56 protein-coding genes and 1 riboswitch (2 of these 57 only partly in view) are annotated in these 54,747 nt (G+C 65.1%); of the genes, 25 read left to right on the top strand and 31 right to left on the bottom strand.

Features of this window, described 5'->3' with window-relative positions; all coding sequences use genetic code 11:
• From ACQR1W_RS30640 to ACQR1W_RS30650, 3 genes are all read left to right on the top strand, one after another.
• Nucleotides 1-12, top strand: the final stretch of a protein-coding gene (locus ACQR1W_RS30640) for a thymidine phosphorylase family protein (RefSeq protein ID WP_434854254.1). The gene continues 1,530 nt to the left of window position 1, outside the view; the window shows 12 of its 1,542 coding nt (coding positions 1,531-1,542); the start codon falls outside the window, past its left edge; the stop codon is at nt 10-12.
• A gap of 31 nt (nt 13-43) precedes the next feature.
• Entirely contained in the window at nt 44-1,636 is a 1,593-nt protein-coding gene (locus ACQR1W_RS30645; protein ID WP_434854255.1) for an MBL fold metallo-hydrolase, read from the top strand.
• Nucleotides 1,637-1,730: 94 nt separating this feature from the next.
• Nucleotides 1,731-3,398, top strand: a complete 1,668-nt coding sequence (locus ACQR1W_RS30650; RefSeq protein ID WP_434854256.1) for a thiamine pyrophosphate-requiring protein — start codon at nt 1,731-1,733, stop codon at nt 3,396-3,398.
• Between the two features lie 9 nt (nt 3,399-3,407).
• Here ACQR1W_RS30650 and ACQR1W_RS30655 read toward each other — a convergent pair whose 3' ends face one another.
• The gene (locus ACQR1W_RS30655; protein WP_434854257.1) at nt 3,408-4,994 is read right to left on the bottom strand and encodes an MDR family MFS transporter; all 1,587 of its coding nucleotides are present in this window, start codon (nt 4,992-4,994) and stop codon (nt 3,408-3,410) included.
• Nucleotides 4,995-5,218: 224 nt separating this feature from the next.
• Nucleotides 5,219-5,731 (bottom strand): YcgN family cysteine cluster protein, encoded by a 513-nt coding sequence (locus tag ACQR1W_RS30660; protein ID WP_008974354.1) that lies wholly within the window; start codon nt 5,729-5,731, stop codon nt 5,219-5,221.
• Between the two features lie 291 nt (nt 5,732-6,022).
• Here ACQR1W_RS30660 and ACQR1W_RS30665 point away from each other — a divergent pair, with 291 nt between their 5' ends.
• From ACQR1W_RS30665 to ACQR1W_RS30685, 5 genes are all read left to right on the top strand, one after another.
• Nucleotides 6,023-8,308, top strand: a complete 2,286-nt coding sequence (locus tag ACQR1W_RS30665; RefSeq protein WP_434854258.1) for a transglycosylase domain-containing protein — start codon at nt 6,023-6,025, stop codon at nt 8,306-8,308.
• A 13-nt stretch (nt 8,309-8,321) separates the two neighbouring features.
• A complete protein-coding gene (locus ACQR1W_RS30670; protein ID WP_434854259.1) occupies nt 8,322-8,900 on the top strand; it encodes a DUF1214 domain-containing protein in 579 nt (192 codons plus the stop codon).
• Nucleotides 8,897-9,481, top strand: a complete 585-nt coding sequence (locus ACQR1W_RS30675; protein WP_434854307.1) for a DUF1254 domain-containing protein — start codon at nt 8,897-8,899, stop codon at nt 9,479-9,481. The genes ACQR1W_RS30670 and ACQR1W_RS30675 overlap by 4 nt, the downstream gene beginning before the upstream one ends.
• Nucleotides 9,482-9,603: 122 nt before the next feature.
• Complete coding sequence (locus ACQR1W_RS30680) at nt 9,604-10,107, top strand: CYTH domain-containing protein (protein WP_434854260.1); 504 nt, start codon at nt 9,604-9,606, stop codon at nt 10,105-10,107.
• Nucleotides 10,108-10,206: 99 nt separating this feature from the next.
• Entirely contained in the window at nt 10,207-11,715 is a 1,509-nt protein-coding gene (locus ACQR1W_RS30685) for an acetyl-CoA hydrolase/transferase family protein (RefSeq protein WP_434854261.1), read from the top strand.
• 115 nt (nt 11,716-11,830) lie between these two features.
• On the opposite strand, the gene ACQR1W_RS30690 is transcribed toward ACQR1W_RS30685, so the two are convergent.
• Together ACQR1W_RS30690 and ACQR1W_RS30695 are read right to left on the bottom strand one after the other, a co-directional pair.
• Nucleotides 11,831-12,592 (bottom strand): hypothetical protein, encoded by a 762-nt coding sequence (locus ACQR1W_RS30690; protein WP_434854262.1) that lies wholly within the window; start codon nt 12,590-12,592, stop codon nt 11,831-11,833.
• A gap of 16 nt (nt 12,593-12,608) precedes the next feature.
• Nucleotides 12,609-12,806, bottom strand: a complete 198-nt coding sequence (locus tag ACQR1W_RS30695; protein ID WP_008974347.1) for a hypothetical protein — start codon at nt 12,804-12,806, stop codon at nt 12,609-12,611.
• Nucleotides 12,807-13,232: 426 nt separating this feature from the next.
• On the opposite strand from ACQR1W_RS30695, the gene ACQR1W_RS30700 reads away from it, so the two are divergent.
• On the top strand, nt 13,233-14,195 hold the full coding sequence (locus ACQR1W_RS30700; RefSeq protein WP_434854263.1) for a DUF2336 domain-containing protein: 963 nt from the start codon (nt 13,233-13,235) through the stop codon (nt 14,193-14,195).
• A gap of 24 nt (nt 14,196-14,219) precedes the next feature.
• On the opposite strand, the gene ACQR1W_RS30705 is transcribed toward ACQR1W_RS30700, so the two are convergent.
• From ACQR1W_RS30705 to ACQR1W_RS30715, 3 genes are all read right to left on the bottom strand, one after another.
• Entirely contained in the window at nt 14,220-14,900 is a 681-nt protein-coding gene (locus ACQR1W_RS30705; RefSeq protein WP_434854264.1) for a DUF429 domain-containing protein, read from the bottom strand.
• Nucleotides 14,901-15,193: 293 nt separating this feature from the next.
• Entirely contained in the window at nt 15,194-15,637 is a 444-nt protein-coding gene (locus ACQR1W_RS30710; RefSeq protein ID WP_434854265.1) for a MaoC family dehydratase, read from the bottom strand.
• A 33-nt stretch (nt 15,638-15,670) separates the two neighbouring features.
• Nucleotides 15,671-17,326, bottom strand: a complete 1,656-nt coding sequence (locus ACQR1W_RS30715) for a fumarate hydratase (RefSeq protein WP_434854266.1) — start codon at nt 17,324-17,326, stop codon at nt 15,671-15,673.
• Between the two features lie 258 nt (nt 17,327-17,584).
• Between ACQR1W_RS30715 and ACQR1W_RS30720 the strand changes: the two genes are divergently transcribed.
• From ACQR1W_RS30720 to ACQR1W_RS30730, 3 genes are all read left to right on the top strand, one after another.
• Nucleotides 17,585-18,262: an alpha/beta fold hydrolase gene (locus ACQR1W_RS30720; RefSeq protein WP_434854267.1), complete on the top strand. Its 678-nt coding sequence runs from the start codon at nt 17,585-17,587 to the stop codon at nt 18,260-18,262.
• A 111-nt stretch (nt 18,263-18,373) separates the two neighbouring features.
• Nucleotides 18,374-18,847, top strand: coding sequence for a hypothetical protein (locus ACQR1W_RS30725; RefSeq protein ID WP_434854308.1), 474 nt, complete (start codon nt 18,374-18,376; stop codon nt 18,845-18,847).
• Nucleotides 18,848-19,027: 180 nt separating this feature from the next.
• Nucleotides 19,028-19,252 carry a hypothetical protein gene (locus ACQR1W_RS30730; RefSeq protein WP_434854268.1) on the top strand — a complete coding sequence of 75 codons (225 nt, stop codon included), beginning with the start codon at nt 19,028-19,030 and terminating at the stop codon, nt 19,250-19,252.
• A gap of 33 nt (nt 19,253-19,285) precedes the next feature.
• Here ACQR1W_RS30730 and ACQR1W_RS30735 read toward each other — a convergent pair whose 3' ends face one another.
• Nucleotides 19,286-19,726: an SRPBCC family protein gene (locus ACQR1W_RS30735; RefSeq protein ID WP_434854269.1), complete on the bottom strand. Its 441-nt coding sequence runs from the start codon at nt 19,724-19,726 to the stop codon at nt 19,286-19,288.
• A complete protein-coding gene (locus ACQR1W_RS30740) occupies nt 19,723-20,052 on the bottom strand; it encodes an ArsR/SmtB family transcription factor (RefSeq protein ID WP_434854270.1) in 330 nt (109 codons plus the stop codon). Before ACQR1W_RS30740 ends, ACQR1W_RS30735 begins: the two co-directional genes overlap by 4 nt.
• 105 nt (nt 20,053-20,157) lie before the next feature.
• Here ACQR1W_RS30740 and ACQR1W_RS30745 point away from each other — a divergent pair, with 105 nt between their 5' ends.
• Nucleotides 20,158-20,514, top strand: coding sequence for a GFA family protein (locus ACQR1W_RS30745; protein ID WP_434854271.1), 357 nt, complete (start codon nt 20,158-20,160; stop codon nt 20,512-20,514).
• Nucleotides 20,515-20,566: 52 nt separating this feature from the next.
• Here the strand turns inward: ACQR1W_RS30745 and ACQR1W_RS30750 are convergent, their stop codons facing one another.
• The 9 genes from ACQR1W_RS30750 to flgB form a co-directional block, all read right to left on the bottom strand.
• Complete coding sequence (locus tag ACQR1W_RS30750; RefSeq protein WP_434854272.1) at nt 20,567-21,271, bottom strand: glutathione S-transferase; 705 nt, start codon at nt 21,269-21,271, stop codon at nt 20,567-20,569.
• A 119-nt stretch (nt 21,272-21,390) separates the two neighbouring features.
• On the bottom strand, nt 21,391-22,326 hold the full coding sequence (locus ACQR1W_RS30755; RefSeq protein WP_434854309.1) for a Tim44 domain-containing protein: 936 nt from the start codon (nt 22,324-22,326) through the stop codon (nt 21,391-21,393).
• 146 nt (nt 22,327-22,472) lie between these two features.
• Nucleotides 22,473-25,055: a cell cycle histidine kinase CckA gene (cckA, locus tag ACQR1W_RS30760; RefSeq protein ID WP_434854310.1), complete on the bottom strand. Its 2,583-nt coding sequence runs from the start codon at nt 25,053-25,055 to the stop codon at nt 22,473-22,475.
• 156 nt (nt 25,056-25,211) lie between these two features.
• On the bottom strand, nt 25,212-26,288 hold the full coding sequence (gene flhB / locus ACQR1W_RS30765; protein WP_434854273.1) for a flagellar biosynthesis protein FlhB: 1,077 nt from the start codon (nt 26,286-26,288) through the stop codon (nt 25,212-25,214).
• An 11-nt stretch (nt 26,289-26,299) separates the two neighbouring features.
• Complete coding sequence (gene fliR, locus ACQR1W_RS30770; protein ID WP_008974331.1) at nt 26,300-27,067, bottom strand: flagellar biosynthetic protein FliR; 768 nt, start codon at nt 27,065-27,067, stop codon at nt 26,300-26,302.
• A 62-nt stretch (nt 27,068-27,129) separates the two neighbouring features.
• Nucleotides 27,130-27,393 carry a flagellar biosynthesis protein FliQ gene (gene fliQ, locus ACQR1W_RS30775; protein ID WP_008974330.1) on the bottom strand — a complete coding sequence of 88 codons (264 nt, stop codon included), beginning with the start codon at nt 27,391-27,393 and terminating at the stop codon, nt 27,130-27,132.
• Between the two features lie 146 nt (nt 27,394-27,539).
• Nucleotides 27,540-27,896 carry a flagellar hook-basal body complex protein FliE gene (gene fliE, locus ACQR1W_RS30780; protein ID WP_434854274.1) on the bottom strand — a complete coding sequence of 119 codons (357 nt, stop codon included), beginning with the start codon at nt 27,894-27,896 and terminating at the stop codon, nt 27,540-27,542.
• Nucleotides 27,897-27,912: 16 nt separating this feature from the next.
• Entirely contained in the window at nt 27,913-28,338 is a 426-nt protein-coding gene (flgC, locus tag ACQR1W_RS30785; protein ID WP_008974328.1) for a flagellar basal body rod protein FlgC, read from the bottom strand.
• Nucleotides 28,339-28,368: 30 nt separating this feature from the next.
• Nucleotides 28,369-28,776 (bottom strand): flagellar basal body rod protein FlgB, encoded by a 408-nt coding sequence (gene flgB, locus ACQR1W_RS30790; protein ID WP_008974327.1) that lies wholly within the window; start codon nt 28,774-28,776, stop codon nt 28,369-28,371.
• Nucleotides 28,777-29,134: 358 nt separating this feature from the next.
• Here flgB and ACQR1W_RS30795 point away from each other — a divergent pair, with 358 nt between their 5' ends.
• From ACQR1W_RS30795 to ACQR1W_RS30805, 3 genes are all read left to right on the top strand, one after another.
• Nucleotides 29,135-30,340, top strand: a complete 1,206-nt coding sequence (locus ACQR1W_RS30795; protein WP_434854275.1) for a flagellar biosynthetic protein FliO — start codon at nt 29,135-29,137, stop codon at nt 30,338-30,340.
• A complete protein-coding gene (gene fliP / locus ACQR1W_RS30800; protein ID WP_434854276.1) occupies nt 30,337-31,089 on the top strand; it encodes a flagellar type III secretion system pore protein FliP in 753 nt (250 codons plus the stop codon). The genes ACQR1W_RS30795 and fliP overlap by 4 nt, the downstream gene beginning before the upstream one ends.
• A 326-nt stretch (nt 31,090-31,415) precedes the next feature.
• Nucleotides 31,416-32,384, top strand: a complete 969-nt coding sequence (locus ACQR1W_RS30805) for a glycosyltransferase family 9 protein (protein ID WP_434854277.1) — start codon at nt 31,416-31,418, stop codon at nt 32,382-32,384.
• Nucleotides 32,385-32,419: 35 nt separating this feature from the next.
• Here ACQR1W_RS30805 and ACQR1W_RS30810 read toward each other — a convergent pair whose 3' ends face one another.
• The 8 genes from ACQR1W_RS30810 to fliL all read right to left on the bottom strand — a co-directional run bounded on the left by ACQR1W_RS30810 (nt 32,420) and on the right by fliL (nt 43,790).
• On the bottom strand, nt 32,420-32,656 hold the full coding sequence (locus tag ACQR1W_RS30810) for a hypothetical protein (RefSeq protein WP_008974273.1): 237 nt from the start codon (nt 32,654-32,656) through the stop codon (nt 32,420-32,422).
• A 149-nt stretch (nt 32,657-32,805) separates the two neighbouring features.
• Nucleotides 32,806-34,254, bottom strand: coding sequence for a PepSY domain-containing protein (locus tag ACQR1W_RS30815; RefSeq protein WP_434854278.1), 1,449 nt, complete (start codon nt 34,252-34,254; stop codon nt 32,806-32,808).
• A gap of 2 nt (nt 34,255-34,256) precedes the next feature.
• Entirely contained in the window at nt 34,257-36,428 is a 2,172-nt protein-coding gene (locus ACQR1W_RS30820; RefSeq protein ID WP_434854279.1) for a TonB-dependent receptor, read from the bottom strand.
• A 220-nt stretch (nt 36,429-36,648) separates the two neighbouring features.
• Nucleotides 36,649-36,843, bottom strand: a riboswitch (cobalamin riboswitch).
• Nucleotides 36,844-36,916: 73 nt separating this feature from the next.
• Entirely contained in the window at nt 36,917-40,714 is a 3,798-nt protein-coding gene (locus tag ACQR1W_RS30825; protein WP_434854280.1) for a tetratricopeptide repeat protein, read from the bottom strand.
• Between the two features lie 105 nt (nt 40,715-40,819).
• Nucleotides 40,820-41,593, bottom strand: coding sequence for a MotE family protein (locus ACQR1W_RS30830; RefSeq protein ID WP_434854281.1), 774 nt, complete (start codon nt 41,591-41,593; stop codon nt 40,820-40,822).
• On the bottom strand, nt 41,590-42,078 hold the full coding sequence (locus ACQR1W_RS30835) for a DUF6468 domain-containing protein (protein WP_008974268.1): 489 nt from the start codon (nt 42,076-42,078) through the stop codon (nt 41,590-41,592). Before ACQR1W_RS30835 ends, ACQR1W_RS30830 begins: the two co-directional genes overlap by 4 nt.
• Entirely contained in the window at nt 42,075-43,280 is a 1,206-nt protein-coding gene (gene fliM, locus ACQR1W_RS30840; protein ID WP_434854282.1) for a flagellar motor switch protein FliM, read from the bottom strand. The genes ACQR1W_RS30835 and fliM overlap by 4 nt, the downstream gene beginning before the upstream one ends.
• A gap of 18 nt (nt 43,281-43,298) precedes the next feature.
• The gene (gene fliL, locus ACQR1W_RS30845; RefSeq protein ID WP_434854283.1) at nt 43,299-43,790 is read right to left on the bottom strand and encodes a flagellar basal body-associated protein FliL; all 492 of its coding nucleotides are present in this window, start codon (nt 43,788-43,790) and stop codon (nt 43,299-43,301) included.
• Between the two features lie 382 nt (nt 43,791-44,172).
• Between fliL and flgF the strand changes: the two genes are divergently transcribed.
• Genes flgF through flgH form a run of 4 tightly spaced genes read left to right on the top strand, consistent with a single transcriptional unit; the run spans nt 44,173 to nt 47,617 of the window.
• On the top strand, nt 44,173-44,937 hold the full coding sequence (gene flgF / locus ACQR1W_RS30850; protein ID WP_434854284.1) for a flagellar basal-body rod protein FlgF: 765 nt from the start codon (nt 44,173-44,175) through the stop codon (nt 44,935-44,937).
• A gap of 24 nt (nt 44,938-44,961) precedes the next feature.
• Nucleotides 44,962-45,750 (top strand): flagellar basal-body rod protein FlgG, encoded by a 789-nt coding sequence (flgG, locus tag ACQR1W_RS30855; RefSeq protein ID WP_008974264.1) that lies wholly within the window; start codon nt 44,962-44,964, stop codon nt 45,748-45,750.
• 17 nt (nt 45,751-45,767) lie between these two features.
• Nucleotides 45,768-46,835: a flagellar basal body P-ring formation chaperone FlgA gene (flgA, locus tag ACQR1W_RS30860; RefSeq protein ID WP_434854285.1), complete on the top strand. Its 1,068-nt coding sequence runs from the start codon at nt 45,768-45,770 to the stop codon at nt 46,833-46,835.
• 5 nt (nt 46,836-46,840) lie between these two features.
• Nucleotides 46,841-47,617 (top strand): flagellar basal body L-ring protein FlgH, encoded by a 777-nt coding sequence (gene flgH / locus ACQR1W_RS30865; protein ID WP_434854286.1) that lies wholly within the window; start codon nt 46,841-46,843, stop codon nt 47,615-47,617.
• Nucleotides 47,618-47,997: 380 nt separating this feature from the next.
• Here flgH and ACQR1W_RS30870 read toward each other — a convergent pair whose 3' ends face one another.
• Both ACQR1W_RS30870 and ACQR1W_RS30875 read right to left on the bottom strand, forming a co-directional pair.
• Nucleotides 47,998-48,789 carry a 2-keto-4-pentenoate hydratase gene (locus ACQR1W_RS30870; protein ID WP_434854287.1) on the bottom strand — a complete coding sequence of 264 codons (792 nt, stop codon included), beginning with the start codon at nt 48,787-48,789 and terminating at the stop codon, nt 47,998-48,000.
• Between the two features lie 164 nt (nt 48,790-48,953).
• Nucleotides 48,954-49,982, bottom strand: a complete 1,029-nt coding sequence (locus ACQR1W_RS30875) for an SDR family oxidoreductase (RefSeq protein WP_434854288.1) — start codon at nt 49,980-49,982, stop codon at nt 48,954-48,956.
• An 82-nt stretch (nt 49,983-50,064) separates the two neighbouring features.
• Between ACQR1W_RS30875 and ACQR1W_RS30880 the strand changes: the two genes are divergently transcribed.
• Nucleotides 50,065-50,457, top strand: coding sequence for a winged helix-turn-helix transcriptional regulator (locus ACQR1W_RS30880; protein ID WP_434854289.1), 393 nt, complete (start codon nt 50,065-50,067; stop codon nt 50,455-50,457).
• A 68-nt stretch (nt 50,458-50,525) separates the two neighbouring features.
• Here the strand turns inward: ACQR1W_RS30880 and dksA are convergent, their stop codons facing one another.
• Both dksA and ACQR1W_RS30890 read right to left on the bottom strand, forming a co-directional pair.
• A complete protein-coding gene (gene dksA, locus ACQR1W_RS30885) occupies nt 50,526-50,891 on the bottom strand; it encodes an RNA polymerase-binding protein DksA (protein WP_172114412.1) in 366 nt (121 codons plus the stop codon).
• A 232-nt stretch (nt 50,892-51,123) separates the two neighbouring features.
• Nucleotides 51,124-51,735 carry an NAD(P)-dependent oxidoreductase gene (locus ACQR1W_RS30890; protein ID WP_434854290.1) on the bottom strand — a complete coding sequence of 204 codons (612 nt, stop codon included), beginning with the start codon at nt 51,733-51,735 and terminating at the stop codon, nt 51,124-51,126.
• 114 nt (nt 51,736-51,849) lie between these two features.
• On the opposite strand from ACQR1W_RS30890, the gene ACQR1W_RS30895 reads away from it, so the two are divergent.
• Nucleotides 51,850-52,224 (top strand): winged helix-turn-helix transcriptional regulator, encoded by a 375-nt coding sequence (locus ACQR1W_RS30895; RefSeq protein ID WP_434854291.1) that lies wholly within the window; start codon nt 51,850-51,852, stop codon nt 52,222-52,224.
• A gap of 12 nt (nt 52,225-52,236) precedes the next feature.
• Here the strand turns inward: ACQR1W_RS30895 and ACQR1W_RS30900 are convergent, their stop codons facing one another.
• Nucleotides 52,237-52,650, bottom strand: coding sequence for a flagellar assembly protein FliX (locus ACQR1W_RS30900; RefSeq protein WP_008974255.1), 414 nt, complete (start codon nt 52,648-52,650; stop codon nt 52,237-52,239).
• 273 nt (nt 52,651-52,923) lie between these two features.
• On the opposite strand from ACQR1W_RS30900, the gene ACQR1W_RS30905 reads away from it, so the two are divergent.
• The 3 genes in view from ACQR1W_RS30905 to ACQR1W_RS30915 are tightly spaced (at most 58 nt apart) and all read left to right on the top strand, a layout consistent with a single transcriptional unit that may run on beyond the window.
• Entirely contained in the window at nt 52,924-54,048 is a 1,125-nt protein-coding gene (locus ACQR1W_RS30905; protein WP_008974254.1) for a flagellar basal body P-ring protein FlgI, read from the top strand.
• On the top strand, nt 54,048-54,425 hold the full coding sequence (gene flgJ, locus ACQR1W_RS30910; protein WP_434854292.1) for a flagellar assembly peptidoglycan hydrolase FlgJ: 378 nt from the start codon (nt 54,048-54,050) through the stop codon (nt 54,423-54,425). The genes ACQR1W_RS30905 and flgJ overlap by 1 nt, the downstream gene beginning before the upstream one ends.
• A 58-nt stretch (nt 54,426-54,483) precedes the next feature.
• On the top strand, nt 54,484-54,747 hold the 5' portion of the coding sequence (locus ACQR1W_RS30915) for a hypothetical protein (protein WP_434854293.1). It continues 222 nt past the right edge of the window; the window shows 264 of its 486 coding nt (coding positions 1-264); it begins with the start codon at nt 54,484-54,486; its stop codon lies off the right edge, out of view.

Genomic DNA, 54,747 nt, shown 5'->3' on the forward strand with positions numbered 1-54,747 from the left:
GGCATTCGGTGACGGCGAGATCGGCATTTCGGGAGCGCAAACCATGAGCGTCACAGTTCGATTTTGCGGTGCGGCGCATACCGTGACCGGCTCCTGCTATCTGGTGCGAACCGATGCCGGTCATTTGCTGATCGATTGCGGCCTGTTTCAGGGCCAGAAGACGCTCAAGGAATTGAACTACGGCGTCTTCCCGTTCCATCCTTCCGACATCGATGCGGTGCTGCTGACACACGCCCATATCGATCACAGCGGGCTGCTCCCGAAGCTGGTGAAGGAAGGCTTTCGCGGACGAATCCTCGCGACCCGCGGCACCATCGATCTCTGCTCCTATATGCTGCCCGACGCGGGCAGCATCCAGGAACAGGAGGTCCTGGCGCTGAACCGCCGGAATGCCACACGCGGCCGAGCCGACGTCACGCCGATCTACACCCAGGCCGACGCGGTGGCTGCGATGCGCGCCTTCCAGGCAATCGACTACGAGACCTGGACCGATGTCATCCCCGGCGTGCGCGCCCGCTACTGGAACGCCGGCCACCTGCTCGGCTCCGCCTCGATCGAGATCGAGATCGCCGGCGAAGGTCGCGGTGGCGCCTCGCTCCGGCTGCTGGCGTCCGGCGACATCGGTCCGGACGCCAAGCTGCTGCAGCCCGATCCGCAGGCGCCGGCCGGGTTCGACTACGTCATTTCAGAATCCACCTATGGCGACCGCATCCGCGAGCGCACCACGCCTGAGCTCAGGCGCGAGCGGCTGGCCGCAGAGGTGCGCGACGCCGCGGCCGCCGATGGTGCGCTGCTGATTCCGGCTTTCGCGGTCGAGCGCACACAGGAACTGATCGTCGATCTGGTCGCGCTGATGGAGCTCGGCGCGATTCCGCCAGCTCCGATCTTCCTAGACTCGCCGCTGGCGATCCGGGCCACCGAAGTATTCCGTCAGCATGCCGCAAGCCTCGATACCAGCGTCGATGTCAGCCGCCTGCTCGCTTCGCCACATCTGCACTTCACCGAGACGGTCGACGAGAGCAAATCGATTGCAAGACTCACCGGTTTCCACATCATCATCGCCGCCAGCGGCATGTGCGATGCCGGCCGCATCCGTCATCACCTGAAGCGCTGGCTGTGGAACAATCACGCGACCGTGCTTCTGGTCGGCTATCAGGCCCACGGTACGCTCGGCCGCTTCCTGCAGGACGGCGTCAAGGCCGTGCGTATCCAAGGCGAGGAGATCAAGGTCGCCGCACGCATCCGCACGCTGGACGACTATTCCGGTCATGCCGACGGAGGCGAGATCGCACGCTGGATCTCAGCTCGCCGTCCCGTAGCCCGCGGTCTATTCCTGGTCCATGGCGAAGACGCCGCGATTTCCGGGCTCGCTGCGCGCGTCGCCGAGCGGATCCTGCCGTCGGCGAAGCTGTTCGAGCCTTTGCTCGACGATGTCTATGAACTCACAACCGCCGTGCCGACGCCGCTCGACGTCGCCCATCGGCGCCGGCTCGCGCCGGAGGCTGTCACCCGGCTCGACTGGCACAATGAGATGTCCGAGCTCATGCTCGATATCAACGCGCGGATCGAACAAGCCGCCGACGACCGTGCCCGCGGCGTGATCGTCCGGCGGCTGCGCCGCGCGCTGGCGGACTAGCGCTGGCGCGTCCCCTGCATGGGCTGATGTCCCCGGACGGCTATACCGCAGCCCCTTTTCCTGATCCAATTGTCTTCTCAGGCCAGGCACGACATTGGCCGCGACAGAACATCGGGAGGACATCACCATGAAACTGGGCGCCGCCATCGCGGAGATCATGAAGCGCGAAGGCATCGAGATCCTCACCGGCTATCCCGTCAATCATCTGATCGAATTTGCGGCGCAAGCCGACATCCGCCCGGTGATGGTGCGGCAGGAACGGATCGGACTGCACATGGCCGACGCGATCTCGCGCGTCACGTCAGGCCACAAGATCGGTGCGTTCTGCATGCAGCACGGTCCCGGCGCCGAGAACGCGATGGGCGGCGTCGCGCAGTGTTTTGGCGAGTCCGTGCCCGTGCTGGTGCTGCCGATGGGTTATGCGCGGCGGCTGTCGCAGGTCGAGCCGAACTTCAATTCATCGCAGGCGATGCGGCCATTCGCCAAATCGGCCGAGGCGATTATCCTGGCGAGCGAGGTCTGCAACGTCTTCCGTCGCGCCTTCACCAAGCTGAAGAACGGCCGCGGCGGCCCCGTGATCGTCGAGATTCCCTCCGACATGTGGAACGAGGAGGTGCCGGAACCACTGAACTACAGCCCGGTCCTGCGCACGCGCTACGGCGCTGATCCCGTCCATGTCAGGGAGGCGGCCGCACTGCTGATCGGCGCCAAGCGTCCGGTGCTCTATGCCGGCCAGGGTGTGCATTACGCGCGGGCCTGGCCGCAATTGAAGCGGCTGGCCGAACGACTCGCCATCCCCGTCACCACCAGCCTCGGCGGCAAGTCGTCATTTCCGGAGACGCACCCGCTGTCCCTCGGCTCGGGCGGGCTCGCGGTGCCGCGCGCGGTGGCGACATTCCTGAAGGACGCCGACGTGATTTTCGGCATCGGCTGCTCCTTCACCGAAACCAATTTCGGCGTCGCGATGCCGAAAGGAAAAACCATCATTCATGCCACGCTCGATCCCAATCATCTCAACAAGGACGTCGAGGCCAAGATCGGCTTGGTCGGCGATGCCGGCCTCGTGCTCGATGCACTGCTTGCGGAGATCGAGCCGCAGGTCCCATCGGATCGGGATGCATCTGCGATCGCCACCGAGATTGCGGCCATCAACAAGGGGTGGATCGAGAAGTGGTTGCCGAAGCTGACGTCCAACGACGCGCCTCTCAATCCTTATCGCGTGCTATGGGACCTTCAGCACACCGTCGATATCGAAAACACCATCATCACTCATGATGCCGGCAGTCCGCGTGACCAACTCTCCCCGTTCTGGAAGGCGACCCAGCCGCTCTCCTACCTTGGCTGGGGCAAGACCACCCAGCTCGGCTACGGACTTGGGCTCGCGATGGGGGCCAAGCTCGCCGCGCCCGACAAGCTCTGCATCAATGTCTGGGGCGACGCGGCGATCGGCTTCACCGGGATGGATTTCGAGACAGCGGTCCGCGAGCGCATCCCGATCATGTCCATTCTGCTCAACAATTTCTCGATGGCGATCGAGCTGAAGGTGATGCCAGTGTCGACCGAGAAGTACCGCTCGACCGACATTTCCGGCGACTACGCCGCAATGGCGCGCGCCTTCGGCGGCTATGGCGAGCGCGTCACCAAGCCGGACGACATCGTGCCCGCGATCATGCGCGGCGTCGCCAAGACCAAGGAAGGCATTCCCGTCTTGCTGGAGTTCATCACCAGCAAGGAGACGGAGGTGTCACGGCCGGGCACGTGAGTGGTGGGGCTACTCCGCCATCTCGATCGCCGGCGGCGGTACGGCCGGGCCGGCGAGCGGCCGCTCCTCCATCAGGATCATGCAGACGGCGGCACAGGAAAGCATCGCCGCGGCCGCACCGAAGACGTAGCGGAAGGCGTGGACCATATCGGCAGCTGCAATCCCGGTGACCGCGCCGCTCGCGCCCTCCGCCAGAGAGACGTCGGCGCCGAGCGCCATCAGCAGGATTGCACCGAAGGCGGCAACCGTGAACGAGGACATCATGGCGCGAAAGAAGTTCATGGCGCCGGTGATGGTGCCGACCTGGGCGCGAGGCACAGCGTTCTGCAGCGCGACCACGCAGATCGGAAACGGCGTCCCCAGACCGACGCCGAACACCGAAAGCAGCGCCACCAGCGTCCACAGCGAGGGCGTCATCAGCGTCATCGCCGTCGCCGCCAGCGCTGCGGTGATGGTGCCCGCGATCGCAACCCGCTTGTAGTGCTTGACCCGCGCCATGGTGCGGCCGGCAATCGCTGCGCCAAGGGTCGATATCGCCGCCAGCGGAATCAGTCCAAGACCCGCCTGGCTCGCAGAGAGATGGTAGACCACCTCGTAATACAGCGGCAGATAGACGGTGAGCCCGATCATCGCGCCGAGCGCACAGCCGCTGATCAACAGGCCAAAGGGCACGACGCGGCCGCCGATCAGGGATAACGGCAGGAACGGCTCGTCGGAGCGCTGCGCATGCCAGACGAAGCCAAGCGCCAGGGCCACGGCGGCGCCGATCATCGCCAGGATCGCTGGTGACAGCCAGGCGAGCTTATGGCCACCCCAGCTCAGGACCAGCATGAAGACGACGGCGGACGCCATCAGAAGCAGCCCCCCGAGCCAGTCGACGCTGCGCAAGCGGTGATAGGCTGGGATGCGCGCCATCTTCGGCAGCAGCAGCACCAGCGCCCCGACCGCGAGTGGCAGGTTGATCCAGAAGATCATCGACCAGTGCAGATGATCGGCGAAGAAGCCCCCGATCACGGGCCCCAACAGGCCGGCCACCATCCAGACCGCGCTGAAATAGGCCTGATATTGGCCGCGCTCGCGCGGACTGATCACGTCCGAGATCACCGTCTGCACCACCGGCATGATGCCGCCGCCGCCGAGCCCCTGCAGGCCGCGGGCAAGCACCAGGACAGTCATGTTGGGCGCCAGCGCGCAAAGCACCGATCCCGCGATGAACAGGCTGAGCGAGGTGATGATCATGGCGCGGCGGCCATAGATGTCGCTCAAGGTGCCGAACACAGGGGCCACCGCCGTGGAGGCCAAGAGATACGCGGTGATCACCCAGGAGAGGTTCTCGACATCGTGGAACTCACGACCGATGGTCGGCAGCGCCGTCGCCACGATGGTCTGGTCAAGCGCGGCCAGGAACATCGTGAGCAGAAGGCTCATCAGGATGGTGCGGACCTCGGCCGGGGTCAGTGGCACCGGCGGCGCGATTGGCGGCGCGTCGGCGACCGCACGCACCTGCGGCGGCAGCGCGGGCAGCTCGGCGGCGATGTCTTCAGGCACGGAGGTGGCGGCGGCAGGGTAGCGGCTCTGCCGTTGAAACTTGTTCATGGGGAATAGTGTTGTTCGGCCAGCGAGGAGGAACCCCGCAGATTCGCTGAGTAGCCAACCATCTAAGGGATAAATTTCCCTTGCGGCAGACGCTCTTGCGCATGGGCGCATTGCGGCATCGGGCAGCCGGTCGCAGTGATGTGACTTGTTGCGTGTGCGAAACGAGGCCCCGTGAGTCGGCAGGCCCTCCTCAACCCGGAGCAGGCGGGATCTACCTGGACAGTCTATTTGGGCCGGTGCTTCAGCTTGGCGCGCTTGGGCAGCAGCACCGGCCATTGCACGATGTGGTCCTCCAGCTCGTCGACGGGGACTTGCTCCTCGGACCCTTCGACACGGCCCCGCACGGAGACGCCCGCTTCATGCACCGTCTGAGGATCCCCGGAGATCAGCGGGTGCCACCAATAGAGATCGCGCCCTTCGGCGGCCAGCCGGTAGCCGCAGCTCGGCGGCAGCCAGGTGATGGTGCGGACATTCTCAGGTGTCAGGCGAACGCAATCCGGTACCGTTTCAGAACGATTCTCATAATTTTTGCAGGCACATAGACCGGCGTCCAGAAGCCTGCACGCAATATGGGTGAAATAGATCCGGCCGGTATCTTCGTCCTCGAGCTTCTCCAGGCAGCAGCGCCCGCAGCCGTCGCACAGGCTTTCCCATTCGGCCTCGGACATCTGCTCCAAGGTCTTGGTTTTCCAGAAAAATCCCTCCTGACCGGAAGGACGTTTGAGCGGCGCGGTCATCACAGGAATCCGAGGGTCACAGCTGGCTCGGCATCTAGGGGGCCCTGCCACCAGGACGCAAGAGCGGCGTGCCGGTTCCGGGCAGAAGATGTTAGCGCTGCCCATCAAATTATGAGCGGCGCCATTGGTTTATGGCCCCTGCTCGGCTAGATAGGTTATCGAGTCATCCCCGGCGCGAAACAAGCGCCACGGGTTTGCCGCAACAGTCCCGCAAGACCCTTCGATGGCCCGGCCGGGTGGTTGAGTGCGTTCGAAGACAGCTGACCGGCTTTCGCAAAGACCAGGTATCCCGTGCGCCAGATCATTCCAGACGATTGGAAAAAGCGGCTCGACAACTGGCGACTGGATCTCGATGCGCGGTTCGATTCGGCGCTGTTCTCGTCGCTGCGCGGCGCCCGCGAGCTCTATGAGCGCTATTCGGCGTTCATGGACCGGTTCTATGTCGGCGGCTGGAAGCGCTGGGTCTTCATCGAGCCGTTCTCGGAAGCCGCCACGATCGGCCTCGGCGGGCTCGTGCTGTTGCTGGCGCTCGCGATTCCCGCGTTCCGCGAAACCGCGGACGAGGATTGGCTGAAGAAGTCCGACCTCGCGGTCACCTTCCTCGACCGCTACGGCAACCCGATCGGTAGCCGCGGCATCAAGCACAACGACTCGATCCCGCTGGAAGACTTTCCGGACAACCTGATCAAGGCGACGCTCGCGACCGAAGACCGCCGCTTCTACGACCATTTCGGCATCGATATCGCCGGTACCGCGCGCGCGCTCGTCACCAACGCCCAGGCTGGCGGCGTGCGCCAGGGCGGCTCCTCGATCACCCAGCAGCTCGCCAAGAACCTGTTCCTGTCGAACGAGCGCACCATCGAGCGCAAGATCAACGAGGCGTTCCTGGCGATCTGGCTGGAGACCCGGCTCACCAAGAACGAGATCCTCAAGCTCTATCTCGACCGCGCCTATATGGGCGGCGGCACTTTCGGCGTCGACGGCGCGGCGCATTTCTACTTCAACAAGTCGGTGCGCGACATCAACCTGGCGGAAGCCGCGATGCTGGCCGGCCTGTTCAAGGCCCCGACCAAGTTCGCGCCACACATCAACCTGCCGGCCGCCCGCGCCCGCGCCAACGTCGTGCTCGACAACCTGGTCGATGCCGGCTTCATGACCGAGGGCCAGGTGTTCGGCGCCCGCCGCAACCCGGCGTTTGCGGTCGACCGCCGCGACGAGAACTCGCCGAACTATTTCCTCGACTATGCCTTCGACGAGATGCGCAAGCTGGTCGACACCTTCCCGAAATCCTACACCGAGCGCGTCTTCGTCGTGCGCACCTCGATCGACATGAACGTGCAGCATGCCGCCGACGATGCCATCGAGAACCAGCTGCGCCAGTTCGGCCGCGACTATCACGCGACCCAGGCGGCGACCGTGGTCGCCGATCTCGACGGCGGCATCCGCGCCATGGTCGGCGGCCGCGATTACGGCGCCAGCCAGTTCAATCGCGCGGTCGACGCCTATCGGCAGCCCGGCTCGTCCTTCAAGCCCTACGTCTACACGACCGCGCTGCTGAACGGCTTCAAGCCGACCTCGACCATCGTCGACGGCCCGGTCTGCATCGGCAATTGGTGTCCGCAGAACTATGGCCATTCCTATTCCGGCACGGTGACGCTGACCCAGGCGATCACCCGCTCGATCAACGTCGTGCCGGTGAAGCTGTCGATCGAGCTTGGCAAGCCGAACGGCCCCAAGGCCGGCCGCGCCAAGATCGTCGAGGTCGCCCGCCGCTTCGGCATCAAGGCGCCGCTGCCGGACACGCCGTCGCTGCCGATCGGCTCTGACGAGGTCACCGTGGTCGAGCACGCGGTCGCCTACGCCACCTTCCCGAACAAGGGAAAGGCGGTGACGCCGCATTCGGTGCTCGAAGTGCGCACTGGCGCCGGCGACCTGGTCTGGCGCTGGGACCGCGACGGGCCGAAGCCCCGCCAGGCGATACCGGCCTCCGTCGCCGCCGACATGGCGGGGATGATGAGCCACGTGGTCAGCGAAGGCACCGCGCGCCGCGCCGCGCTCGACGGCATTCCGACCGCCGGCAAGACCGGCACCACCAATGCTTACCGCGACGCCTGGTTCGTCGGCTACACCGGCAACTTCACCTGCGCAGTCTGGTACGGCAATGACGACTATTCGCCGACCAACCGCATGACCGGCGGCTCGCTGCCGGCGCAGACCTGGCACGACATCATGACGGTCGCCCATGAGGGCGTCGAGATCAAAGAGCTAGCCGGCGTCGGCATGGGCGAGAAGCTGCCGAAAGAAGGCGCAGCCCAGGCCATGGCTTCGGCGGCGGGTGCGCCGAAGACCCTCGAGGTCAAGCCGGGACCGCCGCCGGTCTTGACCCGGCGCGGGGCCGAGATCCTGGTCCAGGTCGAGAAGATGCTCGACGACGCCGCGCGGGTTGCCGACAAGGCTGCACCGGGCGATGCGTCGAAGCCGGCCAAGCCGGTCTCGTCGAGCGCGCTCGCCTTCCCCGAAAATTATGCCGCGGCGACCGCTTCCGGCGACGCCGCGCCTGCCTCGCGCAAGAATTGACGTCAGCGATCCCGTGCGGCTGCTCCTCATCACCCTGCTTGCGCTTCTGATCGCCACTGGCGTCGGCATCGGCGCGACCTGGATGACGACGACCCGCGGCACCGAGTTCAACACGCTCACGATCGGCAGCTGGACCGCGCGCCCCAAGACCGGCACTTCCGACGTCGACCCTTATGCGCGGGCCACCATCACCCGGAATGGCGAGCTGCCGATCGGCACCGGCGATGGTGTCGCCTTCACCGCCACCACCGACGACAAGAAGAAGGCGCTGGACGGCCGCTGCGACGTCCTCGTCTCCGGGGTCACGCCGCCGGCGCGGTTCTGGACCTTGACCCTCTATGACAGGAAGGGTCATCTGGTCGCCAATGCGCTGCAACGCTACGGCTTCACCAGCCAGGAGATCGTGCGCGGCTCCGACGGCTCCTTCGAGATCCGCATCGCCTCGCGCTCGCGCTCCGGCAATTGGCTGCCGACCGGCGGCATCGAACGCTACGCGCTGATGCTGCGCCTCTACGACACGCCGGTCGGGGTTGCGACGCGCACGCAGCGCGACGCGCCGATGCCGTCGATCACGACAGTGGGATGCCCATGATCCGCCTGCTGTTCACCATTCTCGTCGGCGTGCTGCTCGGTGGTGTGGTCCATCTGGTCAGCGTGCTGGCGCTGCCGCGCATCGCCAGCCAAGACGCGTATTCGCGGCTGACGCCGATGACCGAGCTCAATGCGGTGACGCAACTGCCGTTGACCGACCCCAACACCTCGCCGATGCCGTTCATGGACCCGGCCTTCGCGGTCGCTGTCTGTCGCTACGATCTGTCCGACGGCCCGCTCAAGCTCACGGTGCCCGTGAGCCAGGCCTATACATCGGTGTCGTTCTACACCCGCAACGAGATCGCCTATTACGCGATCAACGATCGCTCCGCCGGCAAGCGCGTCATCGAGCTCGATCTGATGACCGAAGCGCAGCACAGCGACCTGCCCGAGGACGAAGAGATCACCTCGGCCGACCGCCTGATCATCGATTCGCCGACGGCGACAGGGCTGATCGTGCTGAAGGCGCTGGCGGCGGAGCCAGGATTGATGCCGCAGGCGCAGTCTTCGCTCGCCGCGGCCAAATGCGGCATCCAGAATGAGCCGCCGGCGAAAGCGGAAAAGCCGCGCGGCAAGCGCTGATATCGGGTCTGGCGCATTTGCCGTGAACGAAGGTGCCTGTTCACCATTCGTTGCATAGCTCGTCGTGACGATGAGATGTTATGGCATAAGCGTCACGCCGGTGATTGGCCCCACACCTCCTCATGCCCGTCGAAATCGAACGTAAGTTTCTGGTCAAGAACGAGACTTGGCGAGCCCAGGTCACCCATAGCGAACGATTGCGGGACGGCCTCGTCGCCCGCGAGCATGATGTGAAGGTCCGTGTTCGCTGCTATGGCGACCGCACCACGCTGTGCGTCAAGAGCAGCCGAAGGGGCGGCATCTCCCGCGAGGAATTCGAGTATGAGATTCCGCGCGAGCATGCCGCGGCGATCTTCGCCCATTGCACCGGCCGCATCCTGGAAAAGACCCGGCATTACGTGCCGGGGCAGAGCGGGATCTGGGAGGTCGACGTCTATCACGGCATTCTCGAGGGCATCGTGATCGCCGAGATCGAGCTGGAAAGCGAATCCGCGATCGTCCACCTGCCGGACTGGGTCGGCGAGGAGGTCACCGGCAATCCCCGCTACAGCAAGACCAACATGCTGGCCGAACGCTCGCCCCGCCCGCAGGCTCCCATCCGCCGTCCGTCGCTTGCCGGCGTGTGACGCCGTTTTGATGCGGGTCAAATCGAAGGCCTGTCACGCATCCTAAACACCCTCGCGTAACGTCCGCGAATTTGCGGCGTCGGGAGGAGTGTAGCGAGGATGGATTCGTCACTGGTGATGTCGCATGCGCTGCGCGCGAGGGTCATGTCGGCCGATGATGCGGCTGCGCTGGTCCCCGCCGGAGCCAATGTCGGCATGAGCGGCTTCACCGGCTCGGGCTATCCGAAGGCGGTTCCGCTGGCACTTGCCCGCAGAATAGAGGGGGCCCATGCGCGCGGAGAGCCGTTTCGCATCGGCGTCTGGACCGGCGCCTCGACGGCCCCTGAACTCGACGGTGCGCTCGCCAAGGTCAATGGCATCGAATTGCGCCTGCCCTACCAATCAGATCCGATCACGCGCGAGCGCATCAATGCCGGCAGCATGGAGTATATCGACATCCATCTCAGCCATGTCGCGCAGTTCGCCTGGTTCGGCTTCCTCGGCCATCTCGACGTTGCGGTGATCGAATGCGCCGGCGTTCTGCCGGACGGGCGACTGATCCCCTCGACCTCGATCGGAAACAACAAGACCTGGCTGGACCAGGCCGATCGCGTCATCCTGGAGGTCAATTCCTGGATGAACCCAGCGCTGCTCGGCATGCACGACGTCTATTACGGCACGCGTCTGCCGCCGCATCGCAAGCCGATCCCGATCCTCGCCCCCGGAGACCGCATCGGCGAGACCACCTATCGCTGCGATCCGGACAAGGTCATCGCCATCGTCGAGACCCATGCGCCGGACCGCAACACGACCTTTGCAGCTCCTGATGCCGTCTCCAAGGCGATCGCCGGCCATATCCTGGAGTTCTTCGCGCACGAGGTGCGGCAGGGCCGGCTGCCGCGCACCCTGCTGCCGCTGCAGTCCGGCGTCGGCAATGTCGCCAACGCCGTGATGGCAGGGCTCGACGACGGTCCCTTCCCGCATTTGACCGCCTACACCGAGGTGCTGCAGGACGGCATGCTGAACCTGATCCGGTCCGGCCGCATGGATCTGGCCTCTGCGACCGCATTGTCGCTGAGCTCCGAAGCCGCGCTCGAATTCAATCGCGAGATCGAATTCCTGCGCGACCGCATCGTGCTGCGGCCGCAGGAGATCTCCAACCATCCGGAGGTGATCCGCCGGCTCGGCGTGATCGCGATGAACGGACTGATCGAGGCCGACATCTACGGCAACGTCAATTCCACCCATGTGCGCGGCACCAGCATCATGAACGGCATCGGCGGCTCCGGCGATTTCGCCCGCAACGCCTATCTGTCGATCTTCATGACACCGTCGACGGCCAAGAACGGCACGCTGTCCTGCATCGTGCCGATGGTCACCCATGTCGATCACACTGAGCACGACGTGCAGATCCTGGTCACCGAGCACGGCCTCGCCGACCTGCGCGGCCTGTCGCCAAAACAGCGCGCGCGCGTGATCATCGACAAGACCGCGCATCCGACGTTCCGCGCGGCGCTGTCAGATTATTTCGAGCGCTCCTGCCAGTTCGCGCCCGGCAAGCACACGCCGCATCTCCTGGAGGAAGCGTTCAACGTCATCCGGCCGGTGTCGCCTGGCGACGGCCTCTAACGGCCGGCCTCGCCCGCCCCGTCATTGCGACGAGCGAAGCGACGAAGCAGTCCAGACTTACTGCTTGACTCGGGATTGCGTCGCTTCGCTCGTCGCAATGACGCCGGATAGACTATCAACCCCGCGTGGTCAACGGACGCTGGATCAGCGGGCGCGCCGCGACCGGCGGGTTTGCGGTCTGTGCCGCGAGCTCGCCGATCAGACGATCGGCGTCGGCGGCCATCGGATCGGGTGCCTGCAGCACCAGCCGCTCCAGCGCCCAGCGATAGGACGAGATGCGCTGCTCCAGGCTGAGCTGCACCCATTGCACGATCAGCGAGTTCTCCTGCATGCGCGCGATCGCATCGTCCTTCTCGCGCGGCGACAATTCGCTCATGTAGCGCATGCTGGCGTCGCGCTTGCGATCGAGGTCGATGACGCGGATCGCGGAGGCAAAGAAGGGTTCGAACCGCGTGATGTCGTCACGGACGTCGTCCATCAGCTGCGCATAGCGGGAGGAATGCGAGCGGTGCGGCTCGTCGATCAAGGCGCGACCATAGGCGGTGCGATCGAACACCACCTTCTGCCGCCATGGCGAGGGTGACGGCTGATAATCACCGAACACGCTCTTCCAGGCGGGGCGCGAATGCGGCGGCTCGATCAGCGGATAAGCGAGATCGCGGAGTTGACGCTCGGCGTCGGTGAGCTGGAACTGCGATGGCTTGATACCGACGCTGGCAGTTGCCTCCTGACCGATCCATTTGTGCATGTCGTCGTTGCGGAAATCGGCGCGGGTGCGGCCGAAATCGCCGCCGCTGCAGGCGCTGAGCATCGTGCCCGTGAGCACGAGCGCAAGAGCCGGCACGACGCGCCGGACCGGGATGAAGATGTCCGGCATTCCAAGTCTCATGATCTCAGCGGCGACGGCGGCGGCGGGTCGGGGCGGCGCCCTCGCGCGGTCCGCGATCGTCGCTGGTGTCGGCAGTTTCGCGCTCGATCCGCACGACGGGAAGGATCACGACCGTCCCCATGCCCTGCTGCTGCGGCGCGCCCCTCGCGGCGGACCGCGCGCGGCGCGCTGTGTCGGCCGGAAATTCGATGATGGTCGCCATATAGATTCTCTCTCGTGCCCCGAAGTTCTGTCCTCTCTTCATCCCCTCGTGCACGAACTTCAAAAAGGCCAAGGGGCACACGCAACTGACGAACCAGGCGCCGCATGTCGGTCTCACATCGAAGAACAGACCGCGCATCACCTCAAGATCTTGCAGAGAACCGGCGGGATCGGCGCCGCCAATCGGTCCTCGAACGAGTGCGATTAAGATCAGCACGTGGTTAACGGCATCTTAATCGGCCGCCGAGGACATGTGGCCTCTCTCCTCAGCGTTGCAGATCACCCGCGAGCGTTGCGCCTTTGTCTCACCGGGAGACTCGCGACCGGGAAATTTCGGCCGATCTTCACGAATTATTTTCCTTAACGGCCCATTAAAACAACTGCGGATAGTCTGATCGCAACGAATGCCGAAGTTGCGTACCCCGACATGACAAGATCATCGCTTTTCCTGGGCCTAGACGGGCTGATGACGCTGTCCCGCCGCGAGGGCGTCGACATCAGACCCACGCTGTTGCGCGTGTTGACCGATCTCTACGTGCAGACGAGCGCGCATTCGGCCGACGAGGAGCGGCAATTCGTCGAGCTCGCCACGCGCCTGATCGACGAAGTCGACGATACGACGCGCGCCGCAGTGTGCGCGCGCCTTGCGATCTATCCGTCGACCCCTGCCGAGATCCTGCTCAAGCTTGGACTGCGTCCGGTCATTGCGGATGAAACATTGCCGCTCGCGGGGCCAATTCCGGCCTCGCTGCTGCCAAAGCTCTCCGCGCAGCCGCGGGTTCTCGATCAGTCCCCGTCAGGGCTCGCGATGCAGCCGAAGGACGCCGCGGAGATCTGCGAGATGTTCTTCGGCGCCGGCTCCAGCGAGCGCACGGCGATGCTGCAGAGTCTCGCCACCACGCCGCTCAAGCCCGCGATGAGGATTCCCGAGCACCGCGCGTCCAAAGCGATCGAAGCGCTGGAGATGGCGGCCTTCGTCACCGATGTCGAGAATTTCACGATCGAACTCGGCGAAAGCCTGCTGCTCTCGAGCCGGATCGCGGCCCAGGTGGTCGACGACGCCACGGGCGAGCCGCTGGCCTGCGCCGCCAAGGCGCTTGGCATGCCCGGCGCCGTGTTCCAGCGCGTGCTGTTGTTCCTGAAGCCGGAGCTCGGCCAATCCGTGCAGACCGTGTTTCGGCTGTCGCGGCTCTACGATCGCCTGAGCGAGCGGGCGGCATTGATCATGCTCGCAGCCTGGCGCGGCTCCGCCGTTGCGGCGGCTGCACGGGCCAAGCATCGCCCCTCGCTCTATGACGATGAGCGGCAGCGGGGCCGTGCGACAACGCCGCGATCGCAGCCGGTCTCGACGGCGATCGTGCGCACCGGCACCGACGGATACAAGCGCTGACCGCTGCGCCGCAGGCCCGCGGCGCTAGAACCAGATCTGCATTGCCAAGCCGTGCGCATCCCGCGGCGGCTCGCCTACGGGGACGCTGCCCGCGCAATCGCGCGCAGCCAGCGCGACCGCAGCAGCATCGAGCACGTCATCGGCCTTGGCACCGGTGCCGATCCGCGTCTTGTCGACCCATTCATCGATGGCGGCAAAGCCGGCGCGCAACAGCAGCTCACGCCGCAGCAACGCCCCCTGCTCCGTATGTTTCGACGGCAGCGGCGCACCGTGCAGGCGCAGGAAGACCAGCTCCGGATGCGCCTCGCGGATGTCGAGATGGCGATGGCTTCGAACGAAGCGGTCGACCTCCATGATCTTGCGCCCGAGATGCCAGAGCTGACGCGACACACGCGTCTCACCGCGCTTCAGCGCTTCAATGTTGGCGAGATCGGGATCGTCGAACTGCTCCCACAGCCAGCGCCGCGCGCCGGTGAAGACGCGGGAGCGGTGCGGCGCGAGCTTGTCACGCGCGAGATGATCACAATCGCGCTCACCGTCGTCCGTCATGCCGATGGGGATGTCGACGGCGGCACGAGCGAAGGGGGCTGCGAGCGCGGCCGAGATGTCGGCGGGAAAGGCGACGTCGCGCCGGTCGCCCTCGATCGACACTGCGACCCAGCCGCGCGAGAAACCATCGAGTCCGACGATGCGTTGACCAGACACTTCGCCACCCACCTACCTTATGCGATCACGGATCTCGTAGCTTGCTCTGGTGCCCCTCTTTCGGAGAAGGTCTATCGTCGTTCTACAGCGCCAGTGACTGCGCCCTCTCCCCTTGCGGGAGAGGGCTACACCGACACCAGCGTCATCCGCAGTCGGGTGAGGGGTTCGTTCCACAAGCGCACCGTCTCTGCGGAGGCAGACCCCTCACCCGGCATGATCGCGCTTCGCTCGATCATGCCACCCTCTCACAAGGGGAGAGGGTACCCCGCCGCTGTGGCAAGCGCCTGCGCCGATCAAGCCGGACGCCGCGGCACGATCGCGATCGGATTGAAGGTGTACACGGCCTCGCCGTGCTGGTTATAGGCGGTCCATTTGATCCGCGCGATGCCTTGCGGCTTGCTCTGCGACGGCACGAGATCGACCACCTCGCCCTCGAGATGAAGCGTGTCTCCCGGCCGCACCGGCTTCAGCCAGCGCAGCTCGTCAACACCGGCGCCGAACAGCGGATGCGGACCAAACGGTCGAGCTTCCGCCGCAAGTCGCATCGCGATCGCGGCGGTGTGCCATCCGGAGGCGGCAAGCCCCTTCAGGATCGTCTTCTCCGCCGCTTCCTCATCGAGGTGAAACGGCTGCGGATCAAATTCGGCGGCGAAGCGCTTGATGTCGTCGCGCGACACCGTCGTCTCGCCGCTCTCGAATTTCATCCCGATCTTGAGGTCATCGAACCATTCGATCATGCAGGCCCTCGAATTGGCGCTTCGGGCGGGAGCTCAACCGAGGTTGAGCTCCTTGAAGAAGTCGTTGCCCTTGTCGTCGATGATGGTGAAGGCCGGGAAGTCGACCACCTCGATGCGCCAGATCGCTTCCATGCCGAGCTCAGGATATTCCACCACCTCAACCTTCTTGATGCAGTGCTCGGCGAGATTGGCCGCGGCACCGCCGATCGAGCCGAGATAGAAGCCGCCGTACTTCTTGCAGGCCTCGCGCACGGCCGGCGCGCGATTGCCCTTGGCGACCATCACCATCGAGCCGCCAGCGGCCTGAAACTGATCGACGAAGGAATCCATGCGACCCGCGGTGGTCGGGCCGAACGCGCCTGAGGCGTAGCCTTCCGGCGTCTTGGCCGGGCCGGCGTAGTAGATCGGATGGTTCTTGAAATAGTCCGGCAACGGCTCGCCCTTCTCCAGACGCTCGCGCAGCTTGGCATGCGCGGAATCGCGCGCGACGATCATGGTGCCGGTCAGCGACAGCCGGGTCTTGATCGGATGCTTCGACAGCGCCGCGAGGATGTCCTTCATCGGCTGGTTGAGGTCGATCTTGACGACCTCGCCGCCGAGCGCCTGCTCGACCTCCGGCAGATATTGCGCCGGATGATGCTCGAGCTCTTCCAGATAAACGCCGTCCTTGGTGATCTTGCCGAGCACCTGTCGGTCGGCCGAGCACGATACGCCGAGCCCGATCGGCAGCGAAGCGCCGTGACGCGGCATGCGGATCACGCGCACGTCGTGGCAGAAATATTTGCCGCCGAACTGCGCGCCGACACCGAGCGACTGCGTCATCTTGTGAATTTCCTGCTCCATCTCGAGATCGCGGAAGGCGTTGCCATCGGGCGATCCTTGCGTCGGCAGCGCATCAAGATAGCGCGCCGAGGCAAGCTTCACCGTCTTCATGCAGAGCTCGGCCGAGGTGCCGCCGATCACGATGGCGAGATGATAAGGCGGGCACGCCGCGGTGCCGAGCGTGAGGATCTTCTCCTTCAAGAAGGCGAGCAGGCGATCCTTGGTCAAAACCGACGGCGTGGCCTGGAACAGGAAGCTCTTGTTGGCAGAGCCGCCGCCCTTGGCCATGAACATGAACTTGTAGGCATCTTCGCCTTCGGCGTAGATCTCAGTCTGCGCCGGCATGTTGTTGGCGGTGTTCTTCTCCTCATACATCGACAGTGGCGCGACCTGCGAATAGCGCAGGTTGCGGCGCAGATAAGCGTCGCGCGCGCCTTCCGAGAGCGCCGCCTCGTCGTCGCCATCGGTGATGACGTTGCAGCCCTTCTTGCCCATGATGATCGCGGTGCCGGTATCCTGGCACATCGGCAGCACGCCGCCAGCAGCGATATTGGCGTTCTTCAGAAAATCCAGCGCGACGAACTTGTCGTTCGGGCTGGCCTCGGGGTCGTCGAGGATCGCGCGCAGCTGCTTCAGATGGCCGGGACGCAGATAATGATTGATCTCGCCGAAGGCGGCTTCCGACAGCGCCCGCAGCGCCTCGCGCGACACCACCAGCATGTCGCGGCCCAGCACCTTCTCGACCCGCACGCCCTCAGCCGTGATCTTCTTGTAGGGCGTGGTGTCGGCCCCCAGCGGAAACAGCGGCGTATGCTTGTAGGGCGGGACGGGCTTGGACTGGTCGGGGAAAGCGGTGGGCGCGTTCATGGGAAACTCGTGGGTTGAAGGGCCGGAAAACGCCTGTCCGAGGCACCCGGCGATAGAGCCGTTCTAAGCCCTTTTGGTGGAAAAGGAAGCTGCTGGGCCACGAATGGGACCTATGTGATCTCCTGCCGTTTGCAGCACGAAAATCGCGCGTGGGCGAAAGCCGCAGATAACCCTCCCGCTTGGCCCTTGACAGCTCTGATAACCTTCACCGCGAGAGCTGATCGAGACATGCCCTGATAGGGCGCTACGGAGGATCACATGGCAACTTTCGTCCTCATTCCAGGCGGTTGGCGCGGCGGCTGGTGGTATGAGCCACTCGCGGCGCGGCTCAAGCAGGCCGGCCATGTGGCCCACGCGCTCACCTTGAGCGGGCTTGAGGAAACGCCCGCCCGTGCCGCCTGCATCAATCTGGAAACGCATATCGCGGACGTGCTGAAGCTGTTGTCGGTCGAAGACCTGTCCGAGGTCATTCTCTGCGCGCACAGCTATGGCGGCATGGTCGCGTCGGGGGTTGCGGACCGCGCGCCCGAGCGGCTCGCAGCCCTTGTCTACCTCGATGCGTTCGCTCCCGAGAATGGTCAGGCCTGGTGGGATTTGGCCGGCGACGATTATCGTCGGCTGGTGATCGCGCAAGCCGGCCATGACGGGCTGACCGTGCTGCCACGCGACGGGGTCGATCCGCGCTGCCGGCCGCATCCGCTCGGCGCCTTCGTGCAAAGCCTTCGTCTCACGCGCTCACCGCCGCAGCTCGCTCGCGTCTTCGTCTATGCCACCGGCTGGAGCGCGACACCCTTTACTGCGCAATATGAGCGGCTGCGCACTGATCCTGCCTGGACCGTGCGCACCATCGCCTGCGCCCACGATCTGGTCCACCACGCGCTTGATGAGACCGTCCAGGTGCTGATCGACGTCACGCGTGACCTTGTCCCGCTGTGATGTGGCTTACGGAGCGCGTTTGTCACACTTCCCCCGATCATGCACGGCGATGAAGGATCGGCGCTTGCATGCGCTTTGGGCGCACGCTTCAATGGCGCGGGGGTATTGATGATGATGTTGAAGATCATATTGCGTGCGGCCGTATTTTGCGCCCTGTCCGCGTCGGCGGCATTGGTCGCCGCCACGCCCGCGCGAGCCGATCGTTGCGACGATCTCGTCAAGGAGCTGAAGAATCAGATCGACGGTTTGCGGATCGGCCAGACCGCAGCCGGAACAGTTTACCTCGCCCATCCCAAAGCCCGCGAGATCACGCTCGGCTGCTCAGCCAAGAATTTCAGCAACCAGCTGTTCGCAAAATCCGACCGCAAGCCGCCGCCGGCCTTCATCGACCTGATTGCCGGCACCGCCGCGATCATCTTCACGCTGCCGAAGGACGACATGGAGCGCGGGGCCAAGCGCTGCTTCAGCCGCCTCGGGCTGTTCCGCGGCGACGACGTCACCAGCCGCTACCGCCGCCTCGAGATGCGCTGCGCCCGAACCAAGACCGAGTCGACGATCACGATCACCCGCAGCAAGGACCAATAGGTGCGGCGCCTCACGGCTGATTGCCGCGGCCGCAGGACTGGGGGTCTTTCTGCGACCGGGTCAGGCCCCCGTTCACCATTCGCGGCCGCACCACCAATTGCAGACAATTTGACCGATTGGATTGACGGAACCTTCGCTGACGGGGGTCACGCTTGGCACAAACAAGCGAGGAGCCGGACCATGTCCGTTTCGACCCTATCACCACCCGCCTCGCCGCCGCCGCAGCAACAGCCGCAGCCGTCGGTCAACGCCGAGGCGAACAAAGCGCAGACGCAACAGGCCCAGGCCACACAGACCACGGCCCCAAGGGCAGAGAAGACCGGCGACGAAACCGAAGCTGAGAAGCAGGCGTCCCGCCCGCCGCTACCGCCGGGACAGGGCACGCGCGTCGACATCCTGGCCTGAGCGATACTCCGGCACGTTTGAACCGCGGCGGGGTCACGCCTCCGCTGCGAGCGATGCGATTCGATCCATGATCCGGGCCCAGCCGGGGCTCATCATCTCGAAGGCGATCGCATTGCCGGGGAAGCGGAACCCGTCATGAACCATGCGCAGCTGTGTGCCGCCTTCGACCGGTGCCAGCGTGAAGGTCACCTCGCTGTCCAGCTTCGAGCCGTAGTCCGGATTGGAGTCCGCACCGCCCTGCCAAGAGTAGCGCAGCAGCCGCGGCGGCTCGCATTCCAGCACCTCGCAATGCACGACGCCATCCCAGTCGCCCATCGGCCTGGTCTTGAAGGTGAAGCGATGGCCGACTGACGCCACGAAGTCGTTCGGCATCAGCCATTTTGCGATCAGCTCGCTGTCCGTCAGCATCCGCCAGATCACGTCCGGCGCATAGGGCAAGACCTTCTCGACGACGATCGCGTGCGTCTCGCTCATGACTGGTCCTCCTTCAACAACATCTCCAGCCTGCCGAGGCGCTCCCGCCAGAAGGCGCGGTAGTGATCGAGCCAATCCGCCAGCGGTTCGAGCGCCTTCGACGCGACGCGGTAGTGGACGTGGCGGCCCTCGCGGCGCTCCGTCACCAGGCCTGCGTCGCGCAGCGCCTTGAGATGCTGCGAGATCGCGGGCTGCGAGACCTTCGATCCCTTCACGAGCCCGGTCGCCGCCACCTCGCCTTCCCGCGCGATCCGCTCGAACACAGCCCGCCGGGTCGGATCGGCGAGCGTCTTCATGACCGTGGTGAGCTGCGCGGGATTTGCCATGAAAGAAACATAAGTAAATGCTTATATGTTGTCAACATCGTCATATTGGCTGATGAATTGAGCCATCAGCGCTGCTCAGGCTCAGCGCAACGAGGAGGAACGCCGATGACCGCGAAGACCTTCACCGGCGGCTGCCACTGCGGCCAGGTGCGGTTCGAATGCACGAGCGATCTCGCCATGGTGACCGCCTGCAACTGCTCGATCTGCACCAAGAAAGGCCTGCACTTCGCCTTCGTGGCACCCGCCCAGTTTCAGCTCCGCGCAGGCGACGAAAACCTGCGCGAATATCTGTTCAACAAACATGCGATCCGGCATCAGTTCTGTATCGACTGCGGCGTCGAGGTGTTCGCGCGCGGCCGCAAGCCTGATGGCACAGATGTCGTTGCCCTCAATGTGAGCTGCATCGACGGCATCGAGCTCGCCAGGCTGACGATGACGCCGATCGACGGCCGGAACATGTAGCGCGGAGGGCGCGCGATAGCGGGAAAGCCGCTTTCGATCAGCTGCAGAGGCCTCAGGCGTCGAGCGCCTTGTAGCGGCGGAAGATGCCGTCCTCGTTGAAGGCGATGCGGCGCTCGCTCGCCAGATAGGCCGCTATGTTCGGTCGCGCCGCGACGCGGTCGTGCAGCCCGACCAGGCCCGGAATCCTGCGCTCGAAGGCGTTCATCCGCTGCGGAAACGCGTAGCGCAGGCCGTCCACGATCTGAAACAGCGAGAGATCGACGTAAGTGAGCCGGCGGCCGGTGATGTAGGGACCGTTGTCCTTCAGGATGTCTTCGAAATAACCGAGAAACTTCGGCACCCGCTCGTCCCAGAACTCCGCGGTGCGCTTCTTCGCCGGCACGCGCTGATCCTCGTAGTAGAGCGTCGGTCCGAGCGGATGATGGGTGTCGTGGATCTCGACCACGAAGTCCGTGATCGTCAGCTGCAATTGATGCACCCACAATTGTCCGGCCTCGGCCTTCGGCGCCAGATCATGCCGGCCACCGAGATAGAACAGGATGTTGGCGGTCTGCCCGATCAGGAGCTTGCCGGCCTTCAGGAAGGGCGGCGCAAAGGGCGGCGTGCCGCTCTTGGCGTCGAGTATCTTGGTCATGGCGGCCATGCCGCCCGGCTCGCGGGCGACGTCGCGATAGCCGGCCGCCACCTCTTCGAGCGCGAGCCGCACATATTCGCCGCGGCCCTGGATCATGGGCCAGTAATAGAGCTCGTAGCGCATGGCTGAATCCTCGAAAGGCGGACGGGTGCGCCTGGATGTAGCAGGACAATCCCCTGCTTCCAAAGCAAAGGCGCCGCGGATCGTTCCGCGGCGCCCTGCCATGCATTCCGTGTGTGGGCTTAGTTGGCCTGCTGGATCGCCGAGAGCTGCCAGTTGCTGCCGGGGTGACGCAGGAAGGTCCAGATCTCCGTCACCTGCTGAGGCTGATCGCCGCCTTCGACCACCCTGCCGCTGGCGCGCTCCACGGTCTTGTCGACCAGCGAGAACCGCATCGCCACCGTCGCATAGTCAGCGTCGCCCTCGCGCCAGGCTTCCGCCAGGTCGCCCTGCAGCAACTTGGTGCCGCTGACCTTGTTGACCACACCGCGGGCCTGGTTCTGCTCCAGGTCGCGCTCGAAATAGGAGGCCATTTCCGGCGTCGTCAGCAGGCGCAGCCGGCCAACATCCTCGTTGGACCATGCGGCTTGGATCTCGCCGAGCAGCCGCTCGAAGGCTTCATAGTCCGCGGGCTGGATCTGCAGCGGGGCTGAGCTCGAGCCGCCGAAACCACCAAAACCCATGCTGGAGCTGAAGCTCTGCTGGCCACCGGGCGGGCTCGCACCGGCATAGGCCGGCTCGTTGCGCCGCTGCCACCACGCCATGGCCATGCGCGCCAGGAACACGATCAGCACGATCTGCAGGATCAGGCCGAGGATCGAGCCGAAGCCGCTGAGGCCGGAAAACAAGCCGCCGCCGAACAACAGGCCGAGCAGGCCCGCGCCGAGGAAGCCCGCGGCCAGGCCGCCGAGCATGCCGCCGCCGAAACGACTGCGCGCCGGTGAATTAAAGCCGGAGCCGCCATTATAACCCGGCTGCGTGAGCGTACGGTTGAAAGGGCTTGCCGTCCCCGGTGCAGTCGAGGTCGACGGCGGGGCGGAGAAGGTCCGCGAGCCGCGGGAGCCGGAGCTGAAGCCGCCGCCGATCCGGGCGTCGGCCGCCGAAACGGCGAGCACCGTCGGCAGCGCCAGTGAAACAATCACGGCGATCGCCCTGAGGACGCCGCTTTTGCGCTGCAAGAAACTCATCTGCGTTTTCCCAAATCCCCGGAATGGGGATGCCCGTAAGATGGGCAGAACCGCCCAAAAGTGAAGGCGGGGCGATGCCGCATGGCTGCGGCGCTGCGTCGCGGGGGAACCATTCCCGCTGAACAGATCGCGGTAACCTATTGCGGCGTCATGGTTTCCTTCACAGCCGCGACCAGCTGGCTCAAGGTGAAGGGCTTGGGCAGGAAGGCGAATTGCTGATTCTCCGGCAGGCTCTTCTCGAAGGCGTCCTCGGCATAGCCGGAGACGAAGATGATCCTCACCTCGGGATTGCGATCGCGCATCGCCTTTAGGAGCGTCGGGCCGTCCATTTCCGGCATGACCACGTCGGAGACGACCAGATCGACATTGCCGTCGCGCTCCTCCAGCGCCTCCATCGCCTCGATGCCGTTGGAGGCCTCGATCACACTGTAGCCGCGCGAGCGCAGACCCCGTGCATTGAGCGCGCGCAGGCCCTCTTCGTCCTCGACCAGCAGGATCGTGCCCTGGCCGGTGAGGTCGGTCCGCGGCTTGGCCTCAGCCTTCCCGTCCGCCGTTGGCGCATCCTTGGCGGCGCCGTTGACGGCGTGCGGCTGGTGGTCGGCATGGACCTCCTGCTCGGCATGATGCCGCGGCAGGAAGATGTGGAACGAGGTGCCCTTGCCGACCTCGCTGTCGACATAGATGAAGCCGCCGGTCTGCTTGATGATGCCGTAGACGGTGGACAGGCCGAGCCCGGTGCCCTTGCCGACCTCCTTGGTGGAGAAGAACGGTTCAAAGATCTTCTCACGGATCTCAGGTGGAATGCCGGTGCCGGTGTCGCCGACGTCGATCCGCACATAGTCGGCGACCGGCATGCCCTTATAGGCGGCCTGCGCGGCCTCCTCCGCCGGAACGTTGGCGGTCCGCACCGAGAGCTTGCCGCCATCCGGCATCGCATCGCGAGCGTTGACGGCGAGATTGACGATCACCTGCTCGAACTGGGAGACGTCGACCTTGACCGGCCAAAGGTCGCGGCCATGGACCAGGTCGAGCTTGACCTTCTCGCCGATCAGCCGCCGCAGCAGCATCGTCAAGTCCGAGAGCGCATCGCCGAGGTCGAGCACCTGCGGCCGCAGGGTCTGGCGGCGCGAGAACGCCAGCAGCTGCCGCACCAAGGTGGCGGCGCGGGTCGCGTTCTGCTTGATCTGCATGATGTCCTGGAACGACGGATCGGTCGGCTTGTGCGCGTTCAGCAGGAAATCATTGGCCATCATGATGGCCGAGAGCACGTTGTTGAAGTCGTGTGCGATGCCGCCGGCAAGCTGGCCGACCATCTCCATCTTCTGCGACTGATTGATCTGGTTCTCCAGCGCGCGCCGCTCGGTGGTCTCGAGCATGTAGACGATCGCAGCTTCGGTTTCGCGCTCGTCCTCGTCGACCGCGGTGACGAAGAACTGTCCGAACCGCTCCTTCGGCCCGTCCAGCATGACCTCCACCGGCGAGATATCGCCCTGCCCCTCGGCGGCCTGGTTGATCGCGGCGATCAACACATTGCGGTCGCGCGGGCTGACCGCGCGGAAGATCGAGCGGGCGGCGGCCGCGTCGCTGCTCAGGCTTTGCGCCAGCTTGGCATAGCGGGCATTGGCGCGCACCACGGCGCCGCCACGATCGACGGTGGCGATCGCCATCGGCGTGTGGTCGAAGAAGCGCATGAAGCGCACCTCGGCGGCGCGCTCGGGATCGGAGCGCTCGTCGCGGGCACGGCTGATGACGAGCGTGCGCGACGGCCCCGGCGCGCCGTCGGCGCCGAAGGCAAGCTTGTGATAGAGCCGCGCCGGCATGGTCTTGCCGCCACGCATCTTCAGATCGATGTCGAACACCTCGGTCCGGACCTCGCCGGGAACCGCGACAATCGAGGTCAGCAACGAGGCGCCGTCGCCGGAGACGACGTCCGCCAGCTTCAGCCCGCCGGAGCCGATCTCGGCGAGATCGTAGTCCAGCCAGTTCGCGAGCGTGGCGTTGACATAGACCAGGCTGCCGTCGGCATTGACCGAGAAGAAGCCGCAAGGTGCGTGATCGAGATATTCGATCGCGTGCTGCAGCTCCTGGAACACGTCCTCCTGCCGCTCGCGGTCGCGGGTGATATCTGCAATCGACCACACCGCGTATTTCGAATCGCGCTTGCTGCCGCCGAGCGGGCGCACGCGCATGCGCAGCCAGCGGCCCTGGCCGCTTTCGCCGGCCGCGATGCGCACCTCCTCCTGCTGCCGCTTGCCTTCGCGGGCGGCCTTGAGCAGCCGGAACACGGCCTCCGAAACGTCGGGATTGCCGATGAAGACGCGCTCCACCGGGCGCGCCTCCTGCGCGCTCTGCGCGCCCGTCATCCTCAGATAGGCGGCATTGGCATAGACCACGTGCCCGCGCGCATCAGTCACCGCGAGCCCGTCCGGCGCGAGGTCGGGGACCCGCCCCGTCACGGGGTCGTCGGTGGCGCGGTCCGCGAAGCGGATGATGCCGGCGGCGAAGGCGAACAGGTTGAACAGGCCGACGGTGGCGAGCAGCGCCAACAGGCCGAGGATATAGGGCTGCGCCTGGGTGCGCCCGATCGTCATCAGCGCCAGCGCGACGGCCACGAGGGCGCCAGCGACCAACAGCACCAAGAGGATGCTGCCGCTGCGGCGCGACCGCTCCGGCAGACTCATCTGGTCCTGTGACGCATCGTTGTCGGGTTCGGCGCTCATAGCAAAAGGACGCGACCTGTCGGCAGGGCTATCGCGCCGGTCGGCGCGGCCCCCGCCCTCACCTGCCTGAATCGGACGCTCAAGCGCAAGCCCGTCAAGCCGATATTCCATGATTTATCCGTATTTTACGTGCGCGGGCGATGCGAATCACGGGCCTTAGAGCCGCCCGGACAGGTTGCGCCTGAGACCCATGACGTAGCCGATGATCTCCGCCACCGCGTGATAATGTTCCACAGGAATTTCGTCGTCGATCTCGACCGTGGCGTACAGCGCGCGCGCCAGCGGCACGTTCTCGACGATCGGGATGTCGTGGGCGCGGGCGATCTCGCGGATCTTGAAGGCGATGTTGTCGACACCCTTGGCGACGCAGACCGGCGCCTGCATGCCGCGCTCATAGGCCAGCGCCACCGAATAGTGGGTCGGGTTGGTGATGATCACCGACGCCTTCGGCACCGCCGCCATCATGCGTTTCTTCATGCGCTGCTGGCGCAGCTGCCTGATTCGCCCCTTGACGTGCGGATCGCCTTCCGACTGCTTGAACTCCTCCTTGACCTCCTGCACCGACATCTTCTGTCGTTCGTACCATTGCCGGTACTGGAACAGATAGTCGCCGATCGCGACGATCGCGAGCAGCGCGACCACCGAGCCCATCAAGTGCTTGGTCAAAGACAGCGTCACGCCGAGCAGCGCGTTCGGATCGAGATGCAGCAGGGATTCCAGCCGCATCCGCTCGGGCCACAGGATCATCACCATGACGCTGCCGAGCAGCACGAGCTTGAAGATGCCCTTGGCGAAGTTGACCGCGGCCTGCTTGCCGAACAGCCGCTTGGCGCCGGACAGCGGCGAGATCTTGCTCAAGGTGGGTTTCAGCGGCTCACCTGACCAGACCAGACGGTGCTGCAACATGTTGCCCGCGAGCGCGGCCAGCATGAGCATCACGAGGGGAAGGCCGATCGCTGCAATGACCGCATAGGCCAGCCCGCGCGCCATCGCGAGCAGGCCCGCTCCGTCAGTATGAATCATCCAGGAATTGGCGATCAGATTGCGTAGCGGCATCATGATCCCGCTGCCGATCGAATCCGAGAAGGTCGTCAGCACGAGCGTTGCCGCCGCGATCAGGAACCAGGTGTTGAGCTCCTGGCTCTTGACGACGTCGCCACGCTCGAGTGCGTCGTCGAGGCGCTTTTGCGTCGGGTCTTCTGTTTTGTCGGCGGTATCGTCCTCACCGGCCATGCGTCAGGTCCTCACCTTGGGGTCAGGTCGTGCATGACGCCCCCGAAATAGCCGAGGAAGGTTCCCATCATCGCCGTCAGAACCAGCGCGAAGATCAAAAAGCCGATCATGATCGAGAGCGGCGCGCCGACGAAATAGACCTGCATCTGCGGCATCAGCCGGGCCAGCAGCGCAAGCCCCATATTGAAGACGAGCCCGAACACCAGAAACGGCGCCGAGAGCTGCAGGCCCAGCCTGAAGGCGGCGGCAAAGGCCCGCGTCGCGAGCGAGGCGACGTCGCCGCTTGGCACCAATTCGCCCGGCGCAAAGATGTTGTAGCTGTCGCTGAGCGCTGCGATCACCAAATGATGGCTGTCTGTCGCAAACAGCAAGGTCACCCCGAGCATGGTGAGGAAATTGCCGACCAGCACGCCCTGCTGTCCCTGCGTCGGATCGATCTCGGTGACGAAACCGAGCCCCATCTGCTGCGCGATCACGGCGCCGGCAACCTGCAGCGCAGACAAGGTCACGCGCGCGGTGGCACCGAGCACGATGCCGATAATGATCTCGTGCAGCATCATCACCAACAGCGGCGTCAGCGCCGTCATGTCGACCTGATAGGCTTGGCGGTGCAACGGCAGGATGATCATCGTCAGCAAAAGCGCGATGGACAGCTTGATGCGAACTGGAATGTTGGTCTCGCCCAAGCCCGGCAGCAGCATCACCATGGCGGCGATCCGGGCAAAGGCCAGCATGAAAGCCGCCGCCAGCGCCGGCAGGAATGAAATATCGATGCGCATTGCGCGGCGCGTCCAGGCCCCTGGCGGCGCGGAGAGGAATCAGCGCCGCGCGGCACATTGCCCTATCCGCCGATGATTCGCGACGAGATCCGCATCATATGCGAATGCAGCGCGTCTGCCATGAAGGGCAAGGCCAACAGCAGCGTGACGAAGATCGCAATGATCTTCGGGACGAAGACCAGGGTCTGTTCCTGGATCTGGGTCAGCGCCTGAAACAGCGAGACGATGACGCCGACCACGAGGCCGACCACCATCAAGGGCGACGAGACCACGACAATCGTCCAGATCGCGTCGCGCGCGACATCAAGCGTTTCAGCTCCGGTCATTCCGTAGTCGCCTTCCCCGGTGAATGTCCTGCGCCGCTCTGCGGACAGACTGCGCCCAAACGAGTGAGCATCCGATCACTGCGTCTCGGCTCGCGCGAGATCGGCGCGAGCCAGGCCGTGCATTGCATTCGAGATCCGACGCGGCGTCAGATCGTCATCTTCATGATGTCTTCGTAGGCCTGGATCACCCGATCGCGCACCGAGACCAGGGTCGACACCGCAACGTCGGTCTCCGCCACCGCGGTCACGACGTCCATGACGTTGGCCTTGCCCGACGCCATCGCGACCGTTTGCGAATCGGATTTGCGGCCCGTCTCGACGACGCTTCCGATCGCATCCTTTAGCAACGCGCCGAAGGACGGACCGGAGTTCTCCTGACCGTTCGTCGGCCCGAGAATGTCCCGCACGCGGGCGAGGCTGCCGAATGTGTTGCCCGATCCGGCGGTGTCGAGCACGCGGGCGGAATTCGCATAAGCGTTCGCAGCGGAGATGGGAGAGGCCATGACTTTCGTTCCTATCCTAGGTCTTGAGAATGTCGAGCGTGCGTTGAATCATGCGGCGGGTCGCGCCGATGACGTTCAGGTTCGCCTCGTAGGACCGTTGCGCATCGCGCATGTCGGTCATTTCGATCAGCGGATTGACGTTCGGATACTTGACATTGCCGGTCGCATCCGCGGCCGGGTTGCTCGGGTCGTATTTGACGCGGAACGAAGATCGGTCGGGCACCACCTTGCCCAGGGCCACCACCTTGGCGTCGAGCGTGCGGTCGAGCGCCGAGGTGAAGGTCGGGACTTTGCGGCGATAGGGATCGCCGCCGGCGGTGGCGGCGGTGGAGTCGGCGTTGGCGACGTTTTCCGAGATCACACGCATCCGGGCGGCTTGCGCGCGCAGGCCCGAGGTCGCGATGCTCATCGAACGCAGGAAATCGCTTGGGTCATTCGCCATCTTGGTCGTTCTCCGTGTCTATCCGTTTCCTCAGCCCTTACCGATCGCCGTCTTCAGCAGATGCAGGCTCTTGCCGTAGAGCGAGGTGACGGCGGCAAAGTCCATCTGATTGGCCGAGACCTTCAGCATCTCGTCCTCGAGGCTGACCGCGTTACCGGCCGGCCGGGTCTGGAAGCCGGCCCTGCGATTCTGGTCGAAGCTCGTGCTCTGGCCCGATGGCGGCGCGATATGGGCGGCGCTGGTCATGGTCAGCGACAGCTGGGCGAAGCTGTTCGCCGGCGCACCGGTTGAATCGAACTTAGGTTCAACCAGGTCGCGTGGCTTGAAGTTCGGCGTGTCGGAATTGGCGACGTTCTCGGACAGAACGCGCTGCCGCTCCTGGTGCCACTCCATCTTGGTACGCAACGCCTGCAACACTGGAAGATCGTTGATGGACATTGCGCCCGCTCCGAATCTTGGGCTTCTTCACCACCCGTTAAGCTAGGCACAATCTGCCGTGCATATGGTTAATGGGGAGTTAAGAGGGTGTGCGCTGCACCCCCGGGAAACTTCCGGGTTTATGAATTTTTTAATCCTTTTTCCGTGTCGGGCCGCCCGGATGCACCAGTTTGGGACGCAAGCCTCTGCCAAGAAAGTCGTTTTGGCCCGGCCGATTCATAGGTTATTAAGATACCGGGCGGCAGTTCCTGCCGTAGGTCGTTAACACGTCGTTGCGCTTTCAGGCCCGTTCGCTACGACCGCCCTGTGTTCAAGTGGCGTAATGTGTGATGAAAGCGGGGGTTTGTAGGGGACCGAGATGCCGGCACCACTGACATTTTTCTTTGCGTTCCTGGCCGTGCTGGCGCTGATCGGCCTTGCCGCGTGGCTGGTGCGTCGATTCGCGGGCAGCCGGCTTGGCACTAGCACCAATCGTGGCCGGATGCCGCGTCTCGCCGTGATCGACGCTGCGGCCGTCGACGGCCGCCGCAGGCTCGTGCTGGTTCGCCGCGACAACATTGAACATCTCCTGATGATCGGCGGCCCGACCGACATCGTGGTGGAGTCCAATATCGTGCGCGCCATGCCCCAGCGCGAGCAGCTGCCGCCGCGGGCCGGCGTCGCCGCCGAGCAGCCGCCACCGCCGCGAATCGCGCCGTTGCCGGATGCGCCGACCTGGTCCGACAATGAGGCGGCGAAAGCCGACATGCACGAGCCTCACGAACCGCAGATGCCCGAACTGCCGCAGCGTCCACTGCGCCCGGCTTTTGCCGACGAAGGTCGTCGCCCTGCCCCGGTGATGAACGAACGTCGCGGCGATCTGCGCGGTGAGATGGCCGAGCGGCGCGAGCCGCCATTGCCGGGATTTGCTCCGGACCCGTTCTCAGGCCGGCCGGACTCCCGACAGGAGCCACGTCTTGATCCTCGCCAGGAGCTGCGCGGCGAGCCACGGATGGAGCCGCGCCCCGAGCGGCTGATGCCGCGGGGCGACTCGCTGCGCGGCGAACCGGCCATGCCGCGCCCGCTGCGCCCGGCGGAGCCATCCAGAGCCTCGGAGCCGCCGAAGGAACCGGCCAAGGATGTGCCGAGAGAACTGCCAAGAGAACTTCCCAGAGATCTCGCAAGAGAGATCCCGAGAGATCTTCCCCGAGAGAGGGATCTCCCCCGGGACCTGACTGCCAGGGAAGCGCCGAAACCGTCACCGCTGCGCCCAGCCGAGCGCGCGCCTGAGCGTGCCGCCGCACCGCCGCCTCCGCCGCCACCGGCGGCGACGTCGGCCGCGCCACCTTTGCCGCAGAGCGCCGAGGCTAATCTGGCCGAGATGGCCCAGCGCCTTGAGGCCGCCTTGCGCCGCCCAGCCGGCGAAGCGCCTGCCGCGGCACCCGCTCCGCAGGAGCCGGCGGCCCGGCCGGCCGGCCGCAGCGAGACCGCGCCACCGACGCCGCCGGCACCGCCCAAGAGCAGCTTCGAGAACCTCGAGGACGAGATGGCCTCGTTGCTCGGCCGTCCGAAGTCGTCTCAGTGAGGCGCCTTTTCGTCCCGCGTAGAGTTCTGTTCCTTTTCGCCCTGATTGCCGCCGGTACGCTGGCGGGGAGCGCGGCTGCCCAGGACATCAGCATCAATCTTGGGCCAGGCAACGGGGGCGTCACCGAGCGCGCGATCCAGCTGATCGCGCTGCTCACGGTGCTGTCGATTGCACCGTCGATCCTGATCATGATGACGTCGTTCACGCGCATCGTCGTGGTGCTCTCGCTGCTGCGGACCGCGATGGGCACGGCGACGGCGCCGCCGAATTCGGTGATCATCGCGCTGGCGATGTTTCTGACCGCGTTCGTGATGGGACCGGTGCTGCAGAAGTCCTATGACGAGGGCGTGCGACCGCTGATCGAGAACCAGGTCACCGTGGAAGAGGCGCTCACGCGCGCCGCAGTGCCGCTGCGCGGCTTCATGCAGAAGAACGTTCGCGAGAAGGACCTGAAGCTGTTCCTGGATCTCTCCGGCGAAGCGCCGCCGGCGACCCCTGACGAGATGTCGCTGCGCATCCTGGTGCCCGCCTTCATGATCTCGGAGCTGAAGCGCGCCTTCGAGATCGGGTTCCTGCTGTTCCTGCCATTCCTGATCATCGACCTCGTGGTCGCCTCGGTGCTGATGTCGATGGGCATGATGATGCTACCGCCCTCGACGATCTCGCTGCCGTTCAAGCTGATCTTTTTCGTCCTGGTCGACGGCTGGTCGCTGGTGGCGGGAAGCTTGGTGCAGAGCTACGGGGGATGAGCGTCTGGGGTGGTGCTTATCGGGGCACCTCGCCCGGGCATCATCCAAGTTGGTCAGTGTTTAAGACTGCTCGCAATGTCTGCGTTGCGATAGCTGGTCGTAGCTAACACGTCCTTGCCAAGAAATCCGGCCAGCTGCCGACGCGAGCTGAGGATCCAAAGCTCCATCTGATTGAGATGCGGTTGGCGCACACCAGCGCTCATGCGAGCATCATCGCGAATCTGCCGCAAAGTCCATCCGATCTAACCAGCAGCGCGAATTTCAGTCGTAACCAGCGCTGCTCGATCCGAAATCGGCCGGCAACATCACCCGCCCATTCTGCGGGCATGCGACGTCCATGCGAACACGCGGCTTCTTCCCCGGTACCACCACTCGTTACCAGGTCCGTTGAAAGGCGATCCGCGACGCCGCGCGTCGCCATCCTCAACGGATTCGGGCGCACGCTGGGTGACGGCATCATCGGCCTGCAGGCGCTGCATCTGGCGATACGGATCGGAGCCATCCCGCTGCGTCCCGTTCTCTTCCGGCTGCCTGCTCTGCCCCCGCTGGTCCAGTCGCTGTACCAGGCCGCCGATTTCATTGAGATCGGCACCTTGCCGCCGAGCCGTGCGGCGCCGGACACGCGGTTCGTCGGCGCCAGAGATTTCGATGGCGTGATCGACATCCGCGATTTCGCATTCGATCCGGATTTCCAGCGGACATCGATGGTCGATTTCTTCCTGCGCCGGCTCGGCGTCGCACCGCAACTCGTTCCGTCCTGCCTGAAGCGCAATACCTGGCTCGCGCCGCGCGTCACCGCGCAGCAAGCGGCATGTCCCAAGGGCTACGTGCTCGTCTGTCCGCGCTCGTCGATGCCGCTTCGCAACATGCCCGACGACATCCACCACAGCATCCTGCGTCAGATCGCAGCCGTCGGTCCCGTGGTCACGCAAGGCGCGGTGCCGGACGGACTTGCGCATAAGGTCGTGCATGCGCCGACCTTCACGAGCTTGGAGCAGCTATGCGCCCTGGTTCGCGATGCAAGCTGGGTGGTCTCGACCGATACCGGCATGGTGCATCTGGCCGATGCGTTCAACGTGCCATGCCTCGCGTTCTTCCCGACCCATCGCCCCGAATGGCGTGTGCGCGACTATCCGCGCTGCGCCGCTATCGCGCTGGCCTCGGCGCTTCCGCCCGGACTGGAGTTCGCGCGCAGCGTCGATGATCTGGCGATCGCCCGGGACGCCTGGTTTCCGCGGGGCTCGGATCTGAGCTGGCTCGAGCAGGCGATTGAGGGCTTTCAGACCTGCCTGTAGGGAGTCTCGTCCGGTGCAGGACGCGACCGTGCCACCTACCCCTCCACATCATACTGCTTGCTGAGATGATCACCGATCTGCACCAGCATGGCGACGCATTCGGGATAGCCGGGCCGCGAGGCGGTGCCGGGATCAGCCTTGGCGCGAAACTCCCACCGCGTGCCCCAGCGCAGGATCGAAATCGCCATCCCGTCGGGACAGTCCGCGTGCGCCTTCAGCTCCGCCTTGGCCATCTCGATGAGCTCGGCTTCGGTCTTGGTCGGCTTGGTCATCCCGTCATGTCCTCCGCTAACGCCTATGATGCGGCTCTCCGCCGACGGCGCCTTGATCACGCGCAAATTGCCGCGTTCGCCGGCATCTGTCGAGAGCAGGCGCGCGGAGATGCATCTACTTGCGCCCGCACGGCGGGTTACGGCCACACTCAGCGTCGCAGATAGCGCCAGCCGATTACGACCCCGCTCACCGAGATGATGGCGCCTGCGGCCGACAACAGCACCACGAGGATGTCCCAAGCCGGGCGGTGCATCAACAAGAGCGGCAGATCGAAACTGTGCAGCGCGTTGAACAGCCAGCGATAGCTGCGCCGACTGTGGTCGGTGCGTCCCAGGATGTCGCCGGTGATCGGGCTGATATGAAACCAATTGCGAGCCTCGTCGTCGAACACCGCACGGAGAACCGGCAGTTCGCGCTCGCTGTGATGCGCATACCAATAGGCATCATAGTCGCGAAGCAGCTGGCGTTCCGACAGATGCGCGTCGGGAATCAGCTTGGTCGCAGCAGCCCACAGCCGGTCCGGCGCCAGTCGAACCGCCTCGCCCGATGCGGGGTCGATCGGCGTCTGCACACCCTCGCGCGTAGCCACGATCATCAGCGGGCGTCCGTCCAGCCAGACGAAGCGCGCCTCGACCACATCGCGCTGGCGCGGCATCGGCAGCCGCGCGGCGATATCAGGCGCATCGTGGCCGGCATAGCGCCGCATCGCCTCGCGCGCGGTGTTGCGGTCGGAGAAATAGCCGCCAGGGTCGAGCGAGAGCCAGCCCGAAACCATCCAGGTCAGCACGAACAGCCCGGCAATCAGGCCGGTCACGTGATGCCACGCCATCCAGCCGCGATAGGGCGTGATCCGTCCCGTCCCATCGCGCCGCTTGAGGCGGACGCGCAGAATGCCGATCCAGATGCCGCTGACCGCGACGATCAGGCAGATGCCGGAGATCCAGAGAACCACGAGCCGCCACAGCGGCCCGTCCTTGCGCAGCACGGTCGGATAGATCCAGTGCGGAATCGCGCCAAGCCAATTCCAGACGCGCTCGGAGCGGCTGGTGTCGAGCGCGATCTCGCCGGAGCGCGACGAGACATAGAGCTCGGTGCCGGCCTCGTCACCAAGCGTGATCAGATAGAACGGCCGCAACGAATCGTAGCGGGCTGTCACGCTCCATTGGTCGCGGTCGACCATCTCGGCAAGTTGCGGTGCGCGGCTCGCGGGGTGCTGTCGCGCCACCGCGAGCGCCTGCTGTTCGGAGATCGCCGTGATGGCGCGACCGTCGACGGCGGACATCGCCTGGCGCCGACCATCCCAATTGGTCAGCCGATACACCGGCTCATCGGCAAGCATCGAAAGCCGGAGATCGCGGGGAAAGCGCGTCGCTCCTGCCGCTTTCATCGCGTCGTCGGGCGACAGCACCACCCTCTCCCAGGCGATGTCCGGCAGCGCCGCAAGCCTCTCCTTATCGGAGAGGTTCGGAAACGCGACGTACATCATCACGACACCGGACGTGAACCACATGACAAACAGCAGGCAGGTGACGATGCCGACCCAGCGGTGGCTGATATACAGCCACCGCCTTGCGGTGCGGATCACTACGCGGCGCACGCTCAGAACTTCACGTTGACGGCGAGCTGAGCGGTGCGGGGCATGCCGAGCAGCCACTGATTGGTATCACCCGACGTCGCGTAGACCTTGTCGAACAGATTGTAGACCCGGAACGACACCGTCGTGTTCGGGTCCGGCTTCCATTGCACGGCGGCATTGACGACATTGTAGGCCGGCATCGCTACCGTATTGGCCGCGTCCGCATAGGTTTTGCCGACGATCTGGATGCCGACATTGGCCGACCAATTGGGAGCGAAAGCCCAGGTCGCCCAGATGTTGGAGACGGTCTGCGGCACGTTGACGGGTACATTGCCGGCGAAGTTCACGGCAAGATTGTTGATCACCTGCGTGAAGTCGTCGTACTTCGCGCGCAGGAAAGCGGTGTTGGCGTCGACGCGCCAGCCATGGTCCAGCGCAAAGCCGACCGATGCCTCGATCCCGCGCGAGGATTGCTGGCCGACCTGCACCGGATTGGTGTTGGTGGGGTCTGTTGGGTCGCGTGCGAGCAGATTACTCTTGACGATCTGATAGCCGGCGAGCGTCCACTCGCCGCGCCCACCCCAAAACGATTGCTTGACGCCGATCTCGACCTGCTTGCCGGTCGACAGGTCGAAATTGCGATTCACCGCCGGCATGGTGATCAGATTGCTGACCGGATCGACCGCGACCGAATACTGGCCGTAGAGCGCCAGATCCTTGATCGGCGTGTAGACGGCACCGGCGCGCCAGCTGGTGGCGTGATAGGTCTTCTCGAAGCTGTTGGCGGGGTTGACCTGGTCGGTGCGGGCGATGGTCGGCTCGTCCTGCCGGATGCCGCCGATCAGCGACAGCTGGTCGGTCAGCGCCAGGCGGTTCTCGGCGAATACGCCATACTGGTTGGTCGTGCTGCTGAAGCCAGGCTTCGTCTTGTCCGGGCTGCTGAAGACGCCGGGCTCGGAGCCGTCAAGCGGCACCGACGAGCTGCCGCCATAGGGCGAGTTGTTCGTATGGGTGAAGCTGATGTTGTTGACGTCGAACCCAGCCACGAATTCATTGACCATGCCGAAGAGATGGCCGCGGAAGGTCGCGTCCATGCGATCACCGACCTGGCGCTGGTCGTGGAAGATCTCGATGTAGTCACTGCGGTCGACGAGGCCGGTCGTGGAATTGTAGCTGTAGCTCTCGACATCCTTCCAGTGCCGCCGGCTGCTGAGATAATAGAGCGCATTGCGGATCGTGACGCCGTCGGCGACCCGCCATTCGGTCTTCACCTGATTCCAGCTGTCCTGATAACGGATGTTGCTGTCGGCGACGTTGTAGTTGTCGAAGCGCAGCGCCTCCAGCAGCCGGCCGTTGACCAGCGGCGTGCCGAAATAACGCGAGGGCTTGCGGTCACCATCATCCGTGGAGATGGTCCAGGTGACGTCCTCGTTCTGCTTCACCTGGATCGCGGCATGCAGCTCGACATTCGACATCTTGTCGCGGTCAACCCAGCCGTCGGAGGCATTGGCGGTGGCGGTGATGCGATAGGCGACGTCCTTGCTGACGGGGCCGCCGCTGTCCACGGCGATACGCCGGGTCATGTTGCTGTCGAACGAGACTTCGGCCTGGTTGCTATGGACCCACAGCGGCAGCTTCGAGATCACATTGACGGCGCCGCCGATCGCACCTTCGCCATAGAGGACCGATGCCGAGCCGCGCAGCACCTCGATACGCTCCGACGACCAGGTGTCGTAGGGAAAGGTCAGCGTGCCGGAGCCGACATAGAGCCGCGTGCCGTCATACAGCGTCATCACCGACCCATTGCCGGTGAAGCCGCGCGTATTGAATGAGAGGCTGCCATTGCCGGGCGCCGGGCTCGCGGTGAAGCCTGTGGCGTTCTGGGTCACGGCGTCGATGACGTTCTGCTGACCGCGCTCGGCCATGGTCTCGGCCGTGATGACATCGACGCTCGCCGGAGTCTGCAGGCGGCTCAGGCCGAAACGGCTTCCCGTCGATGTGGTGCCGGTGAGGTTGAGCGTCGGCGCGGCGAAGGCTGGAGCGCCGGGCGCAGTAGCGGAAGCAGCAGGTGGCGCTGCAGTCACGCGAGCAGCGTTGCGCTGCTGATGGGTCCGCGCAGGACGCGGGGTGTCGCTGCGCGCCGCGCGGCGCGCCCGCGACGACACCGGCGCAGTCACCTCCACGGGCTCGAGCATGTGGCTGGGCGGCGCACTTTGCGCCGGGCTTTCGGAAGAGCAAAACAGGCAGGACAGCGCGACAGAGGAGAGAAAAAAGCGGCATCGCTTGGATGCGGCAGAGACGGCTGAGATCATCGACGGACTCGCGGCAACGTGGCACGTCACCGCAAACCAAGCCGCTCCCGCTCAAGACGCGGCAATACGGCTTCCACCAGGACACCCCGCCCGATGTGCTCGCGTGTGACCACGACTGACGGCAGGTCTCCTGGCTCGCGGGTCACCGCCTATCGCCGCCTTCCCGGGCAAGAAAAGAACCCAGTGGCATCCGGCAAAGGCTCGCCGCTTACAGTTGCGGGGGCAGCCGCGGCATCGGGTCTCCCCCACCGCGTTCCCGTTTAATCCTCGATGAGGAACCGTCCGGATCAGGTAAGGACAAAGTCCGGAGAGCGTCAACGCCCAACCGTGCGCCGCTTCGACGCTGCTTGGTGATCTCACCAAGAATTAGTCTAGCGGCCAGCCACCGCCTGCTTCACGCCCTTGATCTGCGGCAGGCTCCCGGTCGTATCCGGCTCGGGGCGAGCCAGATCCTTCGCGTCAGGCGATTTGCCGGTGGCATCGGGGAAACGCGCCCGCATGTCACGCAGGAAGCCGTCGAGCGTATCGACGCTCGCCGCCATCTTGGCGATCTGGGCGAATTCGGCGCTGGAGCCCGACGCGGGCTTGCTGGCGACGTCGAAGGCGAGCTTGTCGGCCTCGCCGGTCATCAGCGGCGCATATTTCTCGCGGAAACGTGCCAGGCCGATCGCATCATCGGCGAGCGCATAGCCGACGACGGCGCGGAGGATGTCGCCACGCTCGGCCGGATTGAGCGGCCGGAAGTCGCGCCAGCGATCGCCGTAATAGAGCTCGATCTGTTCGGACGCCTCGCGCCAGCGCCGCGAGGCCCAATAGATGTCGGAGCGCAGCCTGATCGCCTCGCGGCCCGCGATGTTGGTGATGATGTCGAGCGCGAGATCATAGCGGCCGATATCGCTGTTCGCCCTCGCCTCGAGCAGCAGCCGCTGCTGCCGCAGCTCGCCGGCGAGATCGGCGATGCGGGTGGTGCGCAGCGCCTCGATGGCGCGCTCCGGCTTGCGGTTGGTCAGATAGACCATCGCCAGGCGGGCGGCGACCTGGGCGCGCGCGGCCCCCTCGAGCCGGTGGTCGATCTGGTACTGCAACAACTCGGCCGCCTGGTCCAACAGATCGATTCCAACCAGCCGGTCGGCGAGCTTGCGGATCATCTCGTCGCCGCGCCGGCCGATCGGGGTCAATTCGCGGAAGTCGTAGAAGATGCTCAGCGCATCGACCGGCGGCATGTCGTCGGCCTTGCCGGCGAGGAACAGCTGCGAGAACAGCGTCGAGGCCGAATCCTGCGCACTGCGCGCGACTTCCGAATTGGGCATCAGCCGCGTCGCCATCCGCGCCGCGCCAAGCGAGTCGGCATAGCGCCCGGTCTCGTTGTAGAGCTGCGCCATCATCTGCAGGGTCTGCACCTCGACCGCATCGCCGCGCCAGACCGCCTGCAGGCCCTCGAGCTGGTTCAGCGCCTCGTCCGGCTTGATCTCGTTCCGCTTCTGCAGGAGCCTGATCTCCAGCAGCTTGGCTTCCGCGCCGGCGGCCCGGTCGTTCGAGGCGACCGCAAACCGGTACTCGTCGAGCGCATCCTTCTCCTGCGCCATCGCCTCCGCGAGCCGGCCGCGCAGCACCGCCACCGCGGGCTGCATGTCGGCGGGAACGCCGATCACCTCGAGCTCGGCGCGCCGCTTGGCGGCGCCAGCATAATCCTTGATCTCGAGCGATGCCTTCATCGCATCGGTGGTCACTACGCGCTGCAGTTCGAGCGGCAGCGAGGCGATCGCGAACTCGACGTTCTTGAACTTCTCACGCGCGTCGGCAAATCGGCCCTGACGTGCATAAGCGAGCCCCTTCCACATCTGCGCATCGAAATTGTTGCCGATCGACGGGCTGGCCAGGTCCTTCAGGCCCTGGTCCGGCCGCCCCATCAGGATGCTCGAGACCGCGTGGATCATCTGCATCGCGGTTTCGTCGGTGCGGGGGTCGCCGTCCGAGATCATCAGATTGGTGACGCCCCTCGCCTCCGGATACATCGCGCGCGCCATGTAGAAGCGCGCCAGCGCCAGCCGCGCCTGGGCACGCTGCTCCGGCTCGGCCGTGGCGGACGCCTTGATCAGCGCATCCAGCCGCGCAGTGAAGGGCTGCGTCTGGTTCTGCCGCCATTCGTCGATGTCGAACATCGGCCGCACCGCGGTCGCCGCGCGCTCCGGCGCATAGCCAATCGCGGACAGGGTCAGCCCGCCCGGCCGGCCCAGAATGACCTTGTCGGGCGCGATCTCGACCGCGACGTCGTCAGAGTTCGGGCGGACGGCAATGCCGTGGATGGAATCGAGCAGCGACAGGTCGACAAAATCCTGCCGCTTGATGAAGCCGCGGATTGGCGGCGGCGCAGTGACAACGAGCAGCGTGTCGCCGGCATCCGGATCGGTCAGCCGGTGCAACAGGCCGGGACCGGGATTGGCGAGCGGTACCATCACATTGGCGAGCGCGGGATCGGTTACGTTGCGCATCACCGTCAACGGCTGCTGCGTGGTCTGGCCCTTGTCGGCGAAGGACAGCGTCCAGCTCCGGCCCTTGCCGTCGTCGCTGCTCAAGGAGTGCATCTGCGGCCGGTTGAGGCGGATGCGGATCGCCTGACCCTTGTCGAGCGGCACCCGGTTGACCTCGCCGATGACAGCGCCTCCCTTGGCGCGGATGGGCTCGACGTCGAGCGGCCTAGTCGAATCGAACACCATCCATACCGTGTCGCCGCGGCGGAACAGCGCGGCCGGTGTGGGCTGATCGAAGTCGAAGGTCATGCGCAGCCCCTCGCTGTCGCGCAGCGCCGTGATCTTCGCCGAGCTGCCGGCGCTGTCAACGGATGAGCCGGCCGCGGCCGCCGGTTTGGCGGGTGTCGGCGCCATTGCATCCGGCTTGATCGAATCCGGTTTGGCCGCCTCCATCTTGGCCGTATCGACCTTCGGTGGCTCCGTCTTCTGAGCCTCCGCTTTCGCTGGCTCTGGCTTGGTCGCTTCGGCCTTCGCCGCTTCAGTTTTCACGGCCTCAGACTTGGACGGCTCAGACTTGACAGGCTCAGCTTTCGCCGCATCCGGCTGCGGGCTCGGCGCCGCAGCGGGCGGCTTTGGCGAGGTTTCCGCCATCACCGGCGCAGCTGCCATCTGAGCAGCCGCCGGCTCGGCGGCAGCCGGAGGGGTGCCTTGCGTCTTGGCCTGCGCGTTCATCTCGCGCGCGATCGTCTCCGAGGTGGGCGGCACGATTGCCGGCAGCAACTCGGCCTTCTTCTCCGCAGGCGCAGCATTGGCTGCTGCGGATTTTGCAGCCGGTAAAGCGTCCGGCAATACCGCCGTCGGGCCCTTCGGCTTGTCCGGCTGCACATAGGAGACGTCGATATTGTAGGTCTTCTCATCGCGGAACGCGCGCACATCGACATCGCCGATCAACCCGATCTCGACCGTCGTCTTGGCGACCTCCATCTTCTGCGTGATCGCCGCGACATTGGGCGGTGATACGATCTTGGCATCGGCCAGGTCGAAGGTCAGGGGCGCGCTGAAGAACAGCGACAGCTTCTGCTCGTTCATCACCGAGGACACGCCGACGCCATCGGGGACCTCGAACACGAAGCGGACGAAGGTCGGCTGCACCAGCGCACGGACGCGGATCGGCGGACGCTTCTTCGACTCCTGTTCGGCGCGCTGCAGGCGCAGCGCCTTCTCGGCCGCGCGGGCCCGTTCGGCCAATTCGCGCACGACTTCGGCCGGCAGCGGCGGCGGCGCGCCGGTCCAGCTGTCGGGCAGCAGATCGATGAAAACACGTTCGCCGGCGACCATGGTGTTGACCTGCACCTTGCGCGACAGCGATAGGCGCAGCGCCGAACCGTCGGGATCGCCGCGGCCTCCGGAGATGTAGTCGGGTGCGGACTCGACCCAGCGGTCGATCGGGATATTGGCCGGCTTATCGAAGCGGATCAGAAGGATCGACCCCGCGGTGGTCACTTCGGTGCCGACATCCTCGGTGAATTTGAGCACCAGCCGGGCATAGCCGTTGGCGGCCGAAAGGCTCGCCTCTCCCGACACGGGCTGGGCACGTGCCGCCGTCGACACGGCCACGCCGCAAAGGATGGCCACGAGCAGCGCGAGCAGCCGCGCGCGGGGCTGCGACCACAATCCAACGGGAGCCGTGCGCACCATGGGTCAGCTACTTCCAGTTCGAAATCCGCAACGCGACGGACAGGCCACTGATCACGCCATTTCGACACTAGCGATCGGCGTTTAAGGGCCCGTTAAGCATCAGCTTCAATTGCTCTTCGCCGGCAGCATCTTGCCTTCGATCTTCGGCAGCTCGGCGCTGGCCTCGGACGATTTGTCAGCGCCGGCGCGCCGCGCCAGCTCGACCGTCAGCCGCTCGGCGGCCTCCGGCATCATCAGCCCCATGATGTCCGACATCTTGCGCGGCGCGATCTGCGATGCGATCTCGATCAGGACCGACATTTCGAGCCGGTCGAACACCTTGGCCGCGTCCTTCGGCTTCATGCCTTCATACATCGTCACGATGCTCTTGAAGCGCGCGCTGTCGGCCTCGTTCTTCTGGCTGGTGACCGCCGAGATCCGCTGCTCGATCGCCTTCATCTCCTCGGTCTTGGCCTGGATGCGCTGCTCGGCCGCGCGCAACAGGCTTTCGCGAATGTCGATCTCGCGCGCTCGTGCGTCGAGCTCCTGACGACGCGACTGCAGCCGCTCCAGGATCGCCTTCTCCGCAGGTGAGACGCTCTGCGGGTTCTCCTCCGGATGCAGCACCACGCCCTCCGGCTTGGTGTCCGGCGCGGCCGGCTTCGGCGGGTCCTCGGCCTTGGCTTCCTTCGGCGCACCGTGCGTCGCGCCGGTGATATCGGTCTCGTCACGGCCCGGGAAATTCAGGTTCTCCTGCGCCCATGACCGTTTGGTCGACTGCGGGTCGTAGTCGAACACATAGCCGCCGTCGATCACGAGGCCGGCGACCTTCAGCACCGCAAGGCTTGCGACGGCGATCAAGGCAACGGGAATGACGCGGATATTACGGAACGCTTTCATGCGGCCAGGCCACCGGACCTTCGACGTTCGGAGAAGGCCTGCGCCGCGGCGGCCACGGCGCGGGCACCGGAGACCCTCGCGGGCTCGGCCATCGCAGGAGCTGCCGGCGCAGGCTGGGGAGCGGCAACGGGCGCCGACTCGGCTTCAGCCGAGGTGGGACGCGCGGCATTGGCGATGCGCGACAGCCGCCGCACGATCGCGTCGCTCTCCGCAAGTTGTCGCCTCAACTGGTCCGACATCTGCGTGGCGGATGTGAGCTGGTTGCCGAGATTTTCGTTCACGTCGCGCACCGCAAGCTTGAGACCACCGATCGCACGTTCGGCAATTTCGGTCGCGGTGATCAGCTCCGCGATCACAGCCTTTAACGAATGCTCGTCGGCTTTCAAGCGCTTCAGCCGCGCATTCAACAACATGCAGTAAGCGATGGTCAGAACCAGGAGAACCGCGACCAGGCTTTCGATGATCAATCCGAGGGAGTGGTTCATTGTGCCTCCATCATCTTATTCTGGCCTTCCGAGCCTTCGAACATCGCAAGCGTAGTATGCGGCTTGCGCAAATTCTTGGTGACACGGATGGCGACGCGGTCGCCGACCCGTCCCATCCGCCCTTCGGTCAAGGTGGTGCTGCCGCACCGGATCGCGACCAGCGCGTCCGGGCGCATGTCGAGCGGCAGGGTGTCGCCGACCTTCAGCTGCATCAATTGCTTCAGTGGCACGTCGGCCTCGTAGAGCACGGCGTCGACGGCGATCTCGGCCTGCGAGATCTCGGTGGCGAAATGGCCCTCCCAGATCGGATCGCGGCCGAACTTCTCGCCCATGAACATCTGCAACAGCACCGGGCGGATCGGCTCGATGGTTGCATAGGGCAGCAGCAGTTCGACGTTACCGCCGCGATCTTCCATGTCGATGCGCAGCTTCACCAGGATCGCCGCATTGGCCGGGCGGCTGATCGCGGCAAAACGCGGATTGGTCTCGAGACGGTCGATGGTGAAGGTGACCGGAGACAGCGGCCGGAACGCCTGTTCGGCGTCCGCCAGCACCACCTCGATCAGTCGCTTCACCAGATTTGTCTCAATCGTGGTGTAGGGTCGCCCCTCGACGCGCATCTGGCTGGTGCCGCGCCGACCGCCCAGGAGCACGTCGATGATCGAATAGATCAGGGTGGAGTCGACGGTGGCGAGGCCGAAATTCTCCCACTCCTCGGCCTTGAAAACCGAGAGCACCGCCGGCAGCGGGATCGAGTTCATGTAGTCGCCAAACCGCACCGAAGTGATGCGGTCGAGCGTGACCTCGACGTTGTCGGAGGTAAAGTTGCGCAACGATGTCGTCATCAGCCGCACCAGGCGGTCGAAGACGATTTCGAGCATCGGCAGACGCTCGTAGGACACCATCGCCGAATCGATGATGGCGCGGATGCCGGAATGGTCGTCGAGACTGACCTCGCCGGCGGTGAAGCCGAGCAGGTTGTCGATCTCCTCCTGCGACAGCACCCGCTCGCCGCCGCCGTTCTTGGTGGTGCCGAAGTCGCGGCTGCCGTCTTCGACCATCTTGGCCCATTGCAGGGCCATGGATTCCGTCAATTCATTGGCTGCGGCCGCTTCGGCAGCCTCGGCAGGGTCCTCCGAATCGAGCGAGGCTTCCCATTGCGCGGCTATCGCATCTTGATCGACTGGATCGTTGCCCGCCATGATCTTAACTTCCGTCGCTTACTGGACCACGATTTCCTTGAACAACACCGCGTTGACCTGGTTGGGCGCCAGCGCGACGTTGACCCGCTTGGTGAGCTCTTCCTTGAGCCGGAACAGGCCGGCCGAGCCGTTGAGATCGCTGGGCCTGAGCTCACGAAGATAGGTCTGGAAGATGTCGCTGACGCGCGGCAGCGTCGGCTTGATCGCCTCGACCTGCTTCTCCTCCTTCACCTCGAGCACGACCTTGACCTTGAGATACTGGACGCGGTCGCCTGGATTGCCGACCAGGTTGACCAGCAGGTCCGGCACCTCGACGAAGGCCGGCGGCTTCGGCGGCGGCGCCGCTTCCGCGTGCTGTTCCTCGCTCTTGTGGCCGAAGAAGAAGAAATAGCCTGCCGCGCCCATGGCGAGAACCGCGAGCCCGGCGACCACAATGACGATCAGCTTGAACTTGCTTTTGGGAGCGGCTGCGCCTTCGGCTTCGCCTACAGCGCCTTCGTTCTCAGCCATGGCTTTCGGGTCCCTTCGGGAAATCGATCCGATGCCGCCAGAAAGCTCGATGACGCGAAACCAACACGCTCCCAGCGCACCTGCGCTTGTCGTGACTGAACGCTACGGTAGTAATGGTTAATGGAACCTTTCTTTTGCGTCGGCAGTGGGAAAAAGTTGCCGGGCAAACATGGTTGATGAGCGGTTATTGCCGGGCGTTTTGCCCAGCCTCAAAACGCCAACCGATTGATTTTTAATAAATTTCAGACTTGGCACGGTCTTCGCTCTCTTTGACGCGAACCCGCAAGGCTTGGGAGAGCTGACGCGGGTTCGAGATCACCCGTTAACGATCGCCTTGGGAGAGGCGCCGCTTTCGGGATTCGCTAAAAGGGGAGCTTGACCGATGGAGAATGCGCTTCTCGTCGGATTGTCGCGGCAGATGGTGCTGGAACGACAACTCGATGTCGTTGCCAACAACGTCGCCAACGTCAACAGCAACGGTTTCAAGGCCGATCAGCAGCTGTTCGAGGAATATCTCACCTCGGGCGCGCATGAAGACAATTTCCGCGGCGCCGACCGCCGGGTGTCCTATGTGCAGGACCGCGGCACCTATCGCGACTTCACCCAAGGCTCCCTGGAGCGCACCGGCAATGCATTCGACGTTGCGGTCGTGGGCGCGGGCTTCCTCACGGTGCAGACCGCGAACGGCGAGCGCTACACCCGCGACGGCGCCATGCACATGAACAATATCGGCCAGCTCGTCACCGCCAACGGCGACGCCGTGCTCGGCACCGGCGGCCCGATCGTGTTCCAGCCGACCGACCACGACATCAACATCTCGCCCGACGGCACCGTCACCGTGGTCGAGGGCAACAACCACACCGACTCGATCCGCGGCAAACTGCGCGTCGTCAGCTTCGCCGACCCGCAAGCCACGCAAAAGGAAGGCAGCAACCTCTACTCCGCCGCCAACGGCGCGGTCCCGCAGCAGGATGCGAAGTCGACCCTCCAGCAGGGCTACGTCGAGAAGTCGAACGTGAACGCGGTCGGCGAGATGAGCCACATGGTCGAAGTGATGCGCGCCTACCAGCAGATCGCCAGCATGCTGCAGAACCAGAGCGACCTGCGCAAGAACGCAATCGAGAAACTCGCCGACGTTCCGGCCTGATCCCAGAACTGAAGGAAACCTAACATGCAGGCGCTTCACACCGCTGCGACCGGAATGGCGGCACAGGAACTGAACGTTCAGGTGATCTCCAACAACATCGCCAACCTGCGCACCACGGGCTTCAAGAAGCAGACCGCGGCGTTCCAGGACCTGATCTACGAGCACGTCCGCCGCGTCGGCGCGCAGTCGTCCGACCAGGGCACGATCCTGCCGATCGGCATCGATCTCGGCGGCGGCGTGAAGACGGTGGGCACGCCGCGGTCGATGACCCAAGGCACGTTGTCGCAGACCGGCAACGATCTCGACCTCGCCGTTAGCGGCGAAGGCTTCTTCAAGATCCTGATGCCGGATGGCACCTTTCAGTACACCCGGGACGGAACGTTCCAGATGGACAATCAGGGCCGCATCGTCACCGCGCAGGGCAACCCGGTGCAGCCGACCATCACCATCCCGCAGAACGCCTCTGGCATCACCGTGAGCGCGCAGGGGCAGGTCTCGGTGACGCTGCCCGGCTCGACCACCTCGCAGATCATCGGCCAGATCCAGCTCACCCGCTTCATCAACAAAGCGGGCCTGCAGCCGGTCGGCAACAATCAGTTCACCGACACGCCCTCCTCCGGCCAGCCGCAAGATGGCATCGCCAACCAGGAAGGCTATGGCGGCATCACGCAGGGAAGCCTGGAGCAGGCCAATGTCGACGTGGTCAGCGAGATGAGTGACCTGATCGCCGCCCAGCGCGCCTATGAGATGAACGCCAAGGTCATCTCCGCCGCCGACCAGATGATGCAGTCCACCACCGCGCTATTCCGCTAAGGCAATAGGAGCCTGCCATGACGATCCGCACCGCGCGTCCGCTGCTGTTCGCCGCAGCCCTGCTGGTCTCGACCGCGCTTCCCGCTTTCGCTGGCGGCGCCGACGACCAGATCGCAGCCCCGGTGCTGCGCGCCACCGTCAACGTCAGCGGCGACATCGTGCGTGTCGGCGACCTCATCGACAATGCCGGCGCCGCGGCGCAGGTCGCGGTCTACCGCGCGCCCGATCTCGGCACCACCGGCGTGCTGCCGACCGCGCAGGTGATCGCGGTGCTCCGCGCCCACCAGGTGATCGGGGTCGACACCCGCAACATCAAGGAAGTGGCGGTGACGCGGCTCGCGCGCAGCCTCTCCAGCCACGACATCGAGCTCGCGGTGGCGCAGGCGCTCGAACATCGCTCCGGCCTTGGCGACGCCGCCAATATCAGCGTCAGCTTCGACCAGGCGGTGCAGGATTTGAAATTCGATGCCGCCATGAACGGCACGCTGGCTCCGACGGGCTCCCGCTTCGATCCGCGCACCGGCCGCTTCGATGTCAGTTTCGAGATCGCCGGCGGCAACGGCATTGCCCCGGTGCGGCTGCGCTATACCGGCTCGGCGATCGATACCGTCGAGGTCCCTGTGCTCACCCGCAACATCGACCGCAACGAGCTGCTCCGCTCCGGTGATCTCGTGATCGAACGCCGCCCGCGCGCGGAGCTCGGCGGTGCGGAAGCCGCCTCGCGCGAGTTGGCCGTCGGCATGCAGATGCGCCGTCCGGCGCGCGCCGGCCAGGCGCTGAAGGCCACCGATCTCGCCAAGCCCGACCTGGTGCAGCGCGAGCAGACCATCACGATCATCTACCAGACCGCCGGAATCTATCTCACCACCCGCGGCAAGGCGCTGGACAACGGCAGCGAGGGCGACGTCGTCAACGTGCTCAACCTGCAGTCCAAGCGCACCGTCACCGGCCGCGTCAGCGGCCGCGGCCAGGTCTCGGTCGACATCGCCGTGCCGAAGCCGGCGCAGACCGCCGAGGCCGACGTCACCGCCTCCGTTTCCGTCCCTGACCGACTGCCCTCCTCCGCCACACCGAAAGCCGAGTAAGTTTCATGTCGAAGTACACGTCTGATGCTCCATCCTACAGCGGCTTGCGACGCATCGCGCTGGTGTCGAGCTCCCTGCTCGTGCTGTCGGTGGCAAGCGGCTGCTCCTCGATCGATCGGCTGTCGCAGATCGGCGAGAAGCCGAAGCTGGCGGAGATCGAGAATCCGACCGCCCAGCCCGGCTACAAGCCGGTGCAGATGCCGATGCCGAAGCCCGAGGCGGTGTCCTATGCGCCGAACTCGCTGTGGCGCAACGGCTCACGTGCCTTCTTCAAGGACCAACGCGCGCATCAGGTCGGCGACCTGCTCACGGTGACGGTCAACATCACCGATCAGGCCAATTTCGCCAACGAGACCCAGCGCAGCCGCACGGGCAAGGAAGATTCGGGGATCACCGATTTCATCGGCTCGAAGACGATTACGCAGGCCAACAAGATCCTGCCCGGCCGCCTCCTCACCGAGGATTCCTCTTCGACCTCAGACGGCAAGGGCTCAATCCAGCGCTCGGAATCCTTGACCACCAGCGTCGCCGCCGTGGTCACGCAGGTGCTGCCGAACGGCAATCTCGTGGTCGAGGGCAAGCAGGAAATCCGGGTGAACTACGAGATCCGCGAGCTGATCGTGGCCGGCATCGTGCGGCCTGAGGACATCCAGAGCGACAACACCATCGACTCCACCAAGATCGCGCAGGCCCGCATCTCCTATGGCGGCCGCGGCCAGATCACCGACATCCAGCAGCCAAGATACGGGCAGCAGGTGATGGATATATTGCTACCATTCTAGCGAGGGCTTGAGGCCCAGGAAACGCAACTAACGGCCTCCTTCCGTCAGGGAGGCAGGACAGCAATGTCCCCTCTCCCGCTTGCGGGGGAGGGTCAGGGTGGGGACGCCCCGAGCGCGACGTCAGTTCTCAACAAGGACGACGGCCGCGACGCTCCCCTCCACATTAGCGAGCTCCCACATCGCTCGCCTGCGAACCTAGGCGCAGACGAGTGATGGTATACACGGCCTCCGGTAGCTCCCCTGCCGGAGGCCGTGTTCGTTTTGCGGGGGGGTCTTGCAAACGAATCGACGTCGGCGACCGCCTGAGCGTGAACTGCAGTGCCAGGGTCGAGCCCGGGCATAACGGCGAGCGCGCAAAAATCAGCGTACCCCTCGTCCCCTCACTCGAACCGTGCCTCCACGGTCCCCAGCCCGTCCAGCTCCATCCGCACCCGGTCGCCCGGCTTGAGCCAGATCGTCTTGACCAGGCTGCCGGTCAGCACCAGCTGCCCGGCCTCGAGCCCGTCGCCGCGCGAGGCGAGATGATTGGCGAGCCAGGCCAGCGCATGCAGCGGATGTCCCAGCACATCGGCGCCGGTGCCCTGCCCGGCCAACGCGTCGTTGATCAAGGCGCGGCCCTGTATCGCGGCGAGGTCCGCCACCGCATCACGCCCGACCGCCGGGCCGAGCACGCAACCGGCGGCAAAGAAATCATCGGCGACCAGGGTCGGTGCGCCCAATGTCTCCCATTGCACATAGCGGTCGTCGACGATCTCGATCGCCGGATGGCAGTCACCGATCGCGTCGGCGACGCGCTCGATGGTGAATGGCGCATCCAGTGGCAGCAGGTCTTGCGCGAGCCGCACCGCGATCTCGCATTCGACGCCGACCCGGACGAAGTCGGCCGCGCGCAGCGCTGCGCCCGACTCGTGGACACCGCGCGCGAACACCCCGCCGGCGCAGGGATGCGGAATGCGAAGATAATCCTGCATCACCTTGCTGGTGCAGCCGATCTTGTAGCCGGCGAAATCGCCGGCATGCTCGGCGAGCAGCCAGTGAACCTCATGCTGGATCTCATAACCCGCCGCCTCATCCTGCGGCTGAAGGTGAGGCGGCAGCGCCGCCAATGGAGTCCTCTCCTGGCGGGCGCGCACGATCAGTTGCGCGGCGGCCAAGACCTCGTCTGCTCCCATGGTCGTTCAACTCCCGCTGTCAGCCGCCCAAAGCGGTCTTTCAGAATTTATGGTGAACAGCTTGTTTATAAACGACTTTTATTGGCGCGTCTCATCCTGCGTTGCGGGCTCCTTCGTGTCGTGTTTGAAGCCCGCCGCGCTGTTCAGACGGCGCTTCAGCCGCATCACGGTTTCACCAGCCCGAGCTGCAGCAGGCTTTCGGCGGTGGCGACGATGATCTCCTCATTCGGCCGCGGGGTCCAGCCGAGCAGGCGGCGCGCCTTGTCGCCGCTGGCGCGCCGTCGGCGGCCGAGCATCGGCAGCATGCCGCGCATCTGCGGCACCACCAGCGCCAGCGCACGCGCCACCCAGTCCGGCATTTCCAGCCGCGGAACCCGGCGGCCGGCCTGTCCGAGATGTTGGCGCAACACGCGCGCGATCTCGACCATCGACATCGGCTCGCCCGCCACCGCCAGGAACCGCTCCCCCTTGGCCGCGGGATTTTCCATCGCCCGCAGATGCAGGTCGGCGACATCGCGCACATCGACCAGCCCGAAATAGATCCGCGGCGCCGCCGGCGTCCGGCCATCCAGCAGCGCCTGCACCAGCGTGATCGAGGCGGAGACATCGCGGCCGAGCGCCGGACCGAGCACTGCCACCGGATTGACGGTGGTAAGTTCCAGACCGCCGCCCTCGCGCGCGATGAAATCCCAGGCCGCCCGCTCCGCCAGCGCCTTGGATTTGACGTAGGGTTGCGCGTCATCGCTCTCGACATTGGTCCAGTCGTTCTCGTCGAACGGCGTCTCGCGGGAGGGATGGCCGTAACCGATGGCGGCAAAGGAGGAGGTCAGGACCAGCCTCTTGACCCCGGCATCCCGGGCGGCGCGCAGCACCCGCAGCGTCCCTTCCCTCGCCGGCACGACCAGCTCGTTCTCGTCTTTGGGCACGTGGGACGGCAGTGGCGAGGCGACGTGCAGGACGTAGTCGCAGCCTTTCACGGCCTCGGCCCACCCTGCATCCGCGGTCAGGTCAGCGGCGTGGAAGCTGAGCTCGGCGGTCGAGACCGCGCCGCCCTGCCGCAACATCGCCAGCACCTCATCCCGCCGCGTCAGGCTCCGCACGGTGGTACGGACCCGATGTCCGGCTGCCAGCAATTGCAAAATGCAATGCGCCCCGATGAAGCCCGAGCCGCCCGTGACCAAAACCTCGCTCATCGCGTCTCTCCTCGCTCCCGGCATCATGCCCAGCTCCTATGGCACCGGGATGTGAGCGCTTATCTCAGACGAGACAAGACGGATGGATTTCATGACCAGTATGGAAAACCAGACTACGGTAGCTCAGCCGACATCCGATGCAGGGTGCATGGCTTGCACGCCCGATCCCGCCCTGCTCGCGACGTTCCAGCACGCGATCCGGACGATCTCCGGCAAGTGGAAGCTGGAGATCCTGTTTTGCTTGATGGACGGGCCAATACGGTTCGGCGGGCTGCGCCGCGCGATCGGCGGAATCACCCAGCACATGCTGACGGCGCAGCTGCGCGAGCTCGAGCAGGATGGGCTCGTGCTGCGCACGGCGTTCACCGAGGTGCCGCTACGGGTGGAGTACCAGCTGACGGCTGCGGCCTACGGGCTGCTGCCGACCTTTCGCGCCATGCTCGCCTGGTCCGAGCAATATCGACGACCGGCCTGACGCCATTGCAATGCCAACGAACGCGGCACGCGGCCGCGCTCGCCAATGCCGATCAGGACCGCGACCAATTATTCGTCGCGGTAGACTTTCTCACGCTTCTCGTGACGTTCCTGCGCTTCGACCGAGAGCGTCGCGATCGGACGCGCCTCGAGTCGTTTCAGCGAGATCGGCTCACCGGTCTCCTCGCAATAGCCGTAGGTGTTGTCCTCGATGCGCTGGAGCGCCGCGTCGATCTTGGAGATCAGCTTGCGCTGGCGGTCCCGAGCGCGCAGCTCGATCGCGCGGTCGGTCTCCGACGACGCGCGGTCGGCCAGGTCGGGATGGTTCACGTTCTCCTCCTGCAGGGCCTGCAGGGTGAGCTTCGATTCGCGGAGGATCTCTTCCTTCCATGCCAGCAGCTTGGCGCGAAAATATTCACGCTGGCGTTCGTTCATGAAAGGCTCTTTTTCGGAAGGTTTGTAGTTCTTCAACTTTTCCAAGGTCAGCCCATCTGTACGTGCTGGCGCCGGGTCGTCGTGGCACCGGCGGACGGAATACGCCCGTTCGGGGCCGCCTTATATAGCGACGCCCGGTGCCAGACAACATGCCAATGGGCAATGGCGCCCCGCCCCCAAACCCTTGCACAGGCAAATCTATCGGGCTCGTGCGGGGCGCCCTTGGACACCGCTAATAGCCGACCGTAAAGCGCTGCCGCAGGTGGGCCGGCCGCTCGATCTCGTCGGCCAAAGCGACCGCAAAGTCCTCGAACGAGATCCAGCTCTTGCCGCTCGAATCGACCAGGAGCTGATCCGTTCCGAGCCGGAACTTTCCGGTCCGCTCGCCGGGAACAAACAGCGCCGAGGGCGACAGGAAGGTCCAGTTCAGTTCCCTCTCCTGCCGCAAACGGTCGAGAAAAGCCGCCCCCTTCTCCGCTTCGGCCTTGTATTGGGGCGGAAAAGACGGGGTTGTGACCAGGCGCGCGCCGGGCGCGACCTCGAGCGAGCCCGCGCCGCCCACGACAAGGTATCTGGACACGCCGGAATCCTTGGCTGCGCCGATCAGGGTCTCGACGTCGCTCTGGAGGAAGTGGATCGAGCTGATCGCCACGTCGTGGCCGGCCCACAATCCGGCAAGCTCGGCGCGGGCGTTGGCGTCACCTTTGACCACGGTCACGTTGGGCAGCTTGGCGATCTTCTCCGGGTTCCGCGCGATCCCGGTGACGTGATGGCCACGATTGGCGAGCTCGGCGGTGATGCACGAGCCGGCCCGTCCGGATGCACCGGCGACGGCAATTTTCATGAGAGCTCCTGTCTGGTATGCGTGGGGGATAGTAACCAACGGGAACTAGATAGCGGATAGAATGCTGGTGTTAAGAGCGCACTTTAACATCACCTGGTCACGCCGGAGTAACCCATGAAGGTCGCCAACGCCTATGCCGCCGATTGCCCGACCCGGAAGATCCTCGATCGCGTCGGCGACAAATGGGCGGTGCTGATCCTGTTGCTACTGCGCGACGAGCCGTTGCGCTTCAATCAGTTGCGCCGCGCCATTGAGGGCATTTCGCAGAAGATGCTGTCGCAGGTGCTCAAGAGCCTGGAGCGCGACGGGCTGGTCAGGCGCCGTGCCATCGCCACCGTGCCGGTCACGGTGGAATATTCCATCACCCAGCTTGGACTGACCCTGGCAGCCGCCGTAGATCCCTTGCGCGACTGGGCGGAGACCCACCTCAAGGATGTGCTCGCGGCGCAGCGCCGCTACGATGCGCAGAACCGAGCCAACGCGGCATGAGCGGCGGGGCGCTCAACCCTGCCCCGCTTTGGCGAGTTCGACCTCGACGCGCAGCTCGATCTCCGACAGCACGGCGTCGAGCCCGGGATCGCCGGACGACTGCTTCAAGGCGGCGGCGGCGTCGCGCAGCCGGTTGGCCATGCCGGCATCGAGCCTGCCGGAGAGCAGCGACAGCTTGAGTTCGTCGAGCACGTCGAGCGCGCGCCTGCCGCGCTGGACCGAGCGCTTGCGGCGCTCCGCCGGCTCCTCTTCGATTCCCTGCAGCGCCAGCAGCGCGTCGATATTGGCGGTCTGCTTCGGCGCCAGCGTCGCGCGCGTCTCCTGCGTCGTTCCGGCGTCGGGCAGCATGAAGCCGCCGGACGACGTCTTTCGCGTCGAACTGGTCGAGGTGGTCAGCGTGGTGCCGTTCGGTCCGATGATGCGCATGGGTCTTTCCCGCGGCTCGTATGCGGCGCGAGCTTGGCCGGCCCATGGTTAACGACGCGTAAACGGCTCGGCAAATTCTGCCGGGGCGGCAGTTTCGATCGCGCAAAACGCGCGTGACCACGGCGGCCGCCGCCGGTTGATGTCACATCATTTCAATTAGTTACGCGCGAGCATCGGCGTGGCACGCCGCTCGCATAGTTAATGCCGATCATGGGGTCATGGGAGTGGCCGCAGCGATCGCTTGAGATTTTGAGAGTTCGAGGGGAGCATAGGATGCGACGCATCCGTTCGACGCGCCTGTTTCAGGTCGCCTGCGCGGCATTGCTTGCGCTGGCATCATCGGCCATGTCCGCATCCGCGACCTCGCGGATCAAGGATCTCGCCAATATCGAAGGCGTGCGCCAGAACCAGCTGATCGGCTATGGCCTCGTGGTCGGCCTCAACGGCACCGGCGATACGCTGAACAACATCCCGTTCACCAAGCAGTCGCTGCAGGCGATGCTGGAGCGCATGGGCGTCAACATCCGCGGCGCCACCATCCGCACCGGCAACGTCGCCGCCGTGATGGTGACCGGCAACCTGCCGCCCTTTGCCACCCAAGGCACCCGGATGGACGTCACGGTGTCCGCGCTCGGCGACGCCAAGAACCTGCAGGGCGGCACTCTGCTCGTCACCCCTCTCTTGGGCGCCGACGGCAATGTCTACGCGGTCGCGCAGGGCTCGCTCGCCATTTCCGGCTTCCAGGCCGAAGGCGAAGCCGCCAAGATCGTGCGCGGCGTGCCCACCGTCGGCCGCATCGCCAATGGCGCCATCATCGAGCGCGAGATCGAATTCGCGCTGAACCGGCTGCCGAATGTGCGACTGGCGCTGCGCAACGCCGATTTCACCACCGCCAAGCGGATTGCGGCTGCCGTGAACGACTTTCTCGGCGTCAAGTCCGCCGAGCCGATCGATCCCTCGACCGTGCAGCTGACGATCCCGCCTGAATTCAAGGGCAATGTGGTGGCGTTCCTGACCGAGATCGAGCAGCTGCAGGTCGATCCCGACCTGGTCGCGAAGATCGTGATCGACGAGCGCTCCGGCATCATCGTGATGGGCCGCGACGTGCGCGTCGCCACAGTAGCGGTCGCGCAAGGCAACCTGACGGTCACCATTTCCGAGAGCCCGCAGGTGAGCCAGCCCAATCCGCTGTCGCGCGGCCGCACCGTGGTCACGCCGCGCACCAGCGTCGGCGTCACCGAGGACGGCAAGAAATTCGCAGTGGTCAAGGATGGCGTCTCGCTGCAGCAGCTGGTCGACGGCCTCAACGGACTCGGCATCGGCCCGCGCGACCTGATCAGCATCCTGCAGGCGATCAAGGCCGCCGGCGCGATCGAAGCCGACATCGAGGTGATGTGATGTCGCTCTATGTCGACACCTATAGCGGCCGCGTTCCGCTCAGCCTGCCGAGCCCGGGCGGCTCGACCGCGCCGCGCACCGATCTCGATCTGGCGGAGGCGCTGACCAAGGTCTCGCCGAAGGCGCAGGCCAAGGCCAGGTCAACGGCGACCGATTTCGAGGCCATGTTTTTGAACTCGATGTTCTCGCAGATGACGAACGGCGTGAAAGGCGAAGGCCCGTTCGGCGATACGCCCGGCACCGGCGTGTGGCGGTCGATGCTGACCGAGCAATATTCCAAGAATTTCGCCAAGGCCGGCGGCGTCGGCATCTCGGACGAGGTGTTCCGCACGCTAATCCTGCAGCAGGCGAAAGTCACCAGCCAAGGCGCGGCTTGATCAGTTCAGTTGAGTGACGGGCGGCCGCGCTTGCCCGCGCACCGGGAGGAGTAGCAAGATGACGGCACAGGCCAAGGCGAAGCAGACCACCTATCAGGCAGCAACCAACGCCACCGAGGCGCGCGAGCTCGCCGACTTCCTCGTGACCGCGATGAGCGAGCTGCTTGCGGTCATCGAGCAGGAAACCGAACTGGTCCGCGCCGGCAAGTTGCGCGAGGCCATGGCCTTCGGCGCCAGGAAGACCGAGCTGTCGCGTCATTACGTCGCCGGGGTCGGCCGCCTCAAAGCCAGCCAGACCTTCATGCAGGCGCAGGCCCCGGAA

The sequence above is a fragment of the Bradyrhizobium sp. HKCCYLS1011 genome, from assembly GCF_051167795.1.
In the GTDB taxonomy this organism is placed as follows: Bacteria; Pseudomonadota; Alphaproteobacteria; order Rhizobiales; family Xanthobacteraceae; genus Bradyrhizobium.

What these genes read in the sequence shown, in the direction of transcription:
- ACQR1W_RS30645 (WP_434854255.1), top strand. Translation starts at nt 44, where the DNA reads ATGAGCGTCACAGTTCGATTTTGCGGTGCGGCGCATACCGTGACCGGC.
- ACQR1W_RS30655 (WP_434854257.1), bottom strand. Translation starts at nt 4,994, where the DNA reads ATGAACAAGTTTCAACGGCAGAGCCGCTACCCTGCCGCCGCCACCTCC.
- ACQR1W_RS30660 (WP_008974354.1), bottom strand. Translation starts at nt 5,731, where the DNA reads ATGACCGCGCCGCTCAAACGTCCTTCCGGTCAGGAGGGATTTTTCTGG.
- ACQR1W_RS30675 (WP_434854307.1), top strand. Translation starts at nt 8,897, where the DNA reads ATGATCCGCCTGCTGTTCACCATTCTCGTCGGCGTGCTGCTCGGTGGT.
- ACQR1W_RS30680 (WP_434854260.1), top strand. Translation starts at nt 9,604, where the DNA reads ATGCCCGTCGAAATCGAACGTAAGTTTCTGGTCAAGAACGAGACTTGG.
- ACQR1W_RS30685 (WP_434854261.1), top strand. Translation starts at nt 10,207, where the DNA reads ATGGATTCGTCACTGGTGATGTCGCATGCGCTGCGCGCGAGGGTCATG.
- ACQR1W_RS30690 (WP_434854262.1), bottom strand. Translation starts at nt 12,592, where the DNA reads ATGCCGGACATCTTCATCCCGGTCCGGCGCGTCGTGCCGGCTCTTGCG.
- ACQR1W_RS30695 (WP_008974347.1), bottom strand. Translation starts at nt 12,806, where the DNA reads ATGGCGACCATCATCGAATTTCCGGCCGACACAGCGCGCCGCGCGCGG.
- ACQR1W_RS30700 (WP_434854263.1), top strand. Translation starts at nt 13,233, where the DNA reads ATGACAAGATCATCGCTTTTCCTGGGCCTAGACGGGCTGATGACGCTG.
- ACQR1W_RS30710 (WP_434854265.1), bottom strand. Translation starts at nt 15,637, where the DNA reads ATGATCGAATGGTTCGATGACCTCAAGATCGGGATGAAATTCGAGAGC.
- ACQR1W_RS30715 (WP_434854266.1), bottom strand. Translation starts at nt 17,326, where the DNA reads ATGAACGCGCCCACCGCTTTCCCCGACCAGTCCAAGCCCGTCCCGCCC.
- ACQR1W_RS30720 (WP_434854267.1), top strand. Translation starts at nt 17,585, where the DNA reads ATGGCAACTTTCGTCCTCATTCCAGGCGGTTGGCGCGGCGGCTGGTGG.
- ACQR1W_RS30725 (WP_434854308.1), top strand. Translation starts at nt 18,374, where the DNA reads ATGATGTTGAAGATCATATTGCGTGCGGCCGTATTTTGCGCCCTGTCC.
- ACQR1W_RS30730 (WP_434854268.1), top strand. Translation starts at nt 19,028, where the DNA reads ATGTCCGTTTCGACCCTATCACCACCCGCCTCGCCGCCGCCGCAGCAA.
- ACQR1W_RS30735 (WP_434854269.1), bottom strand. Translation starts at nt 19,726, where the DNA reads ATGAGCGAGACGCACGCGATCGTCGTCGAGAAGGTCTTGCCCTATGCG.
- ACQR1W_RS30740 (WP_434854270.1), bottom strand. Translation starts at nt 20,052, where the DNA reads ATGGCAAATCCCGCGCAGCTCACCACGGTCATGAAGACGCTCGCCGAT.
- ACQR1W_RS30745 (WP_434854271.1), top strand. Translation starts at nt 20,158, where the DNA reads ATGACCGCGAAGACCTTCACCGGCGGCTGCCACTGCGGCCAGGTGCGG.
- ACQR1W_RS30750 (WP_434854272.1), bottom strand. Translation starts at nt 21,271, where the DNA reads ATGCGCTACGAGCTCTATTACTGGCCCATGATCCAGGGCCGCGGCGAA.
- cckA (WP_434854310.1), bottom strand. Translation starts at nt 25,055, where the DNA reads ATGAGCGCCGAACCCGACAACGATGCGTCACAGGACCAGATGAGTCTG.
- flhB (WP_434854273.1), bottom strand. Translation starts at nt 26,288, where the DNA reads ATGGCCGGTGAGGACGATACCGCCGACAAAACAGAAGACCCGACGCAA.
- fliR (WP_008974331.1), bottom strand. Translation starts at nt 27,067, where the DNA reads ATGCGCATCGATATTTCATTCCTGCCGGCGCTGGCGGCGGCTTTCATG.
- fliQ (WP_008974330.1), bottom strand. Translation starts at nt 27,393, where the DNA reads ATGACCGGAGCTGAAACGCTTGATGTCGCGCGCGACGCGATCTGGACG.
- fliE (WP_434854274.1), bottom strand. Translation starts at nt 27,896, where the DNA reads ATGGCCTCTCCCATCTCCGCTGCGAACGCTTATGCGAATTCCGCCCGC.
- flgC (WP_008974328.1), bottom strand. Translation starts at nt 28,338, where the DNA reads ATGGCGAATGACCCAAGCGATTTCCTGCGTTCGATGAGCATCGCGACC.
- flgB (WP_008974327.1), bottom strand. Translation starts at nt 28,776, where the DNA reads ATGTCCATCAACGATCTTCCAGTGTTGCAGGCGTTGCGTACCAAGATG.
- ACQR1W_RS30795 (WP_434854275.1), top strand. Translation starts at nt 29,135, where the DNA reads ATGCCGGCACCACTGACATTTTTCTTTGCGTTCCTGGCCGTGCTGGCG.
- ACQR1W_RS30805 (WP_434854277.1), top strand. Translation starts at nt 31,416, where the DNA reads ATGCGACGTCCATGCGAACACGCGGCTTCTTCCCCGGTACCACCACTC.
- ACQR1W_RS30810 (WP_008974273.1), bottom strand. Translation starts at nt 32,656, where the DNA reads ATGACCAAGCCGACCAAGACCGAAGCCGAGCTCATCGAGATGGCCAAG.
- ACQR1W_RS30820 (WP_434854279.1), bottom strand. Translation starts at nt 36,428, where the DNA reads ATGCTCGAGCCCGTGGAGGTGACTGCGCCGGTGTCGTCGCGGGCGCGC.
- ACQR1W_RS30825 (WP_434854280.1), bottom strand. Translation starts at nt 40,714, where the DNA reads ATGGTGCGCACGGCTCCCGTTGGATTGTGGTCGCAGCCCCGCGCGCGG.
- ACQR1W_RS30830 (WP_434854281.1), bottom strand. Translation starts at nt 41,593, where the DNA reads ATGAAAGCGTTCCGTAATATCCGCGTCATTCCCGTTGCCTTGATCGCC.
- ACQR1W_RS30835 (WP_008974268.1), bottom strand. Translation starts at nt 42,078, where the DNA reads ATGAACCACTCCCTCGGATTGATCATCGAAAGCCTGGTCGCGGTTCTC.
- fliM (WP_434854282.1), bottom strand. Translation starts at nt 43,280, where the DNA reads ATGGCGGGCAACGATCCAGTCGATCAAGATGCGATAGCCGCGCAATGG.
- fliL (WP_434854283.1), bottom strand. Translation starts at nt 43,790, where the DNA reads ATGGCTGAGAACGAAGGCGCTGTAGGCGAAGCCGAAGGCGCAGCCGCT.
- flgF (WP_434854284.1), top strand. Translation starts at nt 44,173, where the DNA reads ATGGAGAATGCGCTTCTCGTCGGATTGTCGCGGCAGATGGTGCTGGAA.
- flgG (WP_008974264.1), top strand. Translation starts at nt 44,962, where the DNA reads ATGCAGGCGCTTCACACCGCTGCGACCGGAATGGCGGCACAGGAACTG.
- flgA (WP_434854285.1), top strand. Translation starts at nt 45,768, where the DNA reads ATGACGATCCGCACCGCGCGTCCGCTGCTGTTCGCCGCAGCCCTGCTG.
- flgH (WP_434854286.1), top strand. Translation starts at nt 46,841, where the DNA reads ATGTCGAAGTACACGTCTGATGCTCCATCCTACAGCGGCTTGCGACGC.
- ACQR1W_RS30870 (WP_434854287.1), bottom strand. Translation starts at nt 48,789, where the DNA reads ATGGGAGCAGACGAGGTCTTGGCCGCCGCGCAACTGATCGTGCGCGCC.
- ACQR1W_RS30875 (WP_434854288.1), bottom strand. Translation starts at nt 49,982, where the DNA reads ATGAGCGAGGTTTTGGTCACGGGCGGCTCGGGCTTCATCGGGGCGCAT.
- ACQR1W_RS30880 (WP_434854289.1), top strand. Translation starts at nt 50,065, where the DNA reads ATGGATTTCATGACCAGTATGGAAAACCAGACTACGGTAGCTCAGCCG.
- dksA (WP_172114412.1), bottom strand. Translation starts at nt 50,891, where the DNA reads ATGAACGAACGCCAGCGTGAATATTTTCGCGCCAAGCTGCTGGCATGG.
- ACQR1W_RS30890 (WP_434854290.1), bottom strand. Translation starts at nt 51,735, where the DNA reads ATGAAAATTGCCGTCGCCGGTGCATCCGGACGGGCCGGCTCGTGCATC.
- ACQR1W_RS30895 (WP_434854291.1), top strand. Translation starts at nt 51,850, where the DNA reads ATGAAGGTCGCCAACGCCTATGCCGCCGATTGCCCGACCCGGAAGATC.
- ACQR1W_RS30900 (WP_008974255.1), bottom strand. Translation starts at nt 52,650, where the DNA reads ATGCGCATCATCGGACCGAACGGCACCACGCTGACCACCTCGACCAGT.
- ACQR1W_RS30905 (WP_008974254.1), top strand. Translation starts at nt 52,924, where the DNA reads ATGCGACGCATCCGTTCGACGCGCCTGTTTCAGGTCGCCTGCGCGGCA.
- flgJ (WP_434854292.1), top strand. Translation starts at nt 54,048, where the DNA reads ATGTCGCTCTATGTCGACACCTATAGCGGCCGCGTTCCGCTCAGCCTG.